Source organism: Pedobacter psychrodurus (assembly GCF_004331735.1).
In the GTDB taxonomy this organism is placed as follows: domain Bacteria; phylum Bacteroidota; class Bacteroidia; order Sphingobacteriales; family Sphingobacteriaceae; genus Pedobacter; species Pedobacter psychrodurus.
The window spans coordinates 57,672-115,342 of the sequence record NZ_SJSO01000002.1; the positions used below are offsets into that span (position 1 = coordinate 57,672).

A 57,671-nucleotide genomic window follows, 5' to 3' on the forward strand; every position below is an offset into this window, starting at 1 on the left:
TGTTCAAAAAATGAGGTGTAAAAATGTTTAAGGTAAGCCGCTTCTTGGTAGGCCATTACTGTTTGTTTAACATGCGGCGCAATGGATGGATGTGAAACGATAACTTTCATTAAAACTGCTGGTACTGCTTTAAATATTGTTGGGTAATTACCTGTGCCGAAAACCTCGATTTGGTCATTTCCAAAACTGAAAACCTGTTTATGGATTTAATTTCGGCCACCCTCTCTGTTAACTCGTTAACAGTATTGCAGAAAAATCCGGTAATCCCATTAACTACTATCTCAGGTACAGCGCCCCTGTTTAAACCCAATACCGGAGTGCCACAGGCCATTGCTTCTACCATCACGATCCCAAACGGCTCATCCCATAATATCGGCATGAGCAAAGCTGCGGCTTTGCTTAGGATTTCGCTTTTTTGAATATCGTTAACAGCACCCACATATTGGATCTGATCGCCTAAAAACGGCTTGATTTTTTCATTAAAATAAAGTGTATAAAATTCAGGTATATTACCGGCAATAATCAGTTTTTTACCTGTTTTTATGGCCATTTCAACCGCCAGGTGAACGCCCTTGATAGGCTCTATACGTCCTAAAAAAACAAAGGGTGCGTCTCCTTCCACAGCTGCAGAAAAAGCATATTTGTCAAAATTAACACCATTATAAACGGTTTCGGCACTGGCATGTGGCTTAATTTGGTTAGTAATGTAGTTGCTGCAGCCAGTAAAATGCAATGAGTTTTTGCGCGAAAGTAAGTGGCCCCTTTTAATTTGTTTAATGGTGGGTTCCCGCTGATAACTCATCAGTTTTGGTATTTTTGTTGGCATAATTGGCAGCAAATAAGCCAACCTGCCAAAGCTGTGCACCACATCGAACTTTTGGCTGTTAATGGTTTTTTTTATTAATAAACTGTTGTTGAACACATCCTTTAGGGAATTGCCACTACTTTGGTAGGGGATGAGTTGGCTATTTACACTGGATTCGCTATTGGCGAATAAAGTAACCTCATGTCCTAGGCTTAATAGTTCAACCACTATCATATCAATAATGCGTTCAATACCACCATAAAACAGTGGCGGAACAGCAATCTCTGGATCTGCGGTAATACCTATTCTCATGGGTTTAAGAGCTCCTTTTTAACGTAAAGGTTATTAGAATACCACAGTTTACGTTTATCTAGTAAATTTCTCCGCGTTTCGTATATGCCGCATAACATAAAACCTTTTTGCTCCATAAATGCTTCTACATCTGAAAAATGAACTTTTGTAATCTCCCTTTCATAGCCAACCTCCAATAAGATTATTTTTGTTTGGTTAATCAAGCTGCCCTGACCTTCCAAAACTTCAAATTCAAAACCTTCTACATCAATTTTGATGATATCGATCTGATCAATCTGCTGTTCAAGCAATACCTCTTCCAACCTTACCACCTCAATTTCCTCTTTACCAATGATGTTTTCGCTGTTATAGGTAGCTTTGATAGAATTAATTGTGTTTTCTCTATTAATATCAATGGTGATTTTACCTGGGGCAGCGCCAAGTGCTTTTTGAAAAAAAATGATGTTGGGATAGTTTTCCAAATGTTTCAACAATTGATCGAAAGTATGCTTAACCGGCTCAAAAGCCATTATTTTGGCCGAAGGGAACCAATAGCTCAACTCTTTACTGATGGATCCGATATTTGCGCCTGCATCAACAATAACTGAAGGTTCTTTGGCTAAAATTCTTTTTGCATCGAACATCCAATTTCTACCATAAGGGTAATTTTTGGAGATGAAATTAAGCTGTAGTTTTAATAAACCTTGTTCCAAACTTGAAAATGTTTTGCCTGTTAAGTATTTCCAGTTCATAAATTTTGTGGGTTACTCATTTCAATAATCGGGTTTAGGTTAAACTATATACTTTATTCAGGATTGAGCTCATTTTTTCTGCACTTTTTTCTAGAGATAGGTTTTCCAGTATGTAATCCCGTGGCGAGAATTTAGAATGGTTCAAGGCCGCGTAGTACATCGGAAATTTGTGGTAAAACTCGTTTAGGTTTTCAAATTTATCCCCACAACGTTCATCAAAATAGGGTACTGATGTTGCTTTTACCGGAGCTGTTTCGCCCCATTCAAACCGGCTAGGATCCAGCCATAAACCTTGGTTCCAAGCCAGTATTGGCACGTTCATGGATAATGCTTCTTGATAAGCTAAACCTTGGCTTTCGTGTTCGCACAAAAAAATCATTCCTTTACTACGGGCCAATAATCCCTTGTAGGTTTTTATATCGTATGCTCCATAAACTATTAGCTGATAGGAGATCTGTTCTTTTTCCAAAAAAGCGACAATCGGTTTAAGTAGATTTAAACGGTTTTGTTCCTGATCCCATAAAAACTTAACATATATCAAAATATCTGTTTTTGGTTCACTCGGCTTTGGCTTCCAAAATTCTGTATCAATTCCGGCAGGCCATATGCTGCATTTACTTTTACCAAACCATTTATTGTAGATGTCGGCAGTCCATTTAGAGTGCTGTAAGTAAGTAGCAACAGGGTAATCCACAAACAAAGTTGGCCAGTTTGATGGGTGAGTCATCAAGCCAATGCCAGCAACGAGCTTATTTGTTTGGTGGTATCCGTTTAAGGCCTGTAATCCTAAGCCAAGTACAATAATGTGATCACGCTCGGTAATTTGGTCGAAAGGGACATTGGTTAAATAAGGTTGTTTTACAAGATCGAAAGCTTTGCAAAGGTTTTTAAAAACTAGCTCTAAACTACTTATTCTTTCGCCTCTTATCACTTTTCTCATCGTGGGCAAAATATACCTGTCTCCCCAAAAGAAACGGTCTTTTATTGGCGGTTTAATAAAATAAATAATTAAACGTGTGCTGCTCAAGTTATATGCTCAATAATTTTTTGGATTGAAGTGCTGATCGAATGATCGGATAGCGCTCTTTTCTGCCCAGCTTCTCTTAATTGCATCCTAATTTTTTCATCTGCCAGTAACCTGCTGCATTGTTCGTCCAGTTCTTCGGCACTGGTGTATGTTACAATCTCCTTTCCGGTTTCGTATAGTTCATCAATGCCTTCGGTCCATTCGGTTAAATAACAGGCCCCGAGCATTGGTGCTTCAATATCCCTTAAGCGCGAGTAAGTATTTGGTTTTTGCAAAGGATAATTAAAGCTGGGATACCGGTTAACCCCAATGGTGATATTGCTTTCTTTGGTGATTTTGATATAGTTTTCAAAATCGGGTTTACCTTTAAAAAAACGATTCAGTGCCCATGCTGATGGCGCTTTGTAAGAACGGGATCTGATTTTATTGGCATAAGCATAAAACCCATTTTGCCGTATAAAAGCTAACTGGTTTAAAATTTTTTGCCTGGCCGAACTTGCAGATATAGTTGAAAGCCGATCGTTATTTAGCCAATCGCTTCCGTAGATGTTAACTATCCGTTCAGGATTATGCTTAATTAAGGTGTCGAATAGTATATGCCGTTGGATATCTTTTGATCCGATAAAAGAAACCTGATTATTTTCAGTTTTGTTAAATGACCTATATTTTGGCTCAACCCACATTGGCATGGGCAGGTTAAGGTAGTTTAACCCGGCTTTTTGATAAAATTTAATGGCTTTATATTCTGGTACCCAGTTCAGGTCGAAAACATGAAATGCTTTAGGCACCGAGCGGTAAAGCCGAACATGATCACAAAAAAAATTGACACAAAACACACCCATTTTTTTTAGTTCGCGAATAGCACTTTCATCTATTTGCTGCGGGTATAAATAGCTTAGAAATAAATCAGCACCCTTCTCTTTAACCTGTTTTAGCACCCTACTCCAGGTAAAACTTTTCCAATCCTGAAATTCCTGATCAGATTGTTGAACGAGGCCCCGCGCCCAATCAACATCATCACATTCAATATATTGGCATCCGGCTTCAGTAATGCCATTTTTAATATAGTATTCCCAAAAGCTGTATGCAGGTATGGGATGTTGGATTTTTGATTGTAAGAAGGAAAGAAAAATTTTCATTCTTTGATAATGCTCTTGTTTTCGAATCCGGCAATAGTGCCACTAATACCTATTTTGTCAACATATTCGGTGTGGTAGCCAGCATATTTCAATATTCTGGCGCCTGCAAATTCGACAGCAGCACCGCGGGTGATATTAAAAACTGGATTTATAAACTGTTTGACAAAGTGGATTAAGCTCCGTATACCAACCACTCTTTGTTCATAGGCGAAAGTTTCATTCAGGGTTTTAAGTAAAAAGTCTTCATAAATTTGCTTATTTCTTACAAAATAACCCCTTGTAGAAATGGATGACCTTTTAGTGCCCAAGTGGTATGCCCTAACTTTAAAATCATATGCTTCATCAAAATTGGTATTGAAATTTTCGTTGGGTAAATAGCGTGCACTGATTTTAAAAATGGGTTCGTTCTCAGGTAAAATATCCAATGTGGCCAAAAGCATAAAAAATTCGTTTATGCCTTTATTGATAAATTGATACTGTTTAATGTGTATCACCTGAACAGCTTTGCAGGCTGATTTAATTACATCCAGATTAGCAGAGACAGAATTATCAACCAGGATAATTTGGCTAAAATTAAAGTTTTCAAGCGCCTTTAAGGTCAAAATGGTTTGCCTTTCCCGCTCTTCGTGGGTAAAATGGCTCCGTTTTGATTCCCCTTTTTTTTCCTCTGGATATAAGCATGAGGATACAATTGCTATCATGCAAGTTTAGTTTTAAATGCCATTAATTTTCTTGTAACCTTCCAGCCCAATAGGTAGTTAAGAGTTTTGGCGAATTTACTACCTCCTACATCTACGCTAAACTTACGATCGATGGGGGGTAATTCTGCTAATGCTTTGGCCGAAATTGTGGGGTAATTGGGGTAACTTAAAACTGCTACATTGTGCAAAAGCCTGTAAATGGCAAAGTTTGCATCGTACGAACCTGTTCTACCTAACAATTGTTCCTTTTTAGATAATGCAGACTCAAGTAGGCTTTGATAGGCGGATTTAGTTTGACTGGCAGAAAGGTTTTTAGCACCTGCAGATTTTCTATAATAATTATATCCTTCAGTTTTTACTATTCCTTTTGATTGGAGAATAACTCTTGAGAAAAATTCCCCATCGTCATCCAGTGTTAGGTTTTCGTTCCAAAAACCAGCTTTATCAATAATCTTTTTTGGGGTAAGCCAGGCATTGGGCTGTACCATAGCCCCTTTATTATCTAAACCGCCCCATAGCCGGGTTAAAAAATAAACAGGATCATCCGTACTTTTGATAAACCTTTCTTCATACGCTGAAGGCAACAATATAGAAAGCTGATCTTCTTTTTGAAAATGAATGGTGCTGCAAACCATTAGTTTATCAGGGTTTTGAGCGGCAACTAGCATCTGTTGCTCAATTTTATCTGCTGAAATAAAATCATCTGCATCCAAGAACTGAATATAGCTGCCCTTTGCTTCCAACACACCTTTATTTCTTGCCCTTGCTGCTCCACCTTTTTTTAACGAAAACAGCCTGATGTTTTCTGCGCTGTAGGCACTGGCCAACGCTAAAGAACCATCTGTAGATCCATCATCTACTAAAATAATTTCGATTTCTGGCCAGCTTTGTGTAATAACAGATTCAATGCATTTATTTAAGTAAATAGATGCATTATAAAATGGAATAACTACAGTAACCAGATCTTGTTTAATCATTTAGCTTTTAAACTTTTCCAGGCCGAAATGAAATACGGTTTTTTAGATAAATCCACGTAGTGATGAAGCGTTCCTTCTTGTTTTTCGGTCTGTTGGTTGCTCGGGTTTACAATATATTCTTCTTTTGGCAAACGTTTTTCGTTCCCTTCAGATGAAACAAGCATGGCTGTTAAAGCCTGTTCTAAAAAATAAGAGGTTCCTTCTTCATTTTCTAATGCGTGTATCCAATGTTCTATTTTATCCCAATCGATTATTGAAGAATTAAACCCGATAAGGCCAACATTGAGTTTTTTGGTGATTGGCGAAGCACACAGTTGCTCCATTAATGAAATAGAATAACCATAAGATTGCGTACTATCTTCAATATTGATGATATTTTTCGGCTTTTTAAGCCAATCTATTACGGCTAAGGGTTCTTTCCAGAATAACATATCCGAATCCAGTACCAATTTGTAACTGTTAGGATGATAGGTGTGGATATCGGTTAGTTTTTTTAAATGGTTGTAAATTTTTCTTTTCTGTCTAATTATGGGATACTTATTTAGCGGAAGAATGGCATTGAGGTTTTGGTTAATTTGCTGTAGGGTAACTAATTCTGCCCCAGGCAAAAGTTTTGCAGCTATTTCATTAAGTTCTGCATCAAAAGTACCATCATCCATCAAAACAAACTTAAATTTTTCGTTGGTGTGCTGAGTTAAGGACCTGATACAGAAAAGGGTTTGAAATAAGAACTGCTTTCCGGTAAGGAAATAAACAGGAAGGCCATCGGGGTAAGAGTAAACAGGGGCTAATCTGTACGCTTCGGCTTTCATCTGTTTGGATCCATTAATCATTTTCCTGTATTGCATATGGCCACCAAATCGCTTCACTAACCGTAAATACGATTTCGGCTTTCTGTACAGCCCATCAATAATCAGCTGTATTTGCTTTTGCTTCAGGAAATTAAAATATTTTTGATACACCCTAAACTAAATCTGTTAAGTCTTTTTGTTGGCTTTTCCCAAATTCCCTTAAGTATTAAGCCAAGTTTTTGCTGTTTTGGATACAAACTTGAGGCAATGGTATTTATATGGGACATCCATCTCATTCGGTCAAGGCCAGTTTTTGCCAACCGCGAAATTTTTAAATTTCCATGTTCAATATAGTACTGATAAATCTTATAGATTTCTTCTACAAATTTATCCTGATCTTTTAAAGTCTTAGACAACTCATGTAGCCTAAAATTAACTAAGGTATTGGCGGTATAATTAACTGTTGGGTAATTTTCCAGTATGGTTAAGATGAATTTAGTATCAAATCCAAAATGTAAATTTTCATCTATCGTTTGGTTTTGGATCAGTGCTGTTCCTAGCCATACCCCAGGCTGATGAAAGTTAAAACTTCCGTTCTGTGCAAAATAATTATCTATATTCAGTCCCGTGTTTTTGATCAAGCCATAGTAACTATCGTCAACATTCTTACTATCCTCATCTTCCTTAAAATTATTTACCGACCCTGCAATAATCTGATCAGTGCCCCTAAAGCACATTCCCAGCTCAAATAATGCTCCATGTTCAAGAAAATCATCGCTATTTATCCAGTTAAATAAATCGCCGCTAACCAAATGCAAACCCTTGTTAATGGCGTTTGCCTGCCCATTATCTTTTTCTGATACCCAATAGTTGATAAACTGACTGTATTTTTCAATAATTTCTTTACTATTATCAGTGCTTCCTCCATCTATAATGATGTATTCGAGGTTAGGATAGTTTTGAAGGAGAATTGATCTGATGGTCTGCTCCAAATATACACCCTGATTATAGCTTGGTGTAACAATCGATATTTTTGGCCAGTTTTTTTTAATGCAGTAAATTTTAGGATCTACCTCTATATCCCATGGCCAAGCCTTCAAATTTTTATTTTGTGGTAATTTGCTTAACAACCCATTATTTTCGGTAATAAGATTTTCCATCTAATGGTTTAACAGTTGAGATAAAAATTGATCAACAATATGGCTTGCCATTAGGCGCTCCTCGAAAAACTTAGTGCAGTTAGCAGCATCAATCTTTTTTAGGCTTCCGTTTAAAATATGAAAGGCCAGGTTTTTTTCTGGCGTAATTAATTCGCCAATTTTGTAATCCGCTAATATAGATAGATAACTGCGGCATGGGGATAATAAAACAGGCATGTTTTGAGATAAGAAAGCGGAGAATTTGCCCGATGATAAACCTATTTCTTTAATGTTCATCCCTGTGAAAATACCAGTATCCGGAACATACATTACAATTCCATAATCAAAGCAGCTTAAAAAGCTTAAATAATCGTTATAATCTTCGAAAACATCATCATGTACAATTACGTTTTTCCCTTGGACTTTAAGCGCATTTAATTTGATAAAAACTGGGTTTTCGGGATGGAATTTAGCTTTACTGTGAATAAGTATATATTGATTTGGGGGCAGCCCGTTTTCAATGGTATCAATAATCTGATTAATGCCCGACCACTCTGCCACACTACCAGTGTGTACATAAACAGTATCGCTCTGCTGAAGGCCAAAGTCGGTTTTTTTATACTTTTTGCCTTGATAATTTTTATTGATGATGGGATATACGGGAATAAGGAACCAATTGTTAAAGTGTTTAATTCCGTTTTCTTTTATTAAAAACTCTTTCCTGATTTCATCTTGTATGATAATTGAAGAGATTATTTTACTGTATTTCGATTCTTCCTTTTTTAATTTAACCAAGGCTGCATCTGCTGCAATTTCACTTTGAAAAAAGATTTCAAAAGAGCAGTAGTGGATATTTAAATTTTTATTGAACATCTTAATCCGGCCGGTGAGTACCAAACCAGCAGGATCAACTGCGATTAGATGTTTGATTTTGTTTTTTTTGATAACAAAGAACATGCTCCAAAAAACCCTGAGGTAATGCAAAAGTTTGTTGGGCCTTCTGGGAAAGATTAGGCCATTGGGCACATCAGCATAAAAGACATGCTTAAATTCAGCAGGGATTTTACTGTCTCTATTGTTGTTGAACAACATTACCTGTACACCTTTTTTACCGAGTGCTTCAATTATCCCATACAAAGTGGGATTAGTAAAAGTATCGCGATTAAAGGTTACGATCCCAATCATTTTTATTCTTTATTAAAAAATTGGCCAAAAAGGTACTGTATTTTTCTCGGCTGCTTTCTACTAGGTGGTTCCCATCGTAAGTTTGCAGTGCATTTAAATTTGGGTAAGGAGGAATTCTTGATGCCTTTTTAAAATACAGCTCAACAAAACGTTTGGTTTCGATATTACGTTTGGTACTCCACATTTTGGGATGAGCAGGCAATTCCATCATATAGATTTTAACCCCATGTTGTTCAAAATAATCAACATACTTTTTAATTTTTTCAGCCGATTCTTTAATCTGTAAAGTATCTACATATTTGTTTTCAAACTCCATGTTCCTGCCCATGTTGTATGAAACATACTGCATGGCCTCGTTAAAATTAATTGCATGTGTTGTTGATGATACTTGCCCTGTTAACACATTTATTGGATGATTTTTTTCCTGTAAAAAGGGTAAATAGTTTAAAAAAATGCTGTAAAGTGGGCTTAATGCTGGCCTAATCAGGTTTTCGTCAAGGGGCCGTTCTAACCAGTTTGTTTCTAGTATAATGGCTTTCGGCAGTTTTTTTTTCTGCTTTATCAAAGCTAAGCCGGTAAGGCTTCCACCACCAATAAAATTTAAAGTAGTGCTACGTTTATTTAAGCCCGGAAGGGTTAAACCCTCAGACATTGAACTGCCGACTATTATTACATCATAATCTTGGTTACCGAAGTGAAAATCTTCAGCGCGGATCTGGTTTTCCTGTAAATAGCTGTAATAACTGGCTTTAACTGGATACACCTTTAAAAATAGGGTATAGGCCAAAACAATGATAATAAACAAGAAAGTAACCTTTAAAATAAAGCGCATTAAAACCTGAAATAGATAAAGTTACCACTAAAGCCTGCATTTGATAGGATCAAAAATAACAATACGGCGTATAAAAATGGCTCTAACTTATTGATTGTTAATGTGTACCTGTTCCTTAATAAGTAAAGAATGTAATAAAATAAAACAGGCAAACAATAAAAGAAAACGTACCACTCTCTATTGCTCAGTGTAAAACCATGCCAATAAGCAGGGGCCAATGCTTTATAAAAATTAACGACTTCATGAATGGTTAAGAGTTTAAAAAACAGCCAGGCAAACGATACAACCGTAAAAACCAAAATTACCTTTAAAGCCTTATACCAAGTGGTATTATTGGGTTTAAAATAGTTACTGATGAGCCTTTCTATGGCAATCGCTAATCCATGAACTGTGCCCCATAAAGCAAAATTCCACGTTGCACCATGCCACAGGCCGCCTAAAAACATGACAATAAATAAGTTGAAATAGGTTCTGAGTACACCTTTTCTATTGCCTCCCAGTGGAATATATAAATATTCTTTTAACCATCTGGAAAGAGAAATATGCCATCTTGTCCAAAATTCAGAAAAACTTTTCGAAATATAGGGGAAGTTAAAATTGTTAATGAGATCGTAACCCAGTAGGCTGGCCAAACCCAGGGCTATTAACGAATAGCCAGCAAAATCGGCAAAGATTTGAATCGAATAACCAAATAGCAGGGTAATTAAAGTTATGGGATGATAAATTTCGAAAGGATAGATCAGGTCTGCTGTAATATCCTTTAAATTATCGGCAACAACCATTTTTAGAAAATACCCAAGTATAAGCTGCTTAAATACTTTCTCCCAGTTAATATTTTTAAAGTATTTAATCCCGATTTGCGGAATAAACTGATCCGCCTTTAAGATAGGGCCGGCTATTAAATGTGGAAAAAAAGAAATAAATAAGCTGGAGCGTATAAAATGGCTATAAAAGCTTTGGTTCTTGATGATGCCTTGCACTTCTTTTTGCTTATAAGAATCGACCAATAAGCTAATCCCCTCAAAGGTGAAGAATGAAACACCGATTGGCAGTGGGACTAATATTAAAAAATGGAAAAAAGGTTGTGCGTGTAAGCTACTATCAATAAAAGTTAAGGTAAATAGCTTGATATATTTGAAAAAGAATAGAGTAGCTAAATTAAAAGCAATACCCAAAAAAAGCCAGGCCTTTACATTTTGCTTTTTATCGGTACTTACTTTATAACTGATAATGGTATTGACCAAAATAGAAATTAACAGTATTGCGGTAGCTTTCCAATAAGCTGTTCCATAGAAATATGTACTTACAATAACCAGGAATGGCAATTGCCATTTTTTAACAAATGGCAAGTAATAGATTGCAAATACCGCAACAAAGAAAAAAACAAAAGAGAGCGAGTTGAACAGCAAAACTAGTTTATGAAATTATTGCTTTTAATACTTCTGTTACCCTAACTAATTCTTCTTGCTTCAGGCCAAGTCCACTTGGTAAATAAAACCCGTTATTGGCCAATTCTTCGGCAACGGGGTACGATTCATTTTTAAATAAACCCATGTTCTGAAAAACAGGTTGTTGGTGCATGCACCAAAAGAATGGCCTGGTACCAATTTTTTCTTTGGCCAGCCCTTCAACAATTTTTTCTTTAATTTTAATACCTGGAGCCACAATACCGAAAACCCAATTAATGTTGTGTGCAAATGCTGTGCTGGGTTTTGGTAGGCGAAAACCCAACTCGGTTAAAAAAGAAAGCTGTGTTTGATAGGTATTGCCAATATCTTTTTTTATTGTTAAAAAGTGGTCAATCTGTTCTAACTGTGCTAAACCAAGTGCGGCCTGTAAGTTGGTCATCCTGTAGTTCCATCCCAGTTCGTGATGAACAAATCTAGGTCCGTTGGGTTCAAAGCAAAGATTCCTTAGTTTTCTGCATCTTTCAGCCAGTGCTAAATCGTTGGTTAAAATCATGCCTCCCTCTCCGGTGGTAATGTGTTTATTCGGATAAAAACTAAAAATACTCAGATCGCCAAAACTGCCACATTTTTGCCCGTTGTAGGTTTGGCCATGCATTTCTGCGGCATCCTCAATAATTTTTAGCTGATATTTTTTAGCCAGTTGGAGTATGGGGTCCATATCAACCGGTAGCCCATAAATGTGTACAACTAAAATGGCTTTTGTTCTCGGCGTAATTTTAGCTTCAACCTGCAATACATCCATATTCCAGGTAATGGGATCGCTATCCACCAAAACAGGTACTGCACCGGCAGTAACAACTGATTGAGCTGGCGAAATGATTGTAAAAGTTGGCATAATTACTTCATCTCCAGTACAAATGTTTAAAGCCTTTACAGCAATATCCAATGCAGCAGATCCATTGCTCACAGCTACACCATATTTTGGCCCAATATACTGGCTAAATTCCTTTTCAAACTTAGCGATGAATGGTCCTTCACTACTAATCCATCCGGTCTCGATACATTCAGTCAAATATTTTAACTCGTTGCCATTAAATAGGGGAGTGTTAACGGGAATTGGATTCATGTATTAAATTTTTTTAAAAATGTAGCACACGCCCCAAGTATCTACTGAAGGAGCCGCTTGGGTTAAAAATTCTTCCGAATGTAAAATTTCGAACTGTGTAGCGAAAGCCAAAAGTTCTATTTCTGGTTTGCTAAAATGGCGCATGGGGTGTTTTTCGGAAAAGACGGTTCTGGTTCCTGATTCTATGTCAGTAACTTCTATATCGTAGTTTACCTCTACAACATTCTGCTCTGGATAAATTATTGGCTTTGCATTTCTAATTACACTGATCTTCTCATTGCTAAGCTGTTTTGTCCGTTTTTCAGGAACTAAAGCGTGCACAGCGGCACTGTGCCAAACATCAAAAATAAATAATCCGCCTTGTTTTAAGTGTCTATGCACATTTTGAAAGGTATGAATTAGATCTTGGTTACGATTTAAATAACTGATTACATGAAATAATGACAATGCAATATCGAATTGCTTATCCACTTCAAAAGTGCTGATGTCTGCAACCTGAAATTCAATATTTTCGCGCTTATTTTGATTGGCAATATTAACCATTTCGGCACTGCGTTCGATTCCGTAAATGTGATACCCTTTTTGGGAAAAGAGATTAGCATGCTTTCCGGTTCCGGAGCCCAATTCAATTACATTTTTGCTTTGTGGCTTATATTGTTTGATGAGCTGATCTATGTAATCGGTTTCAAGAGCATAATCTTTATCTTGATACAAAAGATCGTAGTACTGACTGTAGAGCTTAAAATTTTGCAGCATTATTTTAAGGGGTAATATTAATGTTATTGGGTTTATGGTCAAATCTTACCTTGTCTTCATCGCCACAATATGGCCCCTGTTTAATTTCGATCATTTCTGAGCTTTCCAGCATTTCAAAACCATGTCCGCCAGCAGCCAATAAAATTACATCTCCGGTGCTCACAATTCTGCTTTCCAGATAATTACGTTCATCATCATAAAAATCAACACGGACTTTACCCGATTTGATATAGAGTACCTCTTGGGTTAAGGTAACTTTCCTTTCTACCAAATTATGAACATGTGGGTCTATAATATATCCTTTGGGCCTATTCATGTAACCTAATTGCTGGGAGAAATCTCCAGGGGTGAAAAATTCGATACCGTCTTTTTTAAACTGCGCCCTCACAATGACAGCTAGTAGTTTAGATTGGTGGTATACTTGGTCTATCATTTCTAATTTTTTCTTTTTATATATACAATAAACTGATTTTCGTTCAATACGTGTACATTGTATTGACCAGATGAAATAATTGTTTCATAAACGGTTTTTACACCTGGATAGCTAAAATCATCAAAAGCAACTATGAGTTTTGGGTTAGCCGCGAACAAGGTTTCGCAGTTTTTCCAATCTTCTTTTACAACTATATAATCGTGGCAGCCATCAACATAAATCAAGTCTATTTTTTTTGAATTTGTTTTAATATAAGCAGGAAGTGTAATGGTAGTATCACCTTTAACAAGCTCATAGGTTTGTTGTGGAATAACCTGGCTTATTTTCTCATTTACCTTGGCAAAGGTATGTCCACCTGATTCAAATTCCCAGTAAGGAAAATCAGACAGATTGTATGCTTTATAATCTTCAGGATAGTGTTCTTCCAAGTATGTTATTTCGTCAAATAGATCAAAACCTACATAATTTATGTTCAGGTCAAAATAGGTTTTAAGCCAGCTAATTAGTGCAATGGCATTATCTCCTTTAAATACGCCTATCTCTAAAAAGCTGAAGCTATCTATTTTGTATTTGTTAACAAGATAAAAAGCTACATCATTTAAGTTCTTGCACTGTGTTAAACGAGGTAATGCCCTAACTTTTTTGAATCTTTTTAATACTTTTTTTATACCGAACATGGGCTGTTTTTAAGCTGTAATGTAAGTACTTCTTTCGTAATTTTTCCTATTCAGATAGTTTTTGAAAAAAGGGTTTGCTATCGTTCTGACCAACTTGTTTATCGCTTTCGAAAATAAAGCGTTTTTCCCCCTGAGTATGCCCCTGGAAGTTAAGAGAAATGCATTTCTATAATAACTTATATTAGTTCTATTAAGCGTTTTGTTCTTCGATGCCGCCCCATAATGTACATATGAGTTGTAATATGATATAGGGCAGTGGATAAAAATGAAGCCCTTTTGTCGTAAGTGTTGCTGAAAATAGGATGCAGAATCGTATGCTACTATTTGATTACTGCTGTTTATTTCTTCATAATAATAGTGAGAAATGTTACAGCGTTTAAATGCTTCCCGTTTGTAAATACAGAACCAAGTATGATTTCGTTCTTGTAATATTATATTTCTGTTACTGTAGCTATCATAAATAGGATGTGGGCTTGTTGCACTGAAGCAAGTGCTAGCTCCAATTAATGATGGACTTTTAGATAATTCACTTATAAGATAGAAGTAAAAGTCTGCATTCAATATTTCAAAATCAGCATCTACAGTGGCAATATATGGCGTGTCTATTTTTTTTAGTTCTGTGGTCCAAAGTTCATCACAAAGCTCGTTATAACCTTCAACCTGCCGGCTAACACCCTCTGGAGAAGTAACGATCTGTCCGGGATAAGGTTTTTCAGCCAAACTATTCAGCTTTTCTGTGTTATCGTATAAGGTTGTGTAAGGATAACTTGCCCATTTTTCTAAATAATAGCCTTTATTTTCTTCAGAGAGGTTATTCAAATAAATGTATAAAACGAAATCTTCTCCTCCAAAAGCTTGGTTCCGATTGTAAATTTTGTTGTAACTTTTGATCGCAAAATCTGCAATGATACAGTCTCTGTCGGTAACAAGCATAAAAAAAGTTATCTGTGGCGATTTCATTATGTAGATGGCAGTTGATAATCCCAATAATCATTTTTTAATACCCATTTTCTTACTTCAGCTTCCCGGCTAAAATGAGTCTGATGAAAATGATAGCCTGATTTTTCTGCTGTTGCTAGATTATCTATAATTGCTTTTATTTCTGGAGAAATATTTTTGTTCGTAGGCTGGGCAACAAATAAACGCTTTATCCATCGGTAGTATGGACGAATACGGTTTCTAAAACTTGCTGGTTTTGTTGATGTTTTTAAAGGATGCTTTCTTAAATCGGTATAAGAATTACAAACACCTTGGTAAAAGGCTCTTTTTTTTAAATATTCGATAGTTAACCTTTGCTTAGAAACATGGTGGTAAAGCATTAGGCCAGGGATGTATTTCGCTTTTAGTCCTTTTTCAATGGCCTTTAAGGTTAGCCCAGTTTCTCCATCACCTTGATATTGCTGAAGCCGATCGGGAATACAATCTGGATGAAAGCCACCTAAATCGATAAGGGTCTTTTTACGGATACAGAAATTAAGCCCCCAAACAAAGTTGGGATCTACCTCTATTTCACTATGACCAAAATCGAGCAGGCTTAGCCAACCGCAATATTGCCCTGTATGGCTATGCTGCCAAAAATGAGCAAGCCATTGTGGCGGGTCAACTTCGTAATTTGGTAAGCAAGGGCCAGTTGCCAGATGCAGATTCTTGTCGTTCAAAAAAGTTTCGGCAAGATTTTTTAGGTATTCCTGATTGAGTATTACATCATCGTCTAAAAAACATAATATTTCGCCTCTTGCTATAGCGGCTCCGTGGTGCCGGCCTGTAAGTAAACCAGGCATTGCGTCGTATCGATAAATCAGGTTTGGAATTTGCGTCTCGAATTGTTCAACAACTGCTTTAGTATTATCGGTCGAACCATTGTCTACAACAATTACTTCAGCGGGTATATGCCAGTCTTGTTTAGCCAAACTGGCCAGTGTTACTGTTAATTGGTTTGCCCGGTTAAATGTAGGAATAATGATGGAGATGATCAATTTCACTGATTTAGCTATAGCTGATCTGGAAAGAAGTGGGCGCCGAAATAAAACCATCACTTTTGTGGTACGGGAAAACACGGTTTTTAGTTGGGTTTTGCGCGATTTCAAACACTAAAATATCCTCTTGTCTGTTATATGTAACGGTATTTTGTGGGCCTATCCAAGGACTTATACTGTAAAAGCCCGGAACAAGGCCAGTGAGTTCAATTTTTAGGTCGAGATTAGCAGTGCCTTGGTTTATTTGTATAAAAGGAGCGGCAGATGGCATCGATTGAATAATGGTTTTGCCACGGTCGTCTTTAATGTCGAAAGTAATAAATGCAGGGGCATATTTTTGATCTGAAACAAGGCGGGCATTAATATTAAGCGTTAAATATGGTTGATTTCCGGTAATATCAATAGCAACGGATTCAAATCTTGGCGAAAGGTTTTCGTTGGTGTTTTTCCAAAGCAAAACTTCATTTTGGCTAAATTCTTGATAAATATTAATGGCTTCTTCTACACCTGAACTGATTTGTTTTCTGCCATTTTGCAATACAATTCCTTTTTGGCAGAGTGCGGAAACTGCATCCATATTGTGGCTAACAAAAAATACTGTTCGTCCTTCTCCCTTACTCACTTCCCCCATCTTGCCCAAACATTTTTTCTGAAATTCTGCGTCACCTACGGCCAATACTTCATCAATAATTAAGATTTCACTTTCTAAATGGGCGGCAACAGCGAAAGCTAATCTAACATACATGCCAGAACTATAGCGTTTTACTGGCGTGTCTAAATATCGTTCAATTCCGGCGAAGTCAACAATTTCTTCGAGTTTACGTTGGATTTCTTTTTTACGCATACCCAAAATGGCACCGTTTAAAAAAATATTTTCACGGCCGCTAAGCTCCGGATGGAACCCAGTACCTACTTCTAATAAACTTGCAATCCTTCCTTTTCCTGATATTTTTCCCGTTGTTGGGGCTGTAACTTTGCTTAGGATTTTAAGTAATGTGCTCTTACCTGCACCGTTCCGACCAATAATACCAACTGCATCGCCCTGCTCAATTTCGAAGTTAATGTCTTTTAAACTCCATACCACATCACTTTCACTTTTGGTATTTTGATTGTTACTTTCCCCAATCCACAAAAATGGATCTTCTTTACCGCGGATGCGCGCATACCAACGTTCCAGATCACGGCTGATTGTTCCAGTGCCAATCTGTCCTAACTGATAAGCTTTGCTTAGATTTTCTACTTTTATAGCAATGTTTTTTGACAATGTTTAGAGGTTAGGGTTTAGCGGTTATAGGAAAAAGGTTAGGGCTTAGGTGGTTAGGGGTTAGAGGCATTAATTTGTGAATTTCTGAGCCCACTCAACTTAATCGTTATGTTTTCAATTTTCGATCGGTACGTTAAATATTCTTCGTTGGTTATATAATCAAGGTCCATGGCTGCGATTAAATGATTTAGGGTTTCGAGCGTAGTAGTATAAGCCATATTTGTATAATGCGCTTTGTCTTTCATTGTGATTTTTCCTGATCCTTCAGCTAAACAGGCACCAATGCTGCTTACTGATCTTTTAATTTGGCTAATCAATCCAAATGTTTCTTCTTTAGGGAACTTTGCTGTTAGCAAATAAATAGATTTTCTAAAAGTTCTTGCAAGTTGCCAGACTTCTAATTTTTCAAATGAGTAGGTGTGCATATTCCTTATTTTTTTTTGATGAAATAAATAAGGGATGATTGCCATGGATATATGAAAGTTTCGTTAAAACTCAACTAACCAATAAACCCTAACCCCTAAACTCACTATACTGTATCAACAAAATTTCGTTCCACTTTATTAAAAACTACAGTACCAATCAACAATAAAATGATAGTCACAACTGTAGCATAACCCAAGCTAAACCAGCTAAAACTTCCCTGCCCCAGAAAGCCATACCTAAAGGTTTCAATAATAGGAGTCATTGGATTATACTCAATGATCCAGGCATAAGCAGGATATTTTTTTATGGCCTCGGATAGGGGATAGATTACTGTTGTTGCGTACATTAATAGCTGCACACCAAAACTAATCAGGAAAGCTAAATCCCTATATTTTGTGGTCATGGCAGATATAATCATGCCTGCACCCAAACCCAATAAAGCCATTAGTATTACAATTACCGGGAAAAGGCAAATGGCCCAACTGATATTAAAATGTGCGCCAGAAAAATAATAATAGGCCATTAAGATGAGAAATAATAGCATCTGTACACCAAAGCGGACAAGGTTGCTCACTACAATGCTTAAGGGCATAATTAACCTGGGGAAGTATACTTTGCCGAAAATACTGGCATTGTCTTTAAAAACAGAGGAGGTTTTGGTTAAACAATCTGCAAAATAATTCCAGGCGGTAATGCCGGCCATATAAAATAAGGGTTTCGGTAGGCTATCGGTTGAGATACCTGCAAGATTGCCAAAAATAAAGGTAAAGATAATGGTGGTAAACAGGGGTTGAATAAAGAACCAAAGCGGGCCTAAAATGGTCTGCTTGTAGAAAGACACAAAATCTCTTCTGACCAATAACACCAGCAAATCACGATAGGCCCAAACCTCATGCAGTTTTAAGTCAAACAAGGATGATTTTGCCTCAATGGTCCATTGCTGTTCTTCTTTAACCATAGCTATTCGGTTTATTTATCTGTATGTTTTTTTGTGGATACTGATTAGATGCTGTAGGATTAATTGAGCCTTTTAAAATCAAGTTTTTGACTGATTGAAGATATTGAGTGTATCCGAATGCCTCCATACATTTCTCCTGAAGATTTTTTTTCTCATTTTCAGTTTGGCTATGCTGTAGCAGTATAGATATGCTGTTTAAAATGCCTTGTTGATCGTCAGGATCAACCAATAGACCAAGCGCCCCGTTTTGAAGTGCATCTACACTACCATCTTTATTGCCGGCAATTACCCGAAGGCCACTGGCAAGGGCTTCGATAAATACAATTCCGAAACCTTCTTTTTTACTGGGTAAAATAAAAATATCAGATAGTAAAAAGTGTTCGGTAAGTTCGGCTTCATCAATAAAACCGATCATTCTGATATGCGCTTGAAGTTGGTTCTTTACAATTAAATCTTCTAATCGTTTCTTTTCTACAGCATCCCATTTGCCGCCCAATAGGTAAACCAGGTTTGGGTATTCCGCTAATAGTTGCGGCAGCAGCTCAATGGTATGGTCGTATCCCTTGTACTTCTCTGAAGAAGACAGTCGTGATAACGAAAACAGAATTAAGTTTTCACGATTTAAATGGTAGCGATCCAATAAACGCTGTGGTTTTTCGAACTGCTTAGGTAGATAATAAAAAGGATCAAGACAATTGTTTAGTACTTCAATGCGATCTGCAGGAATGTGGTGCATTTCCATAATTTTATCTGCAGTAAAATGGCTTACACAAACAATCTTATCTAGCTGGTTTAACATGTTGAGTTTGGAATCGGATAGCTTTTTCCAAATTTCTATGCCATGCGCCAATAAATAAATCTTTTTATGAGGATGTATTTTCTTGATGAAATAAACAATGTTGATTAAGTGGATATGGCTTAACAAAATCACATCTGCTTTTAAACCACTTAAAAAAGATCGCACCACGAATCGCTCCTTGTTTCCATTAAAACCATGAAACTGGTATTTGCTTAGGTACCTGGAATCGCGGTCGGCATTTTTATCATACATGGAATATACCGTCGATTGAACAAGCTCTTCCTCGCTTAAATCGTATAGTACACGAGATAAACTTCTGCAAACTTTTTCAATGCCGCCAGTAAAACTAAATGTTTTAAGGGTTAAAAATAAAACCTTAACTGGCATGGTATATTCTATATAAGGCTAGGGCCGAACTCCAGTGCAATTTATTTTCTCTAAAGTTTTTTATGAGCGATTTTGCACGCTTATTTGTATACCGGGATGGATCGGCAATGTCGCAGCTTTTTCTCATCCATTCCTGGAATGGGAAAGTAAAGCCCATTTTCGTTCTTTTCCAGGTTTCTACAGGTAAATCTTCTTTGTAAGCCTCTACCAGGAGTTTTTTTTTCTGTTCGTAACTAAACTTGATTTCTGTTGAGATGGAGAGAACCAGGTCAACAAAATTACGGTCTAGAAAGGGAACCCTCACTTCAACACCATGGCTCATGCTCATAAAATCGGTATCCTTTAACAACTGATTTTGCATATACATGTTCAATTCAAACCAACTCGCCCTTGTTTCGTTACTGGTTTTCTTTATTCCAGGGTGAAGTGGGATCTCTTCAAGACAATCGATAACCGTTTTCATATCGATGTCTAACAATTCGGCGATCACATCAGGCGAATAAACACCGCGTAAGCACAGGTATTCGCCAATAGGGGAATTTAAGCTGAGGTAATATAGCCGTTTAAACTTGGTGTTGTTGGAGAAACGCATGCTGCGCAAAACGCTTTTACTCAGCCAATTTAGATTTTGTATTTTATGGATCCGATCAAAGGATGGGTATCCCCCAAAAAGCTCATCCGCCCCTAAACCTGATAGTACCACTTTTATCCCATGTTCTTTTGCCGTTTTACAGACAAACCAGGTATTAATCCCATCATTGGTGGGTTGATCCATATCTGCTAAAACAGTTTCGAAATTCTGTACGAAATCGCGATAGGTAATAAGCTGTTCAATTTTTTGAATATTTATTTTTTGAAGTAGACTATTCCGCTGTTTTTTTTCGGAAAAGTCTATTTCATTAAAATTGGCAGAAATACTGGATAACTGTTTGTTATTATATTGATTAGCCAGTATAGTAATGATGCTCGAATCGAGACCGCCGCTAAACAGTACACCTATATCAACATCAGAAATCAGCTGCTGCTTGATAGAATTACCCAGCTGTTCGCGGATCCTTTCTATTGCATAGGCTTCGTTATGTATATAAGAAGTGTTTTCAAATTCATGGTATGATTGAATAAAATGTTCGGCACTTCTAATGTTGTACTTCAAAAAACAGCCTTTGCCCAGGCTACATACATTTTTGAGTGTAGTATAAGGTTCGGGGATATGACCAAAAGCAAGGTAGTAGATTCGCCAATTATCATTTTCCTGGTAGATATTAGCGTGTTTGAATGCCTTTACTTCTGATGCAAAGGTTAAAGTTTCGTTAGCGAAATGATAATACAGTGGTTTTATTCCGTTTTGATCTCGAACCAGGTACACACATTGTTCCCGTTTATCAAAAATACAGAAAGCAAAAATACCATCTAGTTTTTCGAAAGCTTTGTCTCCCCAATGCTGATAGGCATAAAGGATTACCTCTGTATCTGTTTGTGTTTTAAAAATATAACCTAAATTAATTAATTCAGTTCTAATCTGCCGATAATTATAAATTTCACCATTGTAGGTAATCACCAAATCTTCTTTATGGCTTACCATCGGTTGATGTCCGCCAGAACTAAGATCTAAAATGGCCAACCTACGGTTACCTAAACATAGGGGTGTTTTTTCAGCGGCATAAATGCCATGATCATCGGGCCCACCATGTTGCATACTATCGCACATGGCTTTCACCTGTTGATTAATTTTTTCGAAAGGATTTTTGCTATTGATGATGCCTGCTATGCGACACATTGTTTTTGTTATTGAAAAATTTTGACTATTTATTCTGCACCGGATACAGCTTCGCCCCCTCAGTTACATTTTATTTTCAAAATGAACTGATTATTTGTTATTTATCTTGTTAAGCCCCATCCCACATCTCACCTTTCACATCATCCCTCTTCCGTCTTACATCTCACATCTTTTTCTGCTCCTTGATATCGGCATGATGTCTTCCGACCTCTGACCTCGGACTTTCTCACCTCTCACATCATCCCTCTTCCGTCTCCCATCTCGAACCTCATCTCTCACATCTCAAACCTTTTTCTGCACCTTGCTATCGGCACTATATCTTCCGACCTCTGACCCCGGACTTTCTCACCTCTCAAATCTCACATCTCACTTCTCATAACGGTTCTACAAAAGCTATCGATGTATTAATATTTATCGAATAACCCATGTTTTGTAAACGTAAAATAATACGTTGCTTATTGTGTACCGATACCAATTCGGCAATTACACCTTTAAAAGGTCCGGCTTTAATCAATACCCTTTCACCTGGTTTAATATCATAATCAATGATTTCCAGATCAGCATCTGTAGCGAGCAAGAGTTTAAGATCATGAATTTGTTGGTCAGGGATAGAAGCGACTTGGTTAGAGAAATAAATAAATCTGGCAACACCATTGGTCATCAAAACTTCTGCATATTCTCTTGCCGAAATATACGCAAATAGATAAGATTTAATCAAGGGCTCCTCAACGATTTTTTTACGGTCGCTCCATTGCTTAACTGCCTTTTTAAGAGGTAAATAAGTTTGGATTCCCTTTCTGTTCAATTCCTCATTCGCTTTTTTTTCTGCTCTCGAACGTGTATAAACCGGATACCACCTGTAATTTTGATCTATCATGAGCTATACTATATCAACAATTAATCTCCATTTGCATCTTGTCCCTTAACCAATTAACGTTTCCATCATCCATCTTACTGCTTCCATTCCAAACCATCCTCCATCACTACTAACCCCTAAACTCTAACCCCTAAACCAATTAACCCTTTCTCTTCCAAAATTCCCACCAGCTCTTCTCATCATCGTAATAGCCACTTTTTCCATAGCCTGTATAATTAGAATAGTAGTACGTTCCGGTATTACTATGTGCATAATTGGTGGTATAAATGTTAGCATGTAACTTCTCGTTACCAAATGAATTTAGGATAATAGCAATGTTGTTAAGTCCATATTCTTTTGATAAACGATCAGGAATAGTGGCGGCTCTGAATTTGGAAACGCCTGAACGGATAATAAAGAGATTAATATCTGCCTTTCTGATGAGCGGAACAGAATCTGAAACCAAGCCTACAGGAGCAGTATCAATAATAATATATTCATAACTTTCCCTGAGCTTTTCAATAAGGGTTCCCATCGACTTGTGATGCAACAATTCTGAAGGGTTAGGCGGCACTGGGCCAGAGGTAATATAGTCGATATTATGCCGTTCATCGGTAAAGATGATATCGGCTAAATCGGCCTGTTTTGACAAATAACTACTTAAACCAATGTGGTTGTCGGAGCCAAAGGCATAGTGGAGTTTAGATTTTCGTAAATCTGCGGCAATCAGGATCACCTTTTTATCAATAATGGATAAGGTACCTGCAAGATTTAAACTCACGAACGATTTCCCTTCTCCTGAAACTTCAGAGGTAATACAAATTACCTTGGTCTCCTGATCGCTGGCCATAAAACTCAGGTTCGTTCTCACCGACCTAACCGATTCGGCAAATATAGATTTTGGTCGTTCTATCGATAAAACGCTTTCACCAAGGCCAACTTTTTTATGGTATTTTAAAATCACCCCAATAATAGGGGTTGCTGTTAAACCTTCAATCGTTTCAATATCATATAAATAAGGATTTAATATCCTGACCAATAAAATTAGGCCCAAACCCGTAAACAGACCCATAAATAAATAAGAAGAATAAATTTTCTTAGGCACGGGAGAAATCGGGAAAAAAGAAGGTTGTGCTGCGCTGATAATGGTAGCGCCCGAAATTACGGCTGCTGAGCTGATCTGCGCAGAGAGTTTTCGCTCAAACAACATCGAAAACATGCGTTGGTTAATGTCGAAGTTACTCTGCAATTTCGCAAAATCATTTTGTTTGGCGGGTATACTGCCCAGTGCCTGATTCGCCTGACCAATTTGCCCGTTAATGTAACTGATTGTTTTTTGGTTACGCTCATGCAATAGGCGAATGTTGGTTACAATAGCCTGTTTTACTTCATTAATCTGCCGATTAATATCCTGGATGGGCTGAGCATCGGCATTGAAATTCTGTAATTTGTTTTCTCTGTTAATGATAAGCCCATTAAGTTGCGTAATTAAACCCGTTAAGAGTGTGCTGTTGGTTCCTTCTAAGTTAAGGTTAAACTGGATCCGATCCCTATTGTTTTTTACCTGTGTTTCTAACTGTTGGATACCCAATTCTTGCAATTGTAATTCGGCAATCTGGTTTTGCAGATTGCTCAGTTTCGAGCTGCCCAGTTGTCGATCGCTAGTGGGATCGATGAGTTTATTGTCACTTTGAAAACTAGAAAGTTTGTTGCCCGATTTATTCACCTGTGCATCTAAAAACGCAATCTGGCTATCCAGGTAATCTATAGTTTGTTTGGCCGATCTTTTTTTAAGCGTTGCATCATTCTTTACATATTGTTTGATGATTTCATTGAGCACATTGGCAGAAAAAACAGGATTACTATCGGTATGGGTAACCCCCATAATATTGGTGTTTTTCTCCTGCTCAAATACATTTAGCCCACCAGCGGCCCGGCCATACAAATCTCTGGTTCCATTAAATTTGAAGCTATAATTACCAATAGCAGGGATTTCTGTTTTAACAGTGAAAACCATATTTCCCATACTGATGGCTTGCCCATAACGATATTTTTTCAAACGCTGATTGTTATCGTCGCTGGTAGACATTTCAAAGGTTCGGTTATCAACGGGTTTGACGGTATAAGTAGCCCTGCTGAAATTAACCGAATCTTGTGTTAAAATATCTACCTGAAAGGGCTGCTTAGGATAAAGTTCGGTTACCCTTACCCTTCCTTCTAAATAGTAGCTAATTTTATAATCAAGGTTCTTTAAGGCGTTTAAAATTACATCTTCCGAACGCATAATAATGCCTTCGGTTTGAATCTGATTCTGATTAAAAGGACGATAGTTTACAGGAGAGCCAGGCAGTGAAGCCATTTGTTGCTGCTGGTCGCCATCTAGTTTTAGCGAAGCAGAAGTAATGTAAATAGGGGTAATGCTCCGTACATAAATCCAGGCCATCACAAAACTAATCAATACCGTTGCGGCAACCCAATACCACCTGCTTAGAAAAATCAATAGGATTTTCCAATAGTTAATGGTCTGACTGGCTAACTTTCTATTTTCGGTTGGTGTAGTATTATCCATTAGCGGGTTAAGGTAAAGATTAATACGGCCAGATTGACCACTACAAGCAGAGGTTGTACGATATTATTAACACTTGTTAACTTTTCGCTTAATGCAGCGCTCTTGGTTTGTTGCAGTACAATAATATCATTATTCTGAAGAATCAGTTTTTTGCTGGCTAAGCTGTTGATATCGTTTAGGTTGACGTAGATGATTTCCGGGTGGCTTCTGTCGCCGCGGATAATTTTAAGGGTCTTAGGGTCTGCGGTTTTGTTAATACCTCCTGCTTCACCAATAATGTCAATGAGTGTCGTGTTTTCTCGCTCCAGTAAAAAATTCCCTTGTCTGCCAAATTCTCCCAGTAAGGTTACTTTTAAGTTCACAACACTTAGTTCGATAATGGGGTCGCGAAGGAGTTGTTTAGCATATAAATCCTGAATTTTAATGGCTGCGTCTCTTCTGCTTAAACCCATCACATCTACCTTCCCTATGGCCGGCAGGTTAACTTTACCATCAATATCTACCGGGTAGGAGAGTGTGTTGTTGATGCTACCTCCTGTTGTATTTGAACCAGTGCCAGCCGATGCAATAGCCCCAAATTCTTTGTTTTGTACGTTTCGGATGGCCAATTGATCGTTAACCTTTATTTTATAATAGGCATCACTAATACCTTGATCGTTTACCACATACACTTGTTTAATGGTATCAGTTACCACATCACTTGGGGCGTTAAATAGACTATGCTCTTTTCTGGCAGCACAGCTGGCAAGAGCGATGCTGATAGATAAAATACAAAGAAATTTTAAAATTGCTTTTCTCGGGATCATAATCTTAAATCGGGATGTAGGATTAAGCTTAGCGCTTACACACAAAAATATGGGTTAAAGATGCTTAAAAAAAATTAAATAAGAATTAAGGCTTCTTGATTGTCTTTTATGGTAGTAATGAGCACACTTGATTTTTTTACTCAATTGATTCTGGATATGTCTTATAAACAACACTTTTCGATTTTTAATTGTTTTATTTTCAGCTCATGATGAAGTATGTGCGAGCCCAACGCCGTTTTTTATGTTGATATAAATCAACGTAAAAGTTCGTTTATGTAGTTTTGATACTACAGTTTTGCGGTATATTTGTTATTATTTTATTTAAACTATAAAGTCGATCTACTGATTTTTACGGTTATTGAATAAAAAGTCTCTATCCCTATAATCTAATTCAAGCTGCATAACGCACCTGTTCAGGTGTTTTGTTTATGCGGATTTGCTATTGTTTTAGGGTTATTAGGGGCTGTTATTAACCAAAATGAATAACAACTAAGAGATAATTGGTGTATGAGGTGTTTGAGATTTTTTCTACTGGCTGTATTTACTTGTTTTATAGGTAATGTTCAAGCTCAATCTGGTTGCGTTGTTGGTGGGATGTATATTTATAACGTGCCAGATGGTACATTTGGAGGGGTGCCAGCCTTTAGGGTCGAAAATCCAGTCACTAGTTATGGTGTATTAACTTCGCTTTATTGTGTTGCCTATGGTGCACCTAGTACCTGTTATGTAAATAGTTCTAGTTATATGCCATCATATGGGACATTGGTAACTTATTCAGCGCTGCCTTGCCCGGTGGATGATTATATTCTTCCTATTATGGGGATTATGGGACTTCTCGCTTTTTACCAGATCAGAAATATCCCTAACTTAATTTAATTCTTTGATTGAAGATTTTATTAATTTTTATTAGTTTGATTAACAATGTGTTGGACTTTAAATAAATTAGATTATTACATTAGTATTGCAAAATGTGGCTCTAATTTCTGTCGAAAATTGTTTTAAAAGTCTAAAGTACTTATTAATTGGTATCAAAAACAACTTTTTTGTATTATTTTATTTACATTTCGGTATTCTTACGGTGCTTTTTTTAATCTTTGCGGTATATTGCTCCCGAAGATGCTCAAGATCCTATTTTTCCTTTTAATTACACTTGCCATTTCTCTAACCGCATCTGCCCAAACAGGTTGTTTAGTAATGAACTTTGATGCCTATAACAAGGTTTTTAACAATCATGAAACCGCAACGCAATTCTATACAGGCGATGGCAACAATTTTGTTTGGTGGGAGGGAGTGTGTGGACCACATACTTACTTAGCAACATCTGGTTCTTCGCAAGGTCCTTGTACTTTAAACGGTTCCTCAAAAACTGGGCAGATTTATACGATTTCTACAACATTTCAAGCTCCTTGTGGCTTACCCCTCGATGATTATGATGTTTTCTTGTTGGTTTTTGCAGGGATTTTAGGATTTTTGGTGATAAGAAATAAATCCTTGTTTATGAATAAGCTTTATTGAGATTTTATACTTTAAACCTCGCCTCTAAATATTCCTGCTTATTCTTCCTCATTAAATTACACGGCTTGGCTTTGACCTTGTTATTTTGAGACCTTTATTTATCTTTCAATTATATCTGATTAAATTCCCAGTTTAAACAGATACCTTCTTTCTTAATAGGTCGTTTTGTTTTCTGAATCGTTGTAATAATATAATTTTATTGTTGATAAAAATCAACACACTCTACTTGCTTAAAATCTCTATTTCCAGCTATACTACTGTATAAAGCACTTTTTAAATATCTCCAATAATTTTTTAATAAATGCTTTGTCATTTCAATCTTATTTTACAATCTATTCATTTTGTTCATGCTCATTTAATAGTATTTTTGTAGCTGTAATAATACGATTTTGATTGCTTTTTGTTTCGTTTTGATGAGGCTAATGCAGCAATCTGCTTTTAGTCCCTATCCCAATTGAATAAGATTATTTTTCACATTTTATTTTTATTGCTATCAATAATATCAATAAAAAGCACGGCCTCCGACCCTGGGCCTTCATATAGTTGTTTAATACCAAATGAGGCCGTATATACTAAATGGTTAAAAACAGATTTCGCACCAGGAAATCCTTCGTGGGGGCCTTGGCAATATTACGATACGACAGGTATTAATTATACTGTCGATTATAATCAAGGAGATTATCCTCCATGTGGCTATATAAATCCTAATTTTCAATTTTCGCAAAGTGGTACATGTTTCGTGCAAAAAGCTCCCGGAGTATTTGTTCAGGGTCTTTATGGAGAAATGCACGATTTAACGAGCTGTAATGTGCCTCTTGACGACTCTATTTATCTATTATTTGGTACATCATTATTTGCCATATACTTTATCCGCTCAAAATCATTAGGATATCAAAAAACTGTGGATAGTTAATAATTAGGTTAAGGCTTAAAAACCACGCTCCAGTTATAATCGTATATGGCTGCATTAAACCAAACCTTTAGTGATGAAGTCTATCTCGATTACCTTAATAGCTGTATTAATTATGGCATGTTCTAGCTATGCCCAAGTAGGTTGCCGCACTGGTGATTACATTTATACAACCGCAAACGGCACATATTTTGATGGTGGTTCTACCATTACAAAGTTTAATGCGACAGACAGAATTATAAAACGAAATTTTGCGGCAGATCCAAATTGCGGTATTGACCGAAATACGGCAGATTCTTATCCCGTTGCTCCAGGAACGCCAGCTAACCCCGATTCTAAATGTGTTTCTGATATAAATCTTCTTGACGAAGGTAAATTGGTAATCTATAATAATGCAGATAAAGTAAATTGCCCAATAGATGATAATCTAATTTATTTAATCTGTTCAGCCAGCTTTCTTGGATTTGCACTTGTTCGTAAAAGGCTAAGCCTATAATAAGGGCGAAGAATTTATCTAAACTATATCTCTCTATAGAAACTGTGGTCTTGGGGCATTTTTTCTTAGCTAATAGTATTGAACAAAAGGAACGGACTTTTTAGTTTATAACCGCAGTAACTTAGTGTATCACTATCAAAAGATACATGAGAGGCTTTTGTTTTTTAGTAATACTGATCCTGATTTCTTTTTGCACCTATGGTCAAGGCTCAGCAACGGGGTGCTTGGTGCCATATTATAATAGGGTTTATACCTCTAATGCGCTTGAAATATTAGGCTCTTCCCAATTATATAACAATTCTCCTTCAACACCTTTGTCTATTAATTACTGTAGTTGGACTCCAAGTAGTACAGCATCTTCATGTGTTATTTGCGACGGAACTCTTGGCGTAGATTTATTCGGTATCAAGATATGTTTGTTAGGTTCGTTCAGATATGGTTCAGAAGGCACATTCACAATGGTCGAATGCAACCTCGACGACCATTCATGGCTTTTAGGTGCTGCATTCGGCTTATTTGGTCTGCTAATCATTAAGAGAAGAAGTAAAATATAAAACATTTTTATAGCCTCGAATAGGAAACCATGCGGCATATGTAAAGCTATTCTTTATCTTTACCATAGTTTTCAGCTTTAAAAAAAAGCCGAAAATCCCTGTTTGGTAAACATGAAAATATCCCTAATCACAGTTGTTTATAATGCCGAAGCATTTTTACAAGAATGTTTTGATTCTGTAATGGCGCAAACTTATCCAGATGTAGAATACCTGTTGATTGATGGGGGATCGACAGATAAAACGTTGAATATTATTCAGGAAAACCGATCAGCCATTGATTATTTTATTTCAGAAAAAGATAAGGGTTTATACGATGCAATTAATAAAGGGATTCAGCGTGCAACAGGAGAGGTGATTGGGATTTTAAATGCTGATGATCTATTTGCGCATACTGATGTATTGGCATCAGTAGCCAAAACCTTCATCGATCAGCCGAAAATAGATGGACTTTATGGTGATCTTAATTATATCCATCCCACAACACATAAAATTATCAGGACCTGGAAATCACAGCAAAACACCTACGAAGATCTTAAAAAAGGCTGGATGCCCGCACACCCCACGCTGTATTTGAAAAGATCGTTATTTGAAAAAAATGGAGATTATGTCTTAGATTTAGGCACCGCTGCCGATTATGAATTAATATTACGTTACTTTTATACCCATAAAATCGAGGCGGTTTATCTGCCCATCTTAATGGTGAATATGCGTACAGGCGGCCTAAGTAACCAATCTTTTAGGAGCAGGATCTCTGCCTTTGTTAATGATTATAAAGCCCTGAAAAGAAACCAGGTACCATACCCACTTTTTGTAGTGATCAGGAAAAAGCTGCGTAAACTCAGCCAATTTTAATCCTTTCTCGGGGCTGTACCATAAATATAGATTATCATCCAGAGGGATAATTTATTGCATAAAAATTAATATAAATAACAGTTGATTTTAAGGACATAAAAGGTCTCGAAGTACCGTCATCTCGACCGTAGTGGAGAGATCTTTTATTATAGTCCAAAGATCTCTCCACTACGCGTTGCTTCGGTCGAGATGACGCTGATTTTTAGAGTCTGTCATTAATAGCAACTCCAATCTTTCTGAGGTAATTTGATGTCCGATCAGCAAAACACCATTGTAAATCCACATCTCATTTGATTTATATCATGTTAAACAATTATGATCGCCAATTTGTTAAGGGTACATTACTTATATTTGTGTACCAAGTCATCCCGCTTTGCTTAAAGATATCCTGAATACCAACCCAAATTATTTCTGTATAGCCATATTTATTTTGGCCTTTTCAATCGTAATTATTAGTATTCCAAGTATAATCTATACTTCTTTAAAGTATGGCCTTTTTGATAAGAACGACCTGTACCGTAAAAACCATAAACGCAATATTTCACGTTTAGGTGGCTTGGCCATTGTAGGTAGTTTTACTGTATGTATTTTGCTGTTTTCTGCCATTATTAATTTTAAAGAAGCTAATTTTTTAATTGCATCATGCATCATCCTTGCGGCACTTGGCCTAAAAGACGATGTTTATGGCACCAATACCAGTACAAAATTTATTTTGCAGATTGTGGTGGCCTTTATCCTCGTGTTTTTTGGTGCCTTCCGTTTAACAAGTTTATACGGTGTACTGGGCATAGCAGATATGGCGCCTTTATGGGGAAGCCTTTTTTCGATTGCATTGATTATTTTCCTAAATAATGCATTCAATTTAATAGATGGTATTGACGGCTTGGCAGGTGGAATCGGCATTTTAACGAGCCTGGTTTTCGGTATTTTGTTTTCTTCGATGGGGCAGGTACCTTATGCATTTATCGCCTTTGCCCTGGCAGGTGCCATAGCTGGCTTTTTAAAGTACAATTGGTTTCCTGCTAAAATATTTATGGGCGATACAGGAGCACTAATTATTGGACTTATTTCTGCTGCACTAGCCATTAAATTTATAGAACTCAATAAGTTTACCGGAGCAAGCAAGCCAGCCTTTTATTCTGCACCAGCAATAGCAGTCGCCATACTGATCGTACCCGTGTTCGACTCTTTAAGGGTGTTCACCATCCGTATTTTAAAAGGACGCTCTCCGTTTAAGGGAGACCGTAACCATATCCACCACCGTTTAGAGCAGTTAGGGCTTAAGTCTAACTGGATCGTAATTTCTACTGCTGGCTTTAATCTGGCTACAATAGCGGCTACCATTATCCTTCAGCATCTTGGAAATTTTGTGCTGATTATGCTCATTATTGGTCTCTGCATCATGTTTAATACCCTGTTAACCTTAAGCCTGCTTAAAAAGAAAGGAAGGTAAACTTTAATAGTAGCATATGTTCCTGCGTTTCAGAAATTAATTTTACTTTTTTGTAAAGCAGGTATTGTGCCTGTTGGTTACTGTCGTCCTTCTTTCCGCTCCTATCTTTTTGTGATGGTTAGCAGGATACTGTGGGTTGGTGGAGCAAAAAGGATAGCCGCTCCAATAAGGTTTATTTAACCTGGGCTTGTGTAAGAAAACCACGGTCAGATATAACTGTAAAATTAAAGGCGGCTTTGCATCGGTTTTCGTGCATTATGTGGCTGTTTAGCCCCGGGCGCAGTGGCATCCCTGAAGCGCAGCGGAGGGATATAGCGAAGAACGGGAGCAAACATTAATAGTAGCTCAGCCATTGCGCTTCAGAAAAAGATTAAACAAATGGATAATGTATCATTTTTTGTAAAGCAAGTGTAGTGCCTGTTGGTTGCTGTCGTCCTTCTTTTCGCTCCTATCTTTTTGTGATGGTTAGCAGGATGTTGTTGGTTGTGCAACAAAAAGGATAACCGCTACAATAAGGTTTATTTAACCTGGGCTTGTGTAAGGAAAACCACGGTCAGATATAACTATAAAATTAAAGGCGAATTGTATCTTTCCGTGCAGATAAGAAGTACCCAGCCCCGGGCGCAGCGGCATCCCCGAAGCGCAGCGTAGGGATATAGCGAAGAACGGGAACCAACATTAATGATTGCACAGGCCCTGCGCTCCTAAAAAAAACTTATTTTTTTAAAGCAGGTGGCTTTGCGTTCCAGAAACTAATTTCACCTCTTTTTGCAAAGCAGTTTTAGTGTCTGCTGGTTGTGCAACAAAAAGCATAGCCGCTACAATAAGGTTTAATCATCCCTTTGCTTTGATAAATAAATACTAATTTTGCGCTCTAATTTTTATAATAATGAGGCTGGCAATAAATGGTTTTGGTAGAATAGGAAGAACATTTTTACGCTTAGCATTGGCTGAGGGATTTGAAGTAGTGGCCATTAATGACCTTGCAGATGCCAAGACGATAGCTCACTTATTTAAGTACGATACTGTTCATGGTGTTTTCGCAGGGAGTGTTTCTTCAAAACCCGATGCATTGGTAATCAATCAGCTTTCTATTCCGGTTTTCGCGATCAATAATGCCGATGAATTGCCTTGGTCGGCACTTAGAGTAGATCTGGTTATCGATTGTACAGGTAAAAATCTAACCAAATCATTAGCAGAAAAACACATTACATCGGGTGCAAAACAGGTGCTGATCTCGGCTCCAGCTGCTGATGATATTCCGATGGTGGTATTAGGTGTAAACGACGACCAGATTGATTTAAGTAGTCCTGTACTATCAAATGCCAGTTGTACAACTAACAATATTGCCCCAATGATTAAGATTTTGAACGATAACTGGGGTGTTGAAGAAGGTTATATCACCACAATCCACTCGATGACAGGCGATCAGAATCTGCATGATGCAAACCATAAAGATCTGCGCAGGGCAAGGGCAGCCTCATCTTCCATTATTCCAACTACAACAGGGGCAGCAAAAGCCATCACCCATATTTTCCCAGAACTCGACGGCCGTTTAGGCGGAGCAGGGATTAGGGTTCCGGTTTTAAACGGATCCTTAACCGATTTTACCTGTCTGTTAAAGAAGAAAACAACGATCGAAGAAATTAATGCAGCTTTTAAACACGCCGCAGAAAATGAATTAAAAGGTCTCATTGAGTATACTGAAGATCCAATTGTATCGGTCGATATTATCGACAACCCACATTCCTGCATTTTCGATTCGCTATTAACTTCTATCGTTGGCGATCTGGTTAAAGTGGTGGGCTGGTACGATAACGAATTTGGTTACAGCAGCCGTTTGATCGATGTGGTGAAAAAAATTGATCAGCTTGGTAAAGGCTAAAACGTAGGGCTGGTTTATTGCTTCTTTAACCAATAGTTCATGGTTAATTGCCTAGTGTAATCGGTTAATTCATTCCTAACCACCTTTCAAAAGTCTCAACTCAAAAGGTTAATTGTTTAAATCGGTTAACTGATGCCAAATGCATAGCTCCAAACGCAGCATGATATAGTATACCAGATGATGGCCTGGAAAAAAGCTGGCTAGTTATTTTTTGAAACCATTAAACTTACCGTAACTGCTTAGGCTGTGTCGCTTTTAATGCCCAGTACACGAGTACGGGCTGAAAGAATAAACGCAAGAATCGCTTTCCATCAGTATTAAGCCCAAAAGCGCTTCGTTTTTGGGCAAACTGAGCGATATTTCCAGGGAATACACTTACAAATAATCCAGCTGCAATTTTGCCAATAGTACCTTCATATTTTTTTGGTGTAAGTATTAAGGCGCTTCCCAAAGCAATTTCAACCAAACCAGAATATACCACGGTATCATCTTTTTTCAAAGGCATCCAATCGGGTACCTGAGCCTGAAAAGGCTTACGCGCAAAAGTTAAATGGCCAATTCCTGCTGTAATTAAACCTGCGCCCAACGATATCCTGGCGACTTTTTTTATGTTTTCCTCTTTCATAATATTGCGGATCAGATCAAAATGGGATATATCATTCAACACCAGATAAGGAAATCTGTTTGATTTAATTAAATAATGGAATTTACCCGCGTTAGGCTGATGGTTGAATAATTCCAATTAATTATATTTTTATCTGTATTAAATCTATAGATTTGGTAGTATCATTTTTGATTTCTAAATTTTTCGTTCAATAGGTTTCCGGAATAAATGATAAAGATATATGAGTAGATTTATTACCTGTAGTGCGATATTGGCCATTGGACTTTTAACAGTGGGCTTAAGCGCTGCTGCGCAAAGCACAAGGAACCATGCATCCAGGCAACCCAACGTCATTGTCATCTTGACCGATGATATGGGTTTTAGTGATGTGGGTAGCTTTGGTGGTAAATTTGTGCCCACCCCAAATATCGACCGCATTGCAGAAAACGGCTTAAAGCTAAATCAATACTATAGTGCAGCGCCGATATGCTCGCCATCAAGGGTGGGTATGCTTACCGGGATGTATCCGGGCAGGTGGAATTTTAGTACCTATCTGGACAATAAAAAACATAACAGGGAAGCCGAACAGGCTGATTTCCTTGACCCAGGGGCACCCACCATTGCGAAGTTTTTTAAAAATGCAGGCTATGCCACAGGGCACTTTGGCAAGTGGCACATGGGGGGCGGAAGGGATGTTAAAAATGCGCCCGGGTTTGAACGGTACGGTTTCGATGTCCACGCCAGCACCTATGAAAGTCCTGATCCCGATTCCGCCATTACCGCGACAGATTGGATCTGGTCTGACAAGGACAGTATCAAGCGCTGGGACCGGACAAAATATTTTGTAGACAAAACACTCGATTTTCTTTCAAAACATAAAGATCAGCCCTGTTTTATAAACCTATGGCCTGATGATGTGCATACGCCCTGGGTACCGCGGAACGAAAGCGAATACACTGGCCAATTTCCGATGAACCCGCAGGAAGAGGCAGCCTTTAAACTGGTATTGAAAGAATATGACATTCAGATCGGAAGGCTTTTAGACGGTCTGAAGCAATCAGGCGCAGATAAAAACACCATCGTCATCTTCACCAGCGATAACGGCCCTTTGCCCAGTTTTCGCGGGAGCAGGGCAGAAGGATTGAGAGGATCAAAACTCTCGCTTTATGAAGGTGGCACCAGAATGCCCTTTATCATTAGCTGGCCGGGGCACATCAGTAAGGGTAAAATAGACGAAAATTCTGTTGTAAACTCATTGGATCTTTTGCCTTCTCTTGCTAAAATGACTGGGATTTCACTGCCGGGCAGTTATAAAGGAGACGGTATGGATCGAAGTCAGGTTTTTAATGGAAAACCATCAGCCAGGGGAAAAGAAATATTCTGGGAATATGGGCGCAACGATATTGCCTTTAAATATCCCAGACCAATTGATAAAAGCCCTAATCTGGCTGTCAGGCTGGACCAATGGAAACTGCTGATGAACAGCAACGGAAGTGATATCCAGTTGTACAATATCTTTGAGGACAAAAAAGAAAGCCTAAATCTGGCAGAACAGGAACCAAAGATCACCACTGAACTAAAAGAAAAATTACTGGCCTGGTGGAAATCCCTCCCGAAACTTACATCCCAATAATTACTGAAAGATGATTGATCAGTTTTACAGAATCGGCTGTCATCTATAGCCATAAAGGGACTATTTTTTTTCGCTTTCAAAACCTTTTTAGGTCTTGTGGGTTGTATTTGCCAATACCTGACCAAATAATGCCATTGGTAAAATGCCTTTGAAAATTTACCGATGTTTAAACAGGGAAGAAAATAGAACAGAGGTAAGCATGTAAACTGAATCGGCTTGGAAACACAACACACACACATTACAGAAAGGAAGTCTTTTCTTCCCAAATTCTTGCTTGTCCTCTCGCTTGCTGCACTGCTTGTTGCAGAAGGGTATTTTGGACTTAGGCTGCATCAACTTTCCGATCAACAGGAACGCATAAAGGAAGATTATTCCAATATCAATAACATTACCTACGGATTGTTCTCTGTGCAGCAATGGAAAAATAATGTTTCAAGCATTGTGCATCATCAGGTGCGGAACCTGAAAATGACCAAAAAACAAAAGAAAATATTACAAACAGAAGTACAAAACTTATTACTCGCACTTATAGATAAAGCCGAAGCACTGGTTAATAAACCAAAAAAAACAATTAGTGGTAAGATTCAGAAATTTGCGATACGCAATTTTGTAAATTCCGATAGCATCAGGGCGCAGGTACCAGCTTTTGCCAAAAAGATTATTGCCGAGGTAGATAACCCTAAAAACAAGCGGCAACTGAGCAAAATGGCCATGGGCGAGTTTAACGAACTGGCCAATGAAGAAAAGCTCGATAGTGCATTTGTTTCTAACAGTGCTGCTATAAGGACGATGTACAAAAAATACAAGGTAACCTCTACCGATGCGCTGAATAAAAACCTGGTTCAAACGCTATCAAATATTCGTGGTAAAACTTATGGTTATTCATTTGGTATGCTCGCTTGTGTGATTGTGGTGTTGGGTTTTTGGTGGGGGCTCCGCAAACGCCGCGAACTGCATATTACACTATTTGTAATGTCGTTGCTTTTTGCATTTATCCTCCTGGCTGTTGGCCTCACCGCATCAATGATAGAAGTAGATGCCCGTATCCGCTCGCTCGATTTTGTGCTGCTTGGCGAGCATGTGGTTTTTAAAGATCAGGTACTATTTTTTCAGAGCAAAAGTATAATGGATGTGGTAAAGGTACTCATCAGCCAGCCAGGCATCGATTCTATTCTGGTCGGCGTGCTGATATTGGTATTTAGCATCCTTTTTCCGGTAGTAAAGCTGAGCTCGACAGGGGTACACCTCTTGGGCAATAAAAAGCTGGCCGAAAATAGAGTGATTAAATACTTCGCTTTCCAGTCGGGCAAGTGGAGTATGGCCGATGTAATTGTAATCGCCATCCTGATGGCTTATATCGGGCTAAATGGCTTACTCGAAGGACAGCTTCAGGCGCTGAATATCAAAAACGATTCTTTAACCATTCTAACAACCAATAATACAGCATTGCAGCCCGGATTTATCATATTCATCAGCTTTGTGTTATACGGCCTCATTCTCTCTACGATATTGAAGTTCATCACACCGCATGATGCCCATTAATCCAATTTTATTACAGCTGTTAGATTAAATTTTTTATGACAACAACAACACATAACCCTAAAAATAACCCGGTAAAAAAGAACTGGTTAGCACCTTTTGCGCTAATTACAGCACTTAGCCTGCTTTTGATGGGCGAAGCCTATTTTGGTTACCGCTTCCATCAGCTTTCTTACGAACAGAAACGGATTAAGGAAGATTACAGCTTATCGAACAACATTACTTTTGGTATTTTCTCGGTAGATAGATGGGGAGAGAAGATTTCGGCTGTGGTAGACCGACGCGTAAAAGGCTTCAGGTTAACCGCGAAACAGAAAATAGAGATGCGGAAGGGGATTGAGAAGGAGCTGCACGGATTGGTTAACAAAGCAGTTTCAGAAGTAACCAAGCCACAAAAAACCCTTGGTGGTAAACTCAAAAAGCTAGCTTTTAACAGTTTTGTAGATGTTGATGAGCTCCATGCACAAGTACCATCTTTTGCAAAAACAATCGTAACAAAAATCACCAGTCAAGCCAGTTTAAATCGGCTTAAAAATGTTGCTGCGAGCAAAGTAGACGAGCTTGAAGAGCAAACCTACGATAGCACTGATACCACCATTACCACTGTAGAACATAATATATACCAAAAGTACCATGTTGCCGGAGCTACAGCTTACAATCGCCTGGTAGAAGCTAAACTTGCGCAAATTAAACAAGATACTTTTCAGTGTGCATTGGGCATGCTGGGTTGCGTAGCCATTGCATTAATGCTTTGGCTCTTTTTACGAAAACGGGTGCAATTGCATGTTCCATTGTTCATCATGTCGTTGCTCTTTGCTGTTGTTTTGCTTACAGTAGGCGTTACCTCCCCAATTATTGAGGTTGATGCACGTATAAAAACATTGGAGTTTGCATTGTTGGGCGATAAAATTGCCTTTACCAATCAAGTGCTTTTTTTCCAGAGCAAAAGCATACTGGGAATTATAGGAACATTAATCGAACAGCCCAAACCCGATGCTGTACTCGTTGGTGCTTTGTTACTCTTATTTGTTGTGGTATTGCCACTACTCCGTATTGTGGCAAGAGGTGTGCATGTATCCTGCGGACATCTTTTCGGTAGCCAGAAAATGCTGCGGTTTCTGGCATTCGATCTCGGCAAATGGGATATGGCTGATGTAATGGTGGTGGGCATCGCAATGACCTATATCGGCTTAAACGGAATACTTAAAAGCCAGCTTTCAGGATTGAACGTAGAAACCGGAGCATTAAAAACGGTTACCGTCAATAACTCTGCACTGCAACTCGGATTTTTTATATTTGTAGCTTATGTGGCCTATGCAAAGGTACTTTCCTTTATAGTTAAGCGTATTGATGAGCGAAATGGTTCATGTGAGCAATAGCACAAAGCCGCTTGCTAAAAAAAAATAATTTCTTTTTTAGGAGCGCGGGGCCTGTGCAATTATTAATGTTGGTTCCCGTTCTTCGCTATATCCCTACGCTGCGATTCGGGGATGCGCCGCTGCGTCGCCTGCTGCAATTACCATTAAGACCCATCTTATTTGCGTTTATTTTTATGCGTTTTGCTAACCTACTTTAATAAACCACAGGTTTTACCGAAGAACACCGTCAATTCCAAGGGCCGAGGAAATCAAAAAAACAGGTGCAGAGTAGTAAAGTAGCACTAACAAGCCTTAAACGCAGTGGTTTTGTGTTCGTAAGAATTAATTCAAACCTTTTACGGATATTGAACACAAACCCCGCAGGGCTCAATCAGACCAAAGAAAACACACCCAATACCTGATTAAACGAAGTGCCGCTGTTTTTTTGATGTGTGGCGGGTTGTGTAAAAGGCCCCTGGCTGGATTGACAAAGCGCTTTGGGTACTTTGGCGCTCCAAAATGCGCCAGCATTCTTGAGCACAAATAAAACAACATGATCTGCGAAAAACTACCATGCCTCCGCGGCAAAGAGCGGAAAAAATCAATATTATGTTCAAATATTAGTTTTTTCTGAGTCTCGGTTACATAAACCTTATTGTAGCGGCTATCCTTTTTGTTGCACCAACCAACAACATTATGCACTTCCCATCACAAAAAGATAGTAACGGAAAGAAGGACCACAGCAACCGATGTGCAATAGACCCTGCTTTACAAAAAAAAACTAAAATTAATTTCTGGAGCGCAAAGCCACCTGCTTAAAAAATAAGTTCTTTTTTAGGAGCGCAGCGCCTGTACAGTTATTAAAGTTGGCTCCCGTTCTTCGCTATATCCTTCCGCTGTGCTTCAGGGATGCCGCTGCGCCCGGGGCTAGGTACTTCTAATCTGCAAGGAAACCGATACAAAGCCGCCCATTATTTTTACAGTTAATACCCTGCCATGGTTTTGACCCACAAGCCTTGGTTAAATAAACCTTATTGTAGCGGCTATCCTTTTTGCTCCACCAACCAACAACATTATGCACTTCCCATCACAAAAAGATAGGAGCGGAAAGAAGGACCGCAGCAACCGATGGACAATAGACCCTGCTTTACAAAAAAAACTAAAATTAATTTCCGGAGCACAAAGCCGCCTCCTTAAAAAATAAGTTCTTTATTAGGAGCGCAGCGCCTTTATAGTTATTAATTTTGTTCCCGTTCTCCTCCATATCCCTAACGCTGCGCTACCTAACCGTAGCTAAAATGTTGAAAATTGTGGCCGATATTATTATTGGGTTTCAATTGCTTTATTAACTTTGCAAGCGTTTGCGGTGCATCCTATAGCAATGTCTTCAGATATAAGCTAATGATAAAAAAAATATGGTCAAATTTATTCTTCCAGAAGAAGTACTGCCTTTAAGAAGCCTGGTTTTGCGCAATGGCAAACCATTTGAAGCATGTGTTTTTGAAGGCGATCTTGCCTACGATACTTTTCACCTTGGTTTTTTAAAAGATGGAGAAATAAAATCCATTGCTACTTTTGTGCGGAACGATTTTTTCCCGGAAGAGGGAGAGGGCTATCAGCTAAGGGGCATGGCTACACATCCTGATGCAGTTGGAAATGGTTATGGCGCAGCATTGGTTACTTTTGCCATCGAATACTTAAAAGAATATAAAACCGATTATTTATGGTGTAATGCCCGTTCAACGGCGGCAGCTTTTTACAAGAAGATCGGCTTCACTACCGAATCGCCAGAATTTGATATCCCTGGAATTGGTTTCCATTACGAAATGAAATTAAACTTAAATCAAAAATAATTAACATGAATACAATTGACCAGTTTGACTTTAAAGATAAAAAAGCATTAATCAGGGTAGATTTTAATGTGCCTTTAGATGACGAATTTAAAATTACAGACGATAAAAGAATCAGGGCGGCTTTGCCAACCATTTCTAAAATCTTAAAAGATGGTGGTGCGGTTATTTTAATGTCTCACTTAGGTCGCCCGAAAGATGGCCCTACCGATAAATATTCTTTAAAACACATCTTATCTGATTTATCTGCTCTTGTTGGTGTTGAAGTTAAGTTTGCTGATGATTGTATTGGCGAAAGTGCCTTAAAACAGGCAGCTGATTTAAAATCAGGTGAAGTGTTATTGTTAGAAAACCTTCGTTTTTACAAAGAAGAAGAAAAAGGTGATGTTGCGTTTGCAGAGAAATTATCAAAATTAGGCGATGTTTATGTAAATGATGCTTTTGGTACTGCCCACCGCGCACATGCTTCTACTTCGATTATTGCCCAATTTTTCCCAAATGCAAAATACTTCGGTTATTTAATGGCCTCAGAAGTGGAAAATGCAGAGAAAATATTAAACCATGCAGAAAGACCATTTACTGCAATTATGGGTGGTGCTAAAGTATCTGATAAAATTCTTTTGATCGAGAAATTGTTAGATAAGGTAGATAACCTGATTATTGGTGGCGGTATGGCTTATACTTTTGCTAAAGCACAAGGTGGAGAAATCGGTACTTCATTATTAGAGGCAGATAAACAAGCACTTTCTTTAGAACTAATCGAAAAAGCAAAAGCAAAAGGCGTAAACCTGATTTTACCTGTTGATACGGTAATTGCTGATAAATTTGCAAACGATGCCGATAAAAAAGATGTAGACTCTGGCCAGATTCCTGCAGATTGGATGGGATTGGATATCGGTCCGAAATCAGTGGCATTATTTCAGGATGTAATTAAAAATTCTAAAACCTTATTGTGGAATGGTCCGATGGGCGTTTTCGAAATGGAAAGTTTCCAGGTAGGTACCAAAGCTGTTGCAGAAGCAGTTGTGGCCGCAACTAAAGATAATGGTGCATTCTCATTAATCGGTGGCGGCGATTCGGCTGCAGCGATTGCAAAATTCGGTATGGAAAATGAAGTAAGTTATGTTTCTACCGGTGGTGGTGCTTTACTCGAATATATGGAAGGTAAAGAATTGCCAGGTGTTAAAGCCATTAACGGATAAACGATAGGTATTGAGATAAACAAGGCCCTTGCAAATCAATTTTGCAAGGGCCTTATTGTTTATTATTATAAAATGTTAAAAATTACTGGTAGTGGTTGTATCCCACCATAAGCGCGATGCAATATCATCTTTACCTGAGCTTAAAAATGTCGAAGCTTCTGCAACAGCTGTAGCATTTCCGGTTCTTTCAGCAGGTACAAATACCAAGCGTTTTATCCATTGATCGGATGTGATAATACCCCAATCTGGGCTACTGTCATTTTTAGCAACATGTGGAATTTTTGGATAACCTGTTCTTCTAAAATCAACCCAAGCCTCTAAAGTATTGGTAAAAGTGGCTAAGTATTTTTGCGTAATAATTTTTTCCAGTTTCAATTCATTTGAATCGCCTGCATTCCAGGCTACTGTAATGGTAGAGAGTGCTGTGAAATTATTTCTGCTGTCTTTTGGGTCGATATAGTTTATCGGTTTGCTTGTAGCATCAGCCAGGTAAGCATCAACACCGGCTGCTCCCCAGTCTGCAAAAGAGAGGCGCACCCCATTTTCATAATTTGTTTTAGCGTCACCTGCATTTGCCCAACCCCTTAATGCCGCTTCTGCCTTTAAGAAAGCTATTTCAGATGCGGTGAAACCCCTTCGCTTTTGAACTGATTTGAAATCTGTACTAACAGTTGAATATGGAACTCTATCATCTTTGGCATTTATAAATGCTCCGCTGCGGATACCTTTGTATTTATATGAGGGGTGATCAGAAACCAATGATGCATCGCTCACTTCATTAAAATATTTAGCAACGCGGCCATCTTTTAAACCAACCATGAAAGATTCCATTGTTGCGCCCATACGCGTATCGTTCCAATCAAAACTAATCATTGAAACTGGCATAACATTACCATTTAAAGGCACAAGAAAATTTTCTGCATTAGTGCTAATCAATCCAGCTGCATCTGCTAAAGCTTTTTCACCCTGTGTTTTGGCGAGTGTAGGACTAACCTTAACCAAACGCATGGCCAATCGAAAACGTACTGAATTAAGCAATTTTAACCATGAAGCAATGTCGCCTTTATAGCTAGGATCGAATTTGGTAAAGCCAATGTAAGTGGTGTTGGCTTTGAAGTTGGCTTCAATCTGATCTAACTGCGTAAACAGATTATTATATAAATCAGACTCTTTATCGTATTTAATTGCACCCAAACCTGAAGTTCCATAGTTAGAATAAATTACTGGCCCATGTATAGCTGTTAATTTAGATATCGCCAGTATCCTCACCAATTTAGCCCAATCGCCAAACAATGGTAGTTTTTTTTCTACAGCAAGCTCTATCACCTGTTTTGATGGAGACATTACGCTACCGTATATCCGGTTCCAGTAGGCATCAATCCAACGCAGGTAATAGGTAGTATTGTTTACATTCCCAACATAAGGAGTTGGCGCCCCCATATAACCCATCCAGTTATCATAACATAAATCTTCTTCAATTTGATGCCCCATTAGGTTAAATAACATTACGGAGAAAGAAGAACCCACTAAATTAAAATCCTGCTCTAATAATTTATCTGTTATCTGATTGGGATTTGTATTTATCTCTTCGAAATTCTTGGTGCAGGAGTTGAATAAAATCAAGGCAAGCACCATTAAACATAATTTTTTCATCACTTTAATATATTAAAAGTTCAACTTAAGATTAAAACCGTAAGAACGTGTAGCAGGAACTGCAAACACGTCATTTGCCTGATTACTATTGCTGGTACTCATTGCTTGTTCAGGATCAAATGGAGCTTTTTTGTAGAAGAAGAACAAGTTACGGCCAATTAACGAAACAGATGCCGATTTAATAGCCGAGCCTTTAATAGGTATATTGTAGGCTAATGATACCTGGGCTAAACGAACATTAGTACGCGAGAATACGTATGGTTCCATAATTCCATTTCTGTCACCTATTACATTATAGTACACTTCTGGATCAATTGATGTAACTGGCGTATTATCTTTAATGGCATTAATTGGCATAGTTGCACCAGCATCTCGAATATCACCTGTTCTTTTACTTACACCGTACGAATCTAAGAAAGCCTCGGTTTTAGAAAAGGCAACACCACCAAACTTAGCCGATACCAGCGCACTTAAACTCAGGTTTTTATATGTAAAGGTGTTATTCCAACCAGTTATCAAATCCGGGTTTAAATTTCCTACATATTCTTGCTTAGCTGTTCTAGTAGGCTTTCCATCAGCATCCAATATGATTTGGCCAGCTGCATTACGCGCAAGCTTAAAAATATACAAATCGTTAAAAGAACCTCCGGATTTAATTATTGAATTAAATCCTTCGTCGTTGCTACCTACTTGGTATTCAGGGTTTTCGGCGATAAGCTCTACAATTTTATTTCTGTTCTGCGATAAATTAAGTGTTGAGTTCCATTTAAAATCATCATTTTTTATAGGGTCTCCACCAAATGTTAACTCAAAACCTTGGTTCGTTACTTTACCCGCATTTACATAATAAAAAGTATAACCAGAGCCCGAAGGAGCTGTTAGCGATAAAAATTGATTCGTACTTGTATTTTTATAATAAGTAAAATCAAGGCTTAACCTATCGTTTAAAAAACGACCTTCTAAACCAATCTCATTACTAATTATCTTTTCGGGCACTAATGTTGCAAATGGTGTTTGTGTATTTCTGTTAATACCACCTATGCCATCTGGACCACCTGCACCACCTATGGTGTTACCAGGATTTACAATATTATAAGGCACCTCGTTACCTACCTGCGATGTAGATGCTCTTAATTTTAAGAAATTGATTTCCTTGGGCAAGCTTACCATTTGGCTAATTATTGCCGATAAACCGGCTGAATAGTAAAAATAGGAATCATTGCCAGTAGTAGCTAGTGTAGATGCATAATCGTTACGGCCAGCCAAATCTAGATAGAGCATGTCTTTAAACCCTAAAGAGGCATTGGCAAATAAACCTTGTTTCTGAACTCTACTGTAGGTTTGGTTAATAACCAAATTATATGGCAGGTTTGCAAAGCTGAAAAAGTTTGGGTACTGAAGCGGCACTGTTCCATTTCCAAAAATCATCCCATCATTAAAGGTGTAATCCTGAATACTTGTTCCCAATACACTGTTCAAACTGAATTTACCAAAAGTGTTATCATAGCTTAAAATGGCATCACCATATAAGGCCTTGTCATTATATTTGGCGTAATTCCAAGTCCCATTGGAGCTTACGCTTACCGAGTTTCCACCTGCAGCATAACGATAATCTAATAGTCTGTCATTATAATCAATGTTCCCACGTACATCAAACTTAAAATGCGGTAAAAATGCATAAGATGCTTTTGCCGTAGCAATTACCCTATTACTGGTCGAAAGTTTTGGGTCGTTATACAATTCCCAATAAGGGTTGTTTTGTTTTTCTTCGCTAGAATACCAGTTTTGTTTAAACAGGTTTCGAGTGGCATCAAAAATTTGATAATTGTTTTTGTAATCATCAAAATTTCTTTCCCGAGCAAATAGATATAATCCTGTAATTGGGTTATTATAATATCCAGCCCCAGGGCGGTTCTTAGACTTTTCGTAAGAAAATCTTACATTTCCACTTAGTGTAAGTTTGTCATCAAATAATTTTGTTTCCTGACTTAGCGTAACATTATGTTTGTTGTAAGTGCTGGTTGGTACAATGCCTGATGCATAATTGTTACCATATGAAAAGTAAGTGGTTGTTCTTTCATTCCCACCAGATACTGATACTGAATTAATGGTATTTACGCCGGTCTGAAAAAAATCATCGATGTAATTGCTCTGGTAATTTCCTTTCGTTTTAGACCAACTTCTATCATTTCCGCCCACTGCACCATAATTGAACTGAAATTCTGGTAACGTAGCAGCACTGCTGAAATTGGTTATAGAATTTAAAGCGATAGCAATCTTGCCTGCCTGACCTTTCTTGGTGTTAATTAAAATTACACCATTTGCACCCTGGCTACCATATAAAATAGCGCCGTTTGCACCCCTTAAGATCGTAACTGATTCAAAATCATCTTGGTTTAATGCAGAAAGACCATCACCACCATCTGTGCCTCCATAAGACCCCGGCTGCCCACCTTTGTTATTTACTACCGGAACCCCGTCAATTACGAAAAGTGCTTCGCTATTTCCTGTAATTGATTTTGAGCCCCTTAATACCGTTTTTGTTGAACCACCAACACCTGAATTACTGATTCCCACATCAACACCGGCAACCTTACCGCTCATAGCCTCCATGAAATTGGGGCTACCAGCCTTTGTAAGTTCTGTGCCTGCGAGCTGCTGTGCAGCAAAGGTTAGTGCCCTTTTTTCTCGTTTTACACCTAAAGCGGTAACAACTACTTCTGATAGATTTGCATTACTGGAAGGCATTAGCTTTATGGTTACGTTGGTTAGGTTGCTAATATTTACTTCCTGAGCATCCATGCCGATATAAGAGACCACCAATATTGTGGCGTTATCAGGAACGTTTAACACAAACTTTCCATCACTTCCGGTAACTGTTTTAGCGCTCGTTCCCTTAGCAACAACAGTTGCGCCGGGAAGTGGAAGTCCGGTTTCATCGGTCACTAGTCCATTGATGGTTTTGGCCAGTCGCTCGTTGACAATGTTTGAATGGTTTACCGTCATGGACGAAGCTGAGATAGTACTTTTGTTTTCAATACTTTCTGCCCTGGCGGTAGTTTGTAGCCCGAGCCCGGCAACAGCTAGGAGTACCATGTTCCGCAGGCCTTTGGTTGTGCCAGAAAATTTTAATTCTAGGGCACTAATGGCGGAATAAATTTTCCTCATTTTCATACATTTTGTTGGTTTAGTTTAGTATAATAATATCCCCATCAAATATTGGTGCTTGCCAGACAGGCATTTAACTAAATGACTCTTTTACACTTCACGAAAAAGACGTAAAACGTTTTACACATCCATTAAAGAAATAATGATGATCGTATGATGGGTAAGTTTAGTTTTAGTCTTTAATTAAGGGTGCTCAAGGGTTAAAGTTTATAGTTGTTTGCTGTTTGGTGCTTACATCGATATTTAATTTGGCAGGTGTAATTTAGTAAAAATCTTGATACATTAAAATATGTCAGAAAAAATAATTTAAAAACTCAGCCTGTCTCAATTTATCAAGCACCGTTTAAATTATATAGTGATGCACTGAATACCCCTGCATAACGGATATTTGCGGGTAAAAGAAATAAATTTTACCTTACTAAAATTATCTTAATGCCGAACTGATAGCAGTGTTACATACAAAACAAGAACTGCTTAATAAATGAATTACACTTATGAGAAAAAAAATCTGTTTGCTTGGTTTAGGTTGTCTGTTAATTGCAGGTTCACCTGGAACAACATTTGCTTCAAAACCAACTATTGCTGATCACATTAAATTTGCTGTCGAGCCTGCAGCACTAATCGGCCGATGGGACATTACAGTTGATGTAAATGGAAAACCGGCACCTGCCTGGCTGGAAGTAAAACTATCAGGTTATAAAACTTTAGTGGGTTATTTTGTATCTACAGCTGGTAGTGCGCGTCCGGTATCGGAAGTGAAGTTTGACAATGGAAAGTTTAGGTTCGAAATGCCACCACAATGGGAAAGCGGTACAGCAAATTTGATTATCGATGGCACTGTAACCGATGGTGAAATCCAAGGGACAATGACTGATTGCAATGGTAAACAATATAGCTGGAAAGGTGTAAAAGCACCTTATCTGAAAAGAACTGTTGCACCAGCATGGGGTAAACCGATCAATTTGTTCAATGGCAAAGATCTGTCAGGCTGGAAAGCCAGTGGACAAAACCAATGGATCGTGAAAAATGGTATTTTAACCAGTCCAAAAGCAGGTTCAAATCTCTTTACCGAACAAAAGTATAATGATTTTAAACTCCATGTAGAATTCAAATACGCCAAAGGAGGAAACAGTGGGGTATACTTAAGAGGCCGTTACGAGGTACAGATTGAAGATAGCAAAAAAGATGCGCATCCTAACAGCGTACTCTTCGGCGGTATTTATGGGTTTTTAACTGCCAATGAAATGGTTACGCTCGGCCCCGATGAATGGCAGCGTTACGATATTACCCTTGTTGGCCGTTTGGTAACGGTGGTAGCTAATGGCAAAACCATCATCAGTAACCAGGAAATCCCAGGCATTACCGGAGGCGCATTGGATAGTAATGAGGGGGAGCCTGGGCCTATTTACCTTCAGGGAGACCACGAACCGATTGAATACCGGAAAATTGTAATTACACCAGCAAAATAATGATCAAAATTTCGTAATGTCAGATGATATCATCTGACATCATTAACATTCAATTACTGCGTAATAAATTACTTGATCAAGTTTTATTGTTAAATCCAAATAATAAAAGTATCAATACACGCAAACGCGCATTTTGTGCATTATCATGTGTATTTTTCAACTGAAAATAACCTTATCTATAGTGCTAAACCCTTAGCAAAATGTATAAAAAGAAAATTTTATTGATTATAGCTGTTCTTGTTCTAATCACTTCTCTTCTCAATATAAAAGATTTTTATACGAAAATAACCATTCCTGTAGAAGGCACTAAACCCATAATAAACTGGGATGAGAAAAGTTTTTGGTATTACCCTTGGGGCGAATCAGATATCCACAGGGGCATAGATATTTTCGGGGATTTAGACGCACCAATTTTAAGCCCTGTTAAAGGTATTGTTATAAAAAGTGGGACTAGCGCCAATGGTGGTAATTACATTTATATTCTTTCATCTGATCTTAAAACCTACTATTTTGCTCATTTAAATAAACGAATGGTTAAAACCTTTTCTTTAGTTGATACAAAAGATATAATTGGTTTAATGGGCGACACTGGGAATGCAAAGTTTAGCCAGTTTCATTTACATTTTTCTATTTTTTCGATCGTACCGATCATTCGTTTTTATGATTGCAAATCAATAAAAGGATGGCAAAAGATGTTCTATCTTAATCCAGAAAGTTATTTTTAATAGATAAAAATTATAAATATTGAGATGATGCGCCGAAAAGCTAAAGATGTATTCATAAATCTTTCAAAATATACTGTTTTCTTTTTCGGAATCATTATTTCAGTTTACTTTGAGAGCAGAGCATTTGCAGTAGGCTTCATATTATCGTTTATCGTTACATTGTTTTTGTATGGAAAAATTAAAGCTAAAAAATGGAACCTAATACTGGTTGCACTTGCAGGAAGCTTTGTATTGCTGTGTGCTATATTTTTCGTTAAAACAGATTCGTCCTTGGGCAGAATCTTTATTTATAAAATTTCATCCCAGATCTATAAGCATAACTGGCTTAAGGGTATAGGCATCGGTAAATTTAAAACAGTTTACATGCATTACCAGGCAGATTACTTTAAAAAGGGAAAGTTTACAGAGACCGAATTACTGCTGGCTGATAATACTTATTTCGCTTTTAACGATTATTATCAGTTTATTATTGAAACAGGCATTGTGGGAATATTTCTGCTGAGCATTTTTTTTCTGCTAATTTTCTTGTTGATAAGAAGAGCTATTTTCAGCGACAGAGAATCAGTCATTTTACTTAATGCCATTGGTATATTCATCGCCATATGCTTTGCTGCATGTTTTACCTATGTATTTAATAAATTGGAATTTCAATTTGTTTTTGTACTTTGCATTACAATATTAAGCAGAAGCTTTTTTAAACGAGCGAATGCTTTCTTTGTAAAAGCCATCCCACTTATTGGTACTATTGTAATTTTCATTTTGGCAGCCAATACTTACAATTTTGATTTACGGAATTATTATGCCTTACTAAGCTTAAAAAAAGTAAGACAATTAGAGCAGGCAGGCTATCGATATGAAGCACGCAAATTATTATTAGATAATGAAAAGCATTTTTACAACGATGACGAATACCTGGAATTAAAATCTTATTTATTAGCCAACAATATGGAACTTGATAAAGCGGAGGTGGCGACCAAACTGTTGATAAAGCATAAGCCGAGCAGCATGGCGTATGCGCGTTTGGCTTATATATATAAACAGATGAATAAAAATGATTTAGCAGAACAATTTTATTTAAAAGCGATAAATATGGTTCCAAACCGATTTGGAGTCCGTTATTCATTATTCCTGTTTTACAGAAGTATCGGCAAAGAAGATAAATCTCTAAAGTGCGCCAATGAAATATTAAAACTGCCAGTTAAAATACCTTCATTAACAATAGATCAGATTAAATTAAACTTAATTAAATATAAAAACGAAGAAGATAAAATAAAGACAATTAACTAAACTAACCTCCTATGAAAAGAAAATTATTATGTATTGCGCTAATAAGCGCTGTTGCAATTTTTGCGTGCCGGAAAGATTTTTCACCAGATGATGGCGAGGCAGTATCAAATCCTTTTCTTACCGAAGCCAAAAGCTATTATTACAAAGAAGCACAGAAAAATGGAATTTTATCGGTAAGTAAGTTAGCAGCTGCAAAAGGATTAGTAAAAAGCCAGCAAAGAAGCGTTACCCCTTTATGGGCTAAAAATTTTACAGCAAAAACAGGGGGAAATGTATTTACAGAAGTGCCAATAATTACCAATAAAAAAATAATTGCCCTATATAACTTTGCTGGAAAAAAAACGGATACCAGAATAAACCTGAGCCGCGTAAACGCTTCATTTCAAAGGTTGTTGATTTATAAAACAGCAAAAGGCAATTTTCATCAGGTAGTGTTAACCTATATCCCTGATTACGATTATTTAGAAAAAAATCACTTTGATGCCAGCATAAACCAGATTAATAAAACCGATTCGTATACTGGTTATATTGAATTTAGCACGGTAGGTGACGAAAAAATGTTTGTTGTGCAGTTTAAAGATGGTAAGGCAAAAAACAAAATTACACTGAGCAATATTAGCCTTCAGTCTAAGTTATTGCTGAGCAAAAAAATGGGTACGACAAATTCACCTGCTGTAAAAGATAAGATGATGAGTGCTGGCGAGAATTGTACAGAATCTTGTACGCTGCAATTTCAAACCATTTGTGTTGAAATGGGTGACCCCCTTATGGAGTTTTGTGGCGAACCAGAGTATATTGGTGATAAATGTATAGAAGTTTGTGTACCCGGTGATCCTGAACATCCTGAAGACCCTGATCCGTCCGATCCATGTTTAAATCCACAGAATTTTTTTATGTGTAATCCTGAGGGAACTCCTGATCCAAGTGAAGCAGCTACAGTAGCGAAGGTAAAAATAGACTTCCCTGTAGATTGAAGTATCCTACACTTTCAAAAATTGTTGATGCTTTATATGATAAGGTTAAAAATAATCCTAAATTGTTAGCAGCACTAGTCAAATACTCTAAGCTTTCCGAAGCAAAGGTTTTAGAAAATTTAAAATCGGGTAAAGGGCCTCTACTACTAGTTAAAACTGATATGCCTAATGATAGATATGCTCAATTTGACCCAAATACAGGTCATATAGAATTATCTGGTGAATATGCTTCAAAGCTAAATCAATTTGAATTTGATCCTAAAGTAAGTACTATGCTAGAATTCTTTATAACTTCTACTATTCTTCATGAATTTGTACATTTTGGGAATGATTTAACAAATATAACACCTGCCACAATTGGCTTTTTTGATGCAGGAAAGCAGTTTGAAAACTATTATTACGGGGGGGATGTTAATTACAATCCAACAACAAAAAATATATATTTAGTAAAAATGCCTTAAAGCTAATTTAATTTATAAGCAATGAAAATAAAAAACATGTTTAAATATTCTCTTTTTTTTGGCTTAGTTATAATAGGTAATCTTTTTTCTTCATGTACAGAAAAAAATAATACTAGATATCAAACTTCTTTTAAAAAATTCTCGAAAGATGATTTCAAAAAATCTGTTCGAATTTGTTTTAAAAAAGAAGAGTTCAGAAATATTTTAAATTCTGAAAATGCCAAAATGAACTTTAGTTTATCTACAAACTATCCTGTTTACGATGATACTATGCATATAAATAACAAAATTGTTGGTATTAATCCCTCACATGCAAAACAAAATATCGATTTTAAAATTGTTTTTCAGCAGCCCATCAACGAACTTGTTTTGCTTTCAATAAGTAACATTGTTAGAGGCAATTCTATTAACACTAAATTTGAATCTAAATTAAGGATTGTTTATAAAAACAAGAAATGGTTAATCGTAAACAATAATGATAAAGCAATAATAATTGATTAATTCTGCTTTAATAAGTGTGTTTGTAGAAAACCTAAATTGGGTAAAAGATCAATATTAATTATTATGAGTTTAAATGGAGACCCAAAAAATGCAAAAGGTTCCCCATCAGGATGTAAATAATAATTTAAAAATGATGAAAAATAAATTAATTTTTGTAGTAAATATTGTTTTTTTGTGTTTTTTTAGTAATTGCGCCATAAACAGAAATGATTATTCAATAAGTAAATTCAAAACAACTTCTAATAAGATTATAATTACTGGATTAATTTTAGATGCAAAAAGCAAAATAGGCCTTGGTGGCTCTGGAATTCAATCAACAAACTATGAATTGTTAGGTGAAAGTGACTATCTGAGTGGGAAATATAAAATTGAAATATTGAAAGGGACTCATACTTTTCATGCAGTCGCAATTGGGTATAATCGATTATCAACTAAAAAAATTACTGTTATAGAAGGAGATTCTTTAATAATAAATTTTAGGTTAAAGGAAGCACTTCAACAAACTGTAAATTAAATTCTCTCTCTAGTAGTTGGAAAGCTATTCGAAAGTAATATTGCAAGTTATAATAATGAGATTGGAAATTTATGCCTAAAGGAGATCACGAGCATATTACTAAAACCATCATGAAAATCAATATAAGACCAGCAGCCGTTATTTTACTTCTTTTAATCAGTTTTTCTCTTACTAAAGCACAAAATGCAGCAAGAACTGACGACCCAAAATATCTGAAAAAAAAGATAGATTCTATTTTTATTAAAACTTTTAACGATCATATTCTCAAAGATAGCATCGCCATTTATGCGATCAATTTTAAATTAGAAATTGTAAAAAATGAGAAAGGCAAAGCTATTTTAGCTAATGTTACTGCAAATGAAGTTTAGGTTTTAAGCTTTTTTCTGCACATAAAAGGCTTTATAGTTAAAATTTTAATACATGGTTAAAAAGTAAGAAAAAAATCTATGTAATTATTCCTGTTTTACTATATAATATTTCGAAAAAAGCTACGAGCCAATATTCACGGCAAAATGGCCAGCCTTTAGTTGATGTAGAATCAGTTTCCAATATGTATGTTAAGGCCTTATCTGCGTTGGTATCTAATAATAATAGGTGGCTTAATGACGTAGTTCTATTAGAGCCTTATACCGTTAAAATAGTTAATATTGAATATTATTTTGCTTTATTTGGATATCAGGAAGTATTAGGTGTAAATCAGTATTATATTGGGGCTCAGTATTGTTAAATTTAAATTTTTGGATTTATAAAAAATGAAGAATATAACATTAGCTGGAAGATTATTGTTTTATACAATATCTCTAACTTTATTATCATGTAATCATTCTGAAAATAATTATTTAGATCAAAAAGATTCGATCTCCATAATTAAAGAATCATTACATCATATTTTAGATCAAAAAGTTTTACCGAAGGAGTACTATACTCAACCTTTACAAATTATAGTACCTAAAAATTTACAGCAGGCTGAAATCCTCATAAGTGGAAAGATGTGTATTCTTTTGCCCATAAACACAGATGTGAAGCAGCTCATGAAAGGGATGTATATTTATAAACCTATTACTTTGATAGAAGTAGGGGATTTTAAATTGCATAAGAAAATCATTTTTATTGAATTTATTTTCAGAGCCACTGGTCATAATTTTTTATTAGAACTTAAAAAAGATAAAAGTGGAAGGTTCAAAATTATGAATGTACGTGAAAGGACAATATAAGATATAATTATCTAAAACGATTTTAAACAAACTTTGAATATTTGTTTTCATGATAAGGGCTTTATGGTTATGGGTGATTAAACCAAAAAATAAGTATCTAGTTTCTTTAAACTACAGAATAGCTGATTCATTGTCAATAAAAAGGTATTCATTTTACTCCACCAAGTAAGAGCTTAAAATGTAAACAACGATATAAATACCATGAAAGATAAAATCATATTTATTTTGATGCTTACGCTATGTAGTGCAATCACTTTTGCTCAAAAAAAACATAGTGCTACTCCTTTATTTAAATTTTTAAAAGCAAATGCAGATAGTACAATCGTTATGAGTTATGAAAGTAGTTGGGGGATTAATCCAGTATATTTTATGTTAAGTAAAAAGGGCGATACAATAAATGCTTATACCTATAAAATTGCAGTTGTCCTTGATCAGAGAAATGTGGTTCCTCATAATATTCAATACAGGCTTTATCAAAATACTCAAGCTCTGGCTGATGTAAATTCTAATTTTTACATTAACTATTTATCCTCTGATAGCCTCAAAAATTTTTGGAAAGAAATTGTTGCTTTAAAACCTTGGAATATTAATGATGATCAAACAGATGGAGCTGGGTGTCCTGTGGAAAAAGACAGTTTGCAAAGGCAAATCCGTGATGGTTCAACTATAAAGTTGCATTTGATCACTAAAAAAGAAATAAAAGAACTGAGTTTTTATGCTCCTGAGTATTATGAGAAACAAATTTGTCCAGGTAGAGTGGGGAGGCAGACAATACTTAGAATTGAAAAACTATTCGAAACTTATGTTCAAAAATGAAAATAGGTATACTGCGATATGCTTATCTAACATTAATCCTTTCGGTTGCTTTTATGCTAATCGGTTGCGAGCAGAAACGTCACTATTTCAATAAAAATGATTTTAAACAAGCTTTAAATATTTGTTTTCAGGATAAAGGGTTTGTGGTTATGGGTGGCTTTAAACCAAAAAATAAGTATGTAGTTTCTACAAATTACAAAATAGCTGATTCGATGTCTGTAAAAGGTATTAACTTTTATATTAATCCTGATACGATTAATCGGGTTAAGAAAGGCAAGCTCATAATGGTCAAAATAAGCTATCCGGATTTAAATAATATAAAATTTAATCTTGAATATACCCCTGGCGATCTTTATCAGTTGAGAAAAGAATTACGCTTTTTATATGAAAAAGACCATTGGAAATTGATCGATCAAAATAGTGTTGTTGCGGATGGTGAGTTCAAATAGGTTTTTCAATTGCAAGAATTTACTATCAGTAGTGTCATGTTAACGAAAGTGAGCCAAGTCCTATTTACCTTCAGGGAGACCACAAACCGATTGAATACCGGAAAATTGTAATTACACCGGCAAAATAATTGTTTTTTATGGACAGGCTGTATTATATTTGTAATTCCATTCGAATTTGCTGCGTTAAGCTCGTGGAAATGCCTTTCGAGATATTTATCAATGGTATCAGATGTTACCATCTGACACGATAAGAATTTCTGAATTTTGAGTTATCAATCAGACGGTAACATCAAACTGCAGGAAAGGTGCCAGTGTTAAGTTAGAAGACTTCCAGCCCTGTATTCAGCAATACCATATAAACAGCTAAATAACACACCAGAAATGCAGTTGACAACGCAAAATAGCGGGTTACCCTATGACTTCCTCTTTTAAAAGGAAGTAGAAAAAGGATATTGAATAGCTCAGACAACAATGCGCATATAAAATTCAAACAGACCATTACGCAACTAAAGGCAACAACAAAAATGGCTGGTTGGATAATTATTCCCGAAGGAAGGCCGTAGAGTGCGCCCATCATAAAGCTAATCGGAAGGATAATTAAAGCATATTTTAATCCCGATTTAAACTGTAAGAGAAAATATCTGCCCAGTTTGGGTAATGGTGTTTTGATTTTTGCTGGTTTTAATTCTTTTTCAACTGTCTGAGTTTCCAATGCCTCATCCAAAACTGTTTCATTTGTTTTTAGTTTTTTGCCTTTCTTTTGTTTCTTATAACGTGGCCACCAGATCATAAAACCTGTAATAAAGAGGGCAAGTGGCATTAATCCGGCAATAATGGCGATAATCTGTGTAGGCCTGCCCCCAAAACTTCCATAGTGGATCGGCGTTAACCAGCTGAGGTAAGCATTACCAACATTGGGGAAATCCTTGCGACTGTTTAGCAGTACTTTGCCTGTATATTGATCAACAATAAGCATTTCTCTTTTTCCAACTTTAGGTAGGTTCCCACTCACTACATCCAAACGGTAAGTCCCCATTTTATCGGCCGGAAAGGCGATCCCGCCGATATAACCATTGGGCATTTTTTCTTTGGCTGCGGCAACAACCTGTTTAAGGGGAAGTGGTACTGCCTTTGCATGCCAGGCCGATTTAGCCCCTAACAATTTGGCAACTCCTTGCGGCGATTTCCCACTAAGTACAAATAACAGTGGAATAACAAGTGTAGAAAAAGTAATGGAAAAACCGGTAAGACTCAATATGGCCACAATGGGAGAGGAGTAAAAACCGAGTGAATTGTGCCAGTCGTAATTCTGGCGCTTAAATGATCCGCTAAACCTTACTGTAAGTGCCGATTTTAGCTGTTTCCATTTCTTTGGGATCCATAAACGTAAACCTGAAATGGTTAAAATTAAAAGACAGAGTGAAGCCAAACCACAGATATAACGCCCGGCAACCGGGATCAGTAATGTCCGGTGCAGTTCGGTAACCACATGAATAAAAGAACTGGTATGTATTCTTTTGCCACTTGTTTTTCCGGTATATGGATTAATAAATGTTTCTCCGCCACTCTTTAAATCCAGAACGCTGTAAGCTTCATTGGGATTTTTGAAGTTATTCAGCATCAGGTAATCGATTTTTAGCTTGGGGTAGTTTTTTTTAATTAAGGGTACAATATCCTCAACGGGCATTTTTTGTTTCTTTGCAATTACCTCGAACAGGGTAGGATTCAGTGCACGGTCTATCTCATCCTGAAAAACCAGGATGCTGCCTGTAACCCCCACAAAAGCAACAATTGCCCCGGCAATAATACCAATATAAAGATGCCATTTACCAAACCATCTTTTTTGATGTTTTGCCCAGTCGAGTCTTTGAGGATTATGTTCTGATTTCATTTTTGAGCGTAGTTATAACTTGCGCAATGGTTATTAATGGTTTACACCTACAAAGAAATTGTTTTAATTGCTTTCATCCAAATTATATTTAATAAGTCTAAATAAGTAAATAACTGCATGTAGATTTAACCTTTCTTTTACCTATCAGTAAAATAATAGCCAATGCTTTTATGGTAATATTAGCCATACAGGTTTTATGTAGTTTTGCAGCAGAGCAAGCACATAAAGATGTATGTTTTTAGACCCGTAAATTATTTATTAAGATGCTCATTTTTAGTAGAATTGTACTTTTATGGGGAAAATTGGGCGAACGTGACACTTTTTATTATTATGTTTTTAATCTGCTTATTATCAGTTGGTAATGGTTTTTTGATTGTACTGGTAGCCTTATTCTACCTATATTGTACAATCCTAATTGTAACAAAAAAGATGTGGAAAACTTTTTTGTGGTAAAAAGTGGTAAAAAGTGGTAGAACTATTTACTTTTACACTAGATAAAAAGTGTAGATACCACTATGACCCAACTTTTAGGAGAATTCGATTGTAAACTTGACGCAAAGGGCCGCCTTATGGTACCTGCTGCGCTTAAGAAACAATTGCCTGAATCTGAGAAAGAAGGCTTGATTATTAACCGTGGTTTTGAGAAAAACCTGGTGATCTATCCAAAAAAAGTTTGGGATGCTATCGTTACCGATTTAAGCAAACTGAATATCTACGAAAAAAATAACAGAGAGTTTATCAGGTCGTTTACCCGTGGTGCAACCGAGCTTTCGCTTGATGCGGCTGGTCGTGTGCTTTTGCCAAAATCACTGGTTGATTATGCTGGTATTGGAAGTGATC

54 protein-coding genes (2 of these 54 cut by a window edge) are annotated in these 57,671 nt (G+C 37.1%); 24 read left to right on the forward strand and 30 right to left on the reverse strand.

Annotated features, from left to right (window positions below):
* The 26 genes from EZ456_RS01960 to EZ456_RS02085 all read right to left on the reverse strand — a co-directional run.
* On the reverse strand, positions 1-110 hold the 5' portion of the coding sequence (locus tag EZ456_RS01960; protein WP_131526822.1) for a glycosyltransferase. It extends 1,153 nt beyond the left edge of the window; the window shows 110 of its 1,263 coding nt (coding positions 1-110); its start codon is at positions 108-110; its stop codon lies off the left edge, out of view.
* Complete coding sequence (locus tag EZ456_RS01965; protein ID WP_131526824.1) at positions 110-1,117, reverse strand: glycosyltransferase; 1,008 nt, start codon at positions 1,115-1,117, stop codon at positions 110-112. Before EZ456_RS01965 ends, EZ456_RS01960 begins: the two co-directional genes overlap by 1 nt.
* On the reverse strand, positions 1,114-1,848 hold the full coding sequence (locus tag EZ456_RS01970) for an FkbM family methyltransferase (RefSeq protein ID WP_131526826.1): 735 nt from the start codon (positions 1,846-1,848) through the stop codon (positions 1,114-1,116). The genes EZ456_RS01965 and EZ456_RS01970 overlap by 4 nt, the downstream gene beginning before the upstream one ends.
* Positions 1,849-1,882: 34 nt before the next feature.
* Positions 1,883-2,875, reverse strand: coding sequence for a glycosyltransferase (locus EZ456_RS01975; RefSeq protein ID WP_131526828.1), 993 nt, complete (start codon positions 2,873-2,875; stop codon positions 1,883-1,885).
* Complete coding sequence (locus EZ456_RS01980) at positions 2,872-4,014, reverse strand: glycosyltransferase family protein (protein ID WP_131526830.1); 1,143 nt, start codon at positions 4,012-4,014, stop codon at positions 2,872-2,874. Before EZ456_RS01980 ends, EZ456_RS01975 begins: the two co-directional genes overlap by 4 nt.
* Complete coding sequence (locus tag EZ456_RS01985) at positions 4,011-4,715, reverse strand: hypothetical protein (RefSeq protein ID WP_131526832.1); 705 nt, start codon at positions 4,713-4,715, stop codon at positions 4,011-4,013. The genes EZ456_RS01980 and EZ456_RS01985 overlap by 4 nt, the downstream gene beginning before the upstream one ends.
* Positions 4,712-5,692, reverse strand: coding sequence for a glycosyltransferase family A protein (locus EZ456_RS01990; RefSeq protein ID WP_131526834.1), 981 nt, complete (start codon positions 5,690-5,692; stop codon positions 4,712-4,714). The genes EZ456_RS01985 and EZ456_RS01990 overlap by 4 nt, the downstream gene beginning before the upstream one ends.
* Positions 5,689-6,504 carry a glycosyl transferase gene (locus tag EZ456_RS01995; RefSeq protein WP_131526836.1) on the reverse strand — a complete coding sequence of 272 codons (816 nt, stop codon included), beginning with the start codon at positions 6,502-6,504 and terminating at the stop codon, positions 5,689-5,691. The genes EZ456_RS01990 and EZ456_RS01995 overlap by 4 nt, the downstream gene beginning before the upstream one ends.
* Positions 6,505-6,626: 122 nt before the next feature.
* Positions 6,627-7,643 (reverse strand): glycosyltransferase family 2 protein, encoded by a 1,017-nt coding sequence (locus EZ456_RS02000; RefSeq protein WP_131526838.1) that lies wholly within the window; start codon positions 7,641-7,643, stop codon positions 6,627-6,629.
* Positions 7,644-8,807, reverse strand: coding sequence for a hypothetical protein (locus tag EZ456_RS02005; protein ID WP_131526840.1), 1,164 nt, complete (start codon positions 8,805-8,807; stop codon positions 7,644-7,646).
* Entirely contained in the window at positions 8,785-9,639 is an 855-nt protein-coding gene (locus tag EZ456_RS02010) for a hypothetical protein (protein ID WP_131526842.1), read from the reverse strand. The genes EZ456_RS02005 and EZ456_RS02010 overlap by 23 nt, the downstream gene beginning before the upstream one ends.
* Positions 9,639-11,048: an MBOAT family O-acyltransferase gene (locus tag EZ456_RS02015; RefSeq protein ID WP_131526844.1), complete on the reverse strand. Its 1,410-nt coding sequence runs from the start codon at positions 11,046-11,048 to the stop codon at positions 9,639-9,641. The genes EZ456_RS02010 and EZ456_RS02015 overlap by 1 nt, the downstream gene beginning before the upstream one ends.
* A gap of 7 nt (positions 11,049-11,055) precedes the next feature.
* Entirely contained in the window at positions 11,056-12,174 is a 1,119-nt protein-coding gene (locus tag EZ456_RS02020; RefSeq protein WP_131526846.1) for a DegT/DnrJ/EryC1/StrS family aminotransferase, read from the reverse strand.
* 3 nt (positions 12,175-12,177) lie between these two features.
* Positions 12,178-12,930: a class I SAM-dependent DNA methyltransferase gene (locus EZ456_RS02025; RefSeq protein WP_131526848.1), complete on the reverse strand. Its 753-nt coding sequence runs from the start codon at positions 12,928-12,930 to the stop codon at positions 12,178-12,180.
* A 4-nt stretch (positions 12,931-12,934) separates the two neighbouring features.
* Positions 12,935-13,363 (reverse strand): cupin domain-containing protein, encoded by a 429-nt coding sequence (locus EZ456_RS02030; RefSeq protein WP_131526850.1) that lies wholly within the window; start codon positions 13,361-13,363, stop codon positions 12,935-12,937.
* A gap of 2 nt (positions 13,364-13,365) precedes the next feature.
* On the reverse strand, positions 13,366-14,040 hold the full coding sequence (locus EZ456_RS02035; protein WP_131526852.1) for a class I SAM-dependent methyltransferase: 675 nt from the start codon (positions 14,038-14,040) through the stop codon (positions 13,366-13,368).
* A 9-nt stretch (positions 14,041-14,049) separates the two neighbouring features.
* Entirely contained in the window at positions 14,050-14,973 is a 924-nt protein-coding gene (locus EZ456_RS02040; protein ID WP_165501213.1) for a hypothetical protein, read from the reverse strand.
* A gap of 26 nt (positions 14,974-14,999) precedes the next feature.
* On the reverse strand, positions 15,000-16,022 hold the full coding sequence (locus tag EZ456_RS02045; protein WP_165501214.1) for a glycosyltransferase family 2 protein: 1,023 nt from the start codon (positions 16,020-16,022) through the stop codon (positions 15,000-15,002).
* A 4-nt stretch (positions 16,023-16,026) separates the two neighbouring features.
* Positions 16,027-17,280: an ABC transporter ATP-binding protein gene (locus EZ456_RS02050; RefSeq protein WP_131526858.1), complete on the reverse strand. Its 1,254-nt coding sequence runs from the start codon at positions 17,278-17,280 to the stop codon at positions 16,027-16,029.
* Positions 17,281-17,333: 53 nt separating this feature from the next.
* Positions 17,334-17,705 carry a four helix bundle protein gene (locus tag EZ456_RS02055; protein ID WP_131526860.1) on the reverse strand — a complete coding sequence of 124 codons (372 nt, stop codon included), beginning with the start codon at positions 17,703-17,705 and terminating at the stop codon, positions 17,334-17,336.
* A 104-nt stretch (positions 17,706-17,809) separates the two neighbouring features.
* On the reverse strand, positions 17,810-18,664 hold the full coding sequence (locus tag EZ456_RS02060) for an ABC transporter permease (protein WP_131526862.1): 855 nt from the start codon (positions 18,662-18,664) through the stop codon (positions 17,810-17,812).
* The gene (locus EZ456_RS02065; RefSeq protein ID WP_131526864.1) at positions 18,657-19,850 is read right to left on the reverse strand and encodes a glycosyltransferase family 4 protein; all 1,194 of its coding nucleotides are present in this window, start codon (positions 19,848-19,850) and stop codon (positions 18,657-18,659) included. Before EZ456_RS02065 ends, EZ456_RS02060 begins: the two co-directional genes overlap by 8 nt.
* On the reverse strand, positions 19,840-21,627 hold the full coding sequence (gene asnB, locus EZ456_RS02070) for an asparagine synthase (glutamine-hydrolyzing) (protein ID WP_131526866.1): 1,788 nt from the start codon (positions 21,625-21,627) through the stop codon (positions 19,840-19,842). Before asnB ends, EZ456_RS02065 begins: the two co-directional genes overlap by 11 nt.
* Before the next feature lie 373 nt (positions 21,628-22,000).
* Complete coding sequence (locus EZ456_RS02075) at positions 22,001-22,504, reverse strand: UpxY family transcription antiterminator (RefSeq protein WP_131526868.1); 504 nt, start codon at positions 22,502-22,504, stop codon at positions 22,001-22,003.
* A gap of 139 nt (positions 22,505-22,643) precedes the next feature.
* On the reverse strand, positions 22,644-25,052 hold the full coding sequence (locus EZ456_RS02080; protein ID WP_131526870.1) for a GumC family protein: 2,409 nt from the start codon (positions 25,050-25,052) through the stop codon (positions 22,644-22,646).
* Positions 25,052-25,858, reverse strand: coding sequence for a polysaccharide biosynthesis/export family protein (locus tag EZ456_RS02085; protein ID WP_131526872.1), 807 nt, complete (start codon positions 25,856-25,858; stop codon positions 25,052-25,054). Before EZ456_RS02085 ends, EZ456_RS02080 begins: the two co-directional genes overlap by 1 nt.
* 507 nt (positions 25,859-26,365) lie before the next feature.
* On the opposite strand from EZ456_RS02085, the gene EZ456_RS02090 reads away from it, so the two are divergent.
* The 7 genes from EZ456_RS02090 to gap all read left to right on the forward strand — a co-directional run bounded on the left by EZ456_RS02090 (position 26,366) and on the right by gap (position 33,523).
* Complete coding sequence (locus tag EZ456_RS02090; RefSeq protein ID WP_131526874.1) at positions 26,366-26,734, forward strand: hypothetical protein; 369 nt, start codon at positions 26,366-26,368, stop codon at positions 26,732-26,734.
* A 318-nt stretch (positions 26,735-27,052) separates the two neighbouring features.
* The gene (locus EZ456_RS02095) at positions 27,053-27,373 is read left to right on the forward strand and encodes a hypothetical protein (protein WP_205945007.1); all 321 of its coding nucleotides are present in this window, start codon (positions 27,053-27,055) and stop codon (positions 27,371-27,373) included.
* Positions 27,374-27,827: 454 nt separating this feature from the next.
* On the forward strand, positions 27,828-28,286 hold the full coding sequence (locus tag EZ456_RS02100) for a hypothetical protein (protein ID WP_131526878.1): 459 nt from the start codon (positions 27,828-27,830) through the stop codon (positions 28,284-28,286).
* A gap of 73 nt (positions 28,287-28,359) precedes the next feature.
* Entirely contained in the window at positions 28,360-28,779 is a 420-nt protein-coding gene (locus tag EZ456_RS02105; protein ID WP_131526880.1) for a hypothetical protein, read from the forward strand.
* 665 nt (positions 28,780-29,444) lie between these two features.
* The gene (locus EZ456_RS02110; RefSeq protein WP_131526882.1) at positions 29,445-30,185 is read left to right on the forward strand and encodes a glycosyltransferase family 2 protein; all 741 of its coding nucleotides are present in this window, start codon (positions 29,445-29,447) and stop codon (positions 30,183-30,185) included.
* Positions 30,186-30,558: 373 nt separating this feature from the next.
* On the forward strand, positions 30,559-31,638 hold the full coding sequence (locus EZ456_RS02115; protein ID WP_225876450.1) for an MraY family glycosyltransferase: 1,080 nt from the start codon (positions 30,559-30,561) through the stop codon (positions 31,636-31,638).
* An 889-nt stretch (positions 31,639-32,527) separates the two neighbouring features.
* A complete protein-coding gene (gene gap / locus EZ456_RS02120; protein ID WP_205945008.1) occupies positions 32,528-33,523 on the forward strand; it encodes a type I glyceraldehyde-3-phosphate dehydrogenase in 996 nt (331 codons plus the stop codon).
* Between the two features lie 226 nt (positions 33,524-33,749).
* Here gap and EZ456_RS02125 read toward each other — a convergent pair whose 3' ends face one another.
* The gene (locus EZ456_RS02125; RefSeq protein WP_225876451.1) at positions 33,750-34,265 is read right to left on the reverse strand and encodes a DoxX family protein; all 516 of its coding nucleotides are present in this window, start codon (positions 34,263-34,265) and stop codon (positions 33,750-33,752) included.
* A gap of 103 nt (positions 34,266-34,368) precedes the next feature.
* Here EZ456_RS02125 and EZ456_RS02130 point away from each other — a divergent pair, with 103 nt between their 5' ends.
* The 5 genes from EZ456_RS02130 to EZ456_RS02150 all read left to right on the forward strand — a co-directional run bounded on the left by EZ456_RS02130 (position 34,369) and on the right by EZ456_RS02150 (position 41,709).
* Complete coding sequence (locus EZ456_RS02130; RefSeq protein WP_131526886.1) at positions 34,369-35,760, forward strand: sulfatase family protein; 1,392 nt, start codon at positions 34,369-34,371, stop codon at positions 35,758-35,760.
* 216 nt (positions 35,761-35,976) lie between these two features.
* Positions 35,977-37,302 carry a paraquat-inducible protein A gene (locus EZ456_RS02135; RefSeq protein ID WP_131526888.1) on the forward strand — a complete coding sequence of 442 codons (1,326 nt, stop codon included), beginning with the start codon at positions 35,977-35,979 and terminating at the stop codon, positions 37,300-37,302.
* Positions 37,303-37,337: 35 nt separating this feature from the next.
* Positions 37,338-38,678: a paraquat-inducible protein A gene (locus tag EZ456_RS02140; protein ID WP_131526890.1), complete on the forward strand. Its 1,341-nt coding sequence runs from the start codon at positions 37,338-37,340 to the stop codon at positions 38,676-38,678.
* A 1,394-nt stretch (positions 38,679-40,072) separates the two neighbouring features.
* Complete coding sequence (locus EZ456_RS02145; RefSeq protein ID WP_131526892.1) at positions 40,073-40,510, forward strand: GNAT family N-acetyltransferase; 438 nt, start codon at positions 40,073-40,075, stop codon at positions 40,508-40,510.
* A 5-nt stretch (positions 40,511-40,515) separates the two neighbouring features.
* Entirely contained in the window at positions 40,516-41,709 is a 1,194-nt protein-coding gene (locus EZ456_RS02150) for a phosphoglycerate kinase (RefSeq protein ID WP_131526894.1), read from the forward strand.
* 75 nt (positions 41,710-41,784) lie between these two features.
* Here EZ456_RS02150 and EZ456_RS02155 read toward each other — a convergent pair whose 3' ends face one another.
* Positions 41,785-43,362 carry a SusD/RagB family nutrient-binding outer membrane lipoprotein gene (locus tag EZ456_RS02155; protein ID WP_131526896.1) on the reverse strand — a complete coding sequence of 526 codons (1,578 nt, stop codon included), beginning with the start codon at positions 43,360-43,362 and terminating at the stop codon, positions 41,785-41,787.
* 12 nt (positions 43,363-43,374) lie between these two features.
* On the reverse strand, positions 43,375-46,530 hold the full coding sequence (locus EZ456_RS02160) for a SusC/RagA family TonB-linked outer membrane protein (protein WP_205945009.1): 3,156 nt from the start codon (positions 46,528-46,530) through the stop codon (positions 43,375-43,377).
* Positions 46,531-47,024: 494 nt separating this feature from the next.
* Between EZ456_RS02160 and EZ456_RS02165 the strand changes: the two genes are divergently transcribed.
* The 11 genes from EZ456_RS02165 (at position 47,025) to EZ456_RS02215 (ending at position 54,940) form a co-directional block, all read left to right on the forward strand.
* Positions 47,025-47,999, forward strand: a complete 975-nt coding sequence (locus EZ456_RS02165) for a 3-keto-disaccharide hydrolase (protein WP_131526898.1) — start codon at positions 47,025-47,027, stop codon at positions 47,997-47,999.
* Positions 48,000-48,199: 200 nt separating this feature from the next.
* Positions 48,200-48,724 (forward strand): M23 family metallopeptidase, encoded by a 525-nt coding sequence (locus EZ456_RS02170; protein ID WP_131526900.1) that lies wholly within the window; start codon positions 48,200-48,202, stop codon positions 48,722-48,724.
* 24 nt (positions 48,725-48,748) lie between these two features.
* On the forward strand, positions 48,749-50,011 hold the full coding sequence (locus EZ456_RS02175) for an O-antigen ligase family protein (protein ID WP_131526902.1): 1,263 nt from the start codon (positions 48,749-48,751) through the stop codon (positions 50,009-50,011).
* Between the two features lie 11 nt (positions 50,012-50,022).
* Positions 50,023-50,985: a hypothetical protein gene (locus tag EZ456_RS02180; protein ID WP_131526904.1), complete on the forward strand. Its 963-nt coding sequence runs from the start codon at positions 50,023-50,025 to the stop codon at positions 50,983-50,985.
* Positions 50,982-51,446, forward strand: a complete 465-nt coding sequence (locus EZ456_RS02185) for a hypothetical protein (protein ID WP_131526906.1) — start codon at positions 50,982-50,984, stop codon at positions 51,444-51,446. The genes EZ456_RS02180 and EZ456_RS02185 overlap by 4 nt, the downstream gene beginning before the upstream one ends.
* 21 nt (positions 51,447-51,467) lie before the next feature.
* The gene (locus EZ456_RS02190; protein WP_131526908.1) at positions 51,468-51,947 is read left to right on the forward strand and encodes a hypothetical protein; all 480 of its coding nucleotides are present in this window, start codon (positions 51,468-51,470) and stop codon (positions 51,945-51,947) included.
* Positions 51,948-52,080: 133 nt separating this feature from the next.
* A complete protein-coding gene (locus tag EZ456_RS02195) occupies positions 52,081-52,461 on the forward strand; it encodes a carboxypeptidase-like regulatory domain-containing protein (RefSeq protein ID WP_131526910.1) in 381 nt (126 codons plus the stop codon).
* Between the two features lie 110 nt (positions 52,462-52,571).
* Positions 52,572-52,829, forward strand: coding sequence for a hypothetical protein (locus tag EZ456_RS02200; protein WP_131526912.1), 258 nt, complete (start codon positions 52,572-52,574; stop codon positions 52,827-52,829).
* A 384-nt stretch (positions 52,830-53,213) separates the two neighbouring features.
* The gene (locus EZ456_RS02205; protein WP_131526914.1) at positions 53,214-53,675 is read left to right on the forward strand and encodes a hypothetical protein; all 462 of its coding nucleotides are present in this window, start codon (positions 53,214-53,216) and stop codon (positions 53,673-53,675) included.
* A gap of 201 nt (positions 53,676-53,876) precedes the next feature.
* Positions 53,877-54,491, forward strand: coding sequence for a hypothetical protein (locus EZ456_RS02210; RefSeq protein ID WP_131526916.1), 615 nt, complete (start codon positions 53,877-53,879; stop codon positions 54,489-54,491).
* Positions 54,488-54,940 carry a hypothetical protein gene (locus EZ456_RS02215; protein ID WP_131526918.1) on the forward strand — a complete coding sequence of 151 codons (453 nt, stop codon included), beginning with the start codon at positions 54,488-54,490 and terminating at the stop codon, positions 54,938-54,940. Before EZ456_RS02210 ends, EZ456_RS02215 begins: the two co-directional genes overlap by 4 nt.
* A gap of 319 nt (positions 54,941-55,259) precedes the next feature.
* On the opposite strand, the gene EZ456_RS02220 is transcribed toward EZ456_RS02215, so the two are convergent.
* Positions 55,260-56,831, reverse strand: coding sequence for a PepSY-associated TM helix domain-containing protein (locus EZ456_RS02220; RefSeq protein ID WP_131526920.1), 1,572 nt, complete (start codon positions 56,829-56,831; stop codon positions 55,260-55,262).
* A 515-nt stretch (positions 56,832-57,346) separates the two neighbouring features.
* Between EZ456_RS02220 and mraZ the strand changes: the two genes are divergently transcribed.
* A protein-coding gene (mraZ, locus tag EZ456_RS02225) for a division/cell wall cluster transcriptional repressor MraZ (protein ID WP_086544998.1) crosses the window boundary here: on the forward strand, positions 57,347-57,671 show its 5' portion. The gene runs 143 nt beyond the window's last position; only the first 325 of its 468 coding nucleotides appear in the window; the start codon lies at positions 57,347-57,349; its stop codon lies beyond the right edge, outside the window.

Bases quoted from the DNA above. Each gene is read 5' to 3' on its own strand.
- EZ456_RS01965 (WP_131526824.1), bottom strand. From the start codon at position 1,117: ATGAGAATAGGTATTACCGCAGATCCAGAGATTGCTGTTCCGCCACTG.
- EZ456_RS01970 (WP_131526826.1), bottom strand. From the start codon at position 1,848: ATGAACTGGAAATACTTAACAGGCAAAACATTTTCAAGTTTGGAACAA.
- EZ456_RS01980 (WP_131526830.1), bottom strand. From the start codon at position 4,014: ATGAAAATTTTTCTTTCCTTCTTACAATCAAAAATCCAACATCCCATA.
- EZ456_RS01985 (WP_131526832.1), bottom strand. From the start codon at position 4,715: ATGATAGCAATTGTATCCTCATGCTTATATCCAGAGGAAAAAAAAGGG.
- EZ456_RS01990 (WP_131526834.1), bottom strand. From the start codon at position 5,692: ATGATTAAACAAGATCTGGTTACTGTAGTTATTCCATTTTATAATGCA.
- EZ456_RS01995 (WP_131526836.1), bottom strand. From the start codon at position 6,504: ATGAAAGCCGAAGCGTACAGATTAGCCCCTGTTTACTCTTACCCCGAT.
- EZ456_RS02000 (WP_131526838.1), bottom strand. From the start codon at position 7,643: ATGGAAAATCTTATTACCGAAAATAATGGGTTGTTAAGCAAATTACCA.
- EZ456_RS02005 (WP_131526840.1), bottom strand. From the start codon at position 8,807: ATGATTGGGATCGTAACCTTTAATCGCGATACTTTTACTAATCCCACT.
- EZ456_RS02010 (WP_131526842.1), bottom strand. From the start codon at position 9,639: ATGCGCTTTATTTTAAAGGTTACTTTCTTGTTTATTATCATTGTTTTG.
- EZ456_RS02020 (WP_131526846.1), bottom strand. From the start codon at position 12,174: ATGAATCCAATTCCCGTTAACACTCCCCTATTTAATGGCAACGAGTTA.
- EZ456_RS02025 (WP_131526848.1), bottom strand. From the start codon at position 12,930: ATGCTGCAAAATTTTAAGCTCTACAGTCAGTACTACGATCTTTTGTAT.
- EZ456_RS02030 (WP_131526850.1), bottom strand. From the start codon at position 13,363: ATGATAGACCAAGTATACCACCAATCTAAACTACTAGCTGTCATTGTG.
- EZ456_RS02035 (WP_131526852.1), bottom strand. From the start codon at position 14,040: ATGTTCGGTATAAAAAAAGTATTAAAAAGATTCAAAAAAGTTAGGGCA.
- EZ456_RS02040 (WP_165501213.1), bottom strand. From the start codon at position 14,973: ATGCTTGTTACCGACAGAGACTGTATCATTGCAGATTTTGCGATCAAA.
- EZ456_RS02055 (WP_131526860.1), bottom strand. From the start codon at position 17,705: ATGCACACCTACTCATTTGAAAAATTAGAAGTCTGGCAACTTGCAAGA.
- EZ456_RS02060 (WP_131526862.1), bottom strand. From the start codon at position 18,664: ATGGTTAAAGAAGAACAGCAATGGACCATTGAGGCAAAATCATCCTTG.
- EZ456_RS02065 (WP_131526864.1), bottom strand. From the start codon at position 19,850: ATGCCAGTTAAGGTTTTATTTTTAACCCTTAAAACATTTAGTTTTACT.
- asnB (WP_131526866.1), bottom strand. From the start codon at position 21,627: ATGTGTCGCATAGCAGGCATCATCAATAGCAAAAATCCTTTCGAAAAA.
- EZ456_RS02075 (WP_131526868.1), bottom strand. From the start codon at position 22,504: ATGATAGATCAAAATTACAGGTGGTATCCGGTTTATACACGTTCGAGA.
- EZ456_RS02080 (WP_131526870.1), bottom strand. From the start codon at position 25,052: ATGGATAATACTACACCAACCGAAAATAGAAAGTTAGCCAGTCAGACC.
- EZ456_RS02085 (WP_131526872.1), bottom strand. From the start codon at position 25,858: ATGATCCCGAGAAAAGCAATTTTAAAATTTCTTTGTATTTTATCTATC.
- EZ456_RS02090 (WP_131526874.1), top strand. From the start codon at position 26,366: ATGAGGTGTTTGAGATTTTTTCTACTGGCTGTATTTACTTGTTTTATA.
- EZ456_RS02095 (WP_205945007.1), top strand. From the start codon at position 27,053: ATGAACTTTGATGCCTATAACAAGGTTTTTAACAATCATGAAACCGCA.
- EZ456_RS02105 (WP_131526880.1), top strand. From the start codon at position 28,360: ATGAAGTCTATCTCGATTACCTTAATAGCTGTATTAATTATGGCATGT.
- EZ456_RS02110 (WP_131526882.1), top strand. From the start codon at position 29,445: ATGAAAATATCCCTAATCACAGTTGTTTATAATGCCGAAGCATTTTTA.
- gap (WP_205945008.1), top strand. From the start codon at position 32,528: ATGAGGCTGGCAATAAATGGTTTTGGTAGAATAGGAAGAACATTTTTA.
- EZ456_RS02130 (WP_131526886.1), top strand. From the start codon at position 34,369: ATGAGTAGATTTATTACCTGTAGTGCGATATTGGCCATTGGACTTTTA.
- EZ456_RS02140 (WP_131526890.1), top strand. From the start codon at position 37,338: ATGACAACAACAACACATAACCCTAAAAATAACCCGGTAAAAAAGAAC.
- EZ456_RS02145 (WP_131526892.1), top strand. From the start codon at position 40,073: ATGGTCAAATTTATTCTTCCAGAAGAAGTACTGCCTTTAAGAAGCCTG.
- EZ456_RS02150 (WP_131526894.1), top strand. From the start codon at position 40,516: ATGAATACAATTGACCAGTTTGACTTTAAAGATAAAAAAGCATTAATC.
- EZ456_RS02155 (WP_131526896.1), bottom strand. From the start codon at position 43,362: ATGAAAAAATTATGTTTAATGGTGCTTGCCTTGATTTTATTCAACTCC.
- EZ456_RS02160 (WP_205945009.1), bottom strand. From the start codon at position 46,530: ATGAGGAAAATTTATTCCGCCATTAGTGCCCTAGAATTAAAATTTTCT.
- EZ456_RS02165 (WP_131526898.1), top strand. From the start codon at position 47,025: ATGAGAAAAAAAATCTGTTTGCTTGGTTTAGGTTGTCTGTTAATTGCA.
- EZ456_RS02170 (WP_131526900.1), top strand. From the start codon at position 48,200: ATGTATAAAAAGAAAATTTTATTGATTATAGCTGTTCTTGTTCTAATC.
- EZ456_RS02175 (WP_131526902.1), top strand. From the start codon at position 48,749: ATGATGCGCCGAAAAGCTAAAGATGTATTCATAAATCTTTCAAAATAT.
- EZ456_RS02180 (WP_131526904.1), top strand. From the start codon at position 50,023: ATGAAAAGAAAATTATTATGTATTGCGCTAATAAGCGCTGTTGCAATT.
- EZ456_RS02190 (WP_131526908.1), top strand. From the start codon at position 51,468: ATGAAAATAAAAAACATGTTTAAATATTCTCTTTTTTTTGGCTTAGTT.
- EZ456_RS02195 (WP_131526910.1), top strand. From the start codon at position 52,081: ATGAAAAATAAATTAATTTTTGTAGTAAATATTGTTTTTTTGTGTTTT.
- EZ456_RS02200 (WP_131526912.1), top strand. From the start codon at position 52,572: ATGAAAATCAATATAAGACCAGCAGCCGTTATTTTACTTCTTTTAATC.
- EZ456_RS02205 (WP_131526914.1), top strand. From the start codon at position 53,214: ATGAAGAATATAACATTAGCTGGAAGATTATTGTTTTATACAATATCT.
- EZ456_RS02210 (WP_131526916.1), top strand. From the start codon at position 53,877: ATGAAAGATAAAATCATATTTATTTTGATGCTTACGCTATGTAGTGCA.
- EZ456_RS02215 (WP_131526918.1), top strand. From the start codon at position 54,488: ATGAAAATAGGTATACTGCGATATGCTTATCTAACATTAATCCTTTCG.
- EZ456_RS02220 (WP_131526920.1), bottom strand. From the start codon at position 56,831: ATGAAATCAGAACATAATCCTCAAAGACTCGACTGGGCAAAACATCAA.